This window comes from Kosakonia sp. YIM B13571, from assembly GCF_042788095.1.
In the GTDB taxonomy this organism is placed as follows: Bacteria; Pseudomonadota; Gammaproteobacteria; order Enterobacterales; family Enterobacteriaceae; genus Kosakonia; species Kosakonia quasisacchari.
The window spans coordinates 457,353-508,733 of record NZ_JBHZPL010000004.1; the positions used below are offsets into that span (position 1 = coordinate 457,353).

Here is a 51,381-nt window from a genome sequence, read left to right on the forward strand (position 1 = left end):
TTAGTCAGGCCAATCGCCGTTTCCCGCTCTTCGCCCTGTAAACGCCCATGCAGAACAAAAGATTCCTGCTCATGACGAATCACGCGGCCGATTTGCAAACTGCGAAACGCCCGCCCGTGGCCAAGCGTATAGATAGCTTCCAGAACGCTGGTTTTGCCGCTGCCGTTAGCACCGACCAGGAAATTAAAACCAGGGGAGAGCGCGAGATCCGCATTCTCGATGTTACGGAAGTCTTTAATAAGAAGGCGGGTCAGTGACATAGTTCAGAGTATCAGTCCAGGGGCGTGAGTGTCGCAGCCAGTTCGTCTACCGCCAGCGCACAGAAAGCGGAGCGTACACGAAGTACGTAAGCATTTCGAGCACTGCCGGAAGGCGAAATGGCAAGTAAACCAGCCCCTTTTAATCACTACAAACGCATTGGCATAACAACATAGGCTGCGCTTTGACTCGCCGCATCCTCAATCTGCACACTGGAAACCGAATCCGTCAGCAGAATACGCACATTTTCGCATTTCAGTGCATTCAGTACGTCCAGCACGTAGCTGACGTTAAAGCCGATTTCCATTTCGCTCCCGCCGTAGGTGACGTCGAGAAACTCTTCCGCTTCTTCCTGCTCCGGGTTGTTGGCGGTGATTTTGATCTGGTTCTCACTGACATACAGACGCACGCCGCGGAATTTCTCGTTAGAGAGGATCGCCGCCCGGGCAAACGCCTGTTTCAGCGAATCACAGCCCGCTTCGAGGGTTTTATCCGGGTTTTTCGGCAACACGCGGCGATAATCCGGGAAACGACCATCCACCAGCTTGGACGTAAAAATGAAATCGCCGACGTGCGCGCGGATGTTATTGCTGCCAATCTGCACGCGCAGCGGCGTGTCACCGCCGTCAAGCATACGCATCAGCTCAATCACCCCTTTACGCGGCACGATCACCGAATGGCTCGGCAGCGCCTGGCCAATCGGCATTGAGCAGACCGCCAGACGGTGGCCGTCAGTCGCGACTGTGCGCAACTCTTCGCCTTCGGTTTCAAACAGCATACCGTTTAAGTAGTAACGCACATCCTGATGCGCCATTGAAAACTGCGTCGCTTCGATCAGGCGTTTCATGGTGGCCTGCGGGAGCGTGAACTCCACTTCGCTTTGCCAGTCGTCCAGATTCGGGAAATCCGCAGCAGGCAGAGTAGAAAGAGAGAAACGGCTGCGCCCGGAACGGATCAGCATACGATCGCCTTCCAGTTGCACGGCGATTTCTGCGCCTTCTGGCAGACCGCGACAGATGTCGAAGAATTTACGCGCCGGTACGGTGGTCGCTCCCTGTTCATGCGGCTGGACTAACGCAAGGCGCGCCACCATCTCCATTTCGAGATCGGTGCCGGTCAACGACAGAGCGCCTTCAGTAACCTGCAGCAGCAGATTACCGAGGATAGGCAATGTCGGACGTCCGCCCAGCGGGCCGCTTACCTGTTGCAGCGGCTTTAATAAATGTTCACGTTCAACGGTAAATTTCATAGCGTCACGAAGATAATGTTCTGATTAAATTGGAAAAATCTTCTTTGATATCATGGCTTTCTTCACGCAACTGCTCAATCTTACGGCAGGCATGCAGCACGGTAGTATGGTCGCGGCCACCAAATGCATCGCCGATTTCCGGCAGACTGTGGTTGGTCAGCTCCTTTGCCAGCGCCATCGCCATCTGACGCGGGCGGGCTACCGAACGGGATCGACGCTTCGACAGCAGATCCGCTACCTTGATCTTGTAATACTCCGCCACCGTCTTTTGAATATTGTCGATGGTGACCAGTTTTTCCTGCAACGCCAGCAAATCGCGTAGCGCCTCACGGACAAAATCGATAGTAATCGCGCGGCCAGTAAAGTTGGCGTTGGCGATAACACGGTTCAACGCCCCTTCCAGTTCACGCACGTTAGAGCGCAGGCGCTTAGCAATAAAGAAGGCCACTTCACCCGGCAGACGGATATCGTTTTCGTCGGCCTTTTTCATCAGGATCGCTACCCGAGTTTCCAGCTCCGGCGGCTCGATCGCCACCGTTAACCCCCAACCGAAGCGGGATTTCAGACGATCCTCAACGCCGTTGATCTCTTTTGGATAACGATCCGACGTCAAAATGATCTGCTGATTGCCTTCAAGTAAGGCGTTAAAAGTGTGGAAAAACTCTTCCTGGGATCGTTCTTTATTGGCAAAGAATTGAATATCGTCGATCAGCAGGGCATCAACGGAGCGGTAGTAGCGTTTAAACTCTTCGATCGCATTGTTTTGCAGGGCTTTTACCATGTCCTGGACAAAACGTTCGGAGTGCATATACACCACTTTAGCATTGGGCTTTCGCGCCACGATGCCGTTACCCACAGCGTGCAACAAGTGCGTTTTACCGAGACCGGTTCCGCCATATAAAAACAACGGGTTATACGCACCGCCGGGGTTATCCGCTACCTGACGAGCCGCCGCACGAGCCAGCTGGTTAGACTTACCTTCAACGAAGTTATCAAAGGTATGTTTCACGTTAACGTTTGAGCGGTAGGTCGGTTCAGCCGGAGCGGGGACGTTATCCCACCCAGAGCGAGCCGCAGGTGCCGCACGCTGCACAACAACTTGCGCCGCCTGCGCGGGCGCAGCGACAACGGCTGGTTCTTTCAGGGTCTGGCTAACAGGGCGGGAGCCCACTTCAAAACGCAGCTGCGGAACATCCGTACCGCAGAAATCATTCAGCAGCCCGTTGATATTATTAAGGTACTTGTCCCTAACCCAGTCGAGGACAAAACGGTTTGGCGCATACAAAGCCAGCGTGTTATCGCTCAGTTCCGCCTGCAATGGGCGTATCCACATACTAAATTCTGTGGCTGGTAACTCATCCTGCAATCGGGCAAGACACTGCTGCCAAAGCGAAAGTGACACGGCGGACTCCACTCGAACGAAAATCGATAAATAGTAAAGACAGAAACATTAATGTTTTTTGACACACGTCGATAAGACCCAACCGGGTGACGTGCGAACCGCTATTTACGGTTTTTTTGCCCTGCTCACGATCCTGGATCGCGATCGGGACCGCGGATCATAGCGTAAACCGCGCCAGAGATCTTGTGTTTCTCACAGATTCTTCACTATTTATCCACAGGGCGATTCGGAATCGGGTAAGTGTAAACGATCCAACAAGAGGTGCGAGACGATTTACGCCGCATATTGGAAAATTTAATGAGTAACGACGGTTTATTGCTTAAACGATCTAATGAAGATCCTGGAGGATCCTTGCGCTTTGCTGTTGGCTCCGTATAATTCTGCCCCCGGCGCGTCATGCTCTTCTTCGGGCGTCGAATGGTGCTTATTTTTTGTGCGGATCTGTGCAAAAATAGGAGCGCAATAAGGAAAGAGAATTGACTCCGGAGTGTACAATTATTACAATCCGGCCTCTTTAATTACCCATGGCTTGCGCGCCAGTCGTTCGATATCCGTTCAGGCATACGCAAAAGTCAGTGAATTTATTCAAGTTTAGGTAGAAACCGCCATGAAACGCACTTTTCAACCGTCTGTACTGAAGCGCAACCGTTCTCACGGCTTCCGTGCTCGTATGGCTACTAAAAATGGTCGCCAGGTTCTGGCTCGTCGTCGCGCTAAAGGCCGCGCACGTCTGACCGTTTCCAAGTAATAAAGCTAACCCCTGAGTGGTTAAGCTCGCTTTTCCCAGGGAGTTACGTTTGTTAACTCCCACTCATTTCACTTTCGTCTTCCAGCAGCCACAACGGGCTGGCACGCCGCAAATCACCATCCTCGGCCGCCTGAATTCGCTGGGGCATCCCCGTATCGGTCTTACCGTCGCCAAAAAAAACGTCAAACGCGCCCATGAACGCAATCGGATTAAACGTCTGACGCGTGAAAGTTTCCGTTTACGCCAGCATGAACTGCCGGCAATGGATTTTGTGGTGGTGGCGAAGAAAGGGGTTGCCGACCTCGATAACCGTGCTCTCTCGGAAGCGTTGGAAAAATTATGGCGCCGCCATTGTCGCCTGGCTCAAGGGTCCTGATAGCCCTCATTCGGGTCTATCAGCGCCTGATTAGTCCGCTACTCGGGCCGCACTGCCGTTTCACTCCAACCTGCTCTCACTATGGAATTGAGGCATTGCGCAGGTTTGGAGTGATAAAAGGCAGTTGGTTGACAGTGAAACGCGTATTAAAATGCCACCCTTTACACCCGGGTGGAGACGATCCCGTCCCGCCAGGACCTTCTAAAACCAGAGAACACTAACGATGGATTCGCAACGCAATCTTTTTATCATCGCTTTGTTGTTCGTGTCTTTCATGATCTGGCAAACGTGGGAGAAGGATAAAAATCCTCCTCCGGCGCAGCAGACCACGCAGACTACGACCACCGCAGCGGGTAACGCAGCCGACCAGGGCGTTCCGGCCAGTGGCCAGGGGAAACTGATTACGGTTAAAACCGACGTGCTCGAGCTGACCATCAACACCCGTGGTGGTGATGTTGAGCAGGCACTGCTTCCGACTTACCCGAAAGAGTTGGGTTCCAGCGAGCCGTTCCAGCTGTTGGAAACCACCCCGCAGTTTATCTATCAGGCGCAGAGCGGCCTGACAGGTCGTGATGGCCCGGATAACCCGGCGAACGGCCCACGTCCGCTGTATAACGTGGAAAAAGATGCGTTTGTGCTGGCTGATGGCCAGAACGAGTTGGCTATCCCGCTGACCTATACCGATGCGGCAGGCAACACCTTCACCAAAGTTTTCACTGTGAAACGTGGTGAATATACGGTGAACGTCGGCTATAACGTGCAGAACACCAGCGAAAAACCGCTGGAAGTGGCCGCCTTCGGTCAACTGAAGCAATCCATCAATTTGCCGTCTCATCGTGATACCGGCAGCAGCAACTTTGCGTTACATACTTTCCGCGGCGCGGCTTACTCCACGCCAGACGCGAAGTATGAGAAATACAAATTCGACACCATCGCCGATAACGAAAACCTCAACGTCAGCTCCAATGGCGGCTGGGTTGCGATGCTGCAACAGTATTTCGCTACTGCGTGGATCCCGAGCAGCAACGGTGCTAATAACTTCTATACCAGTAATCTGGGTAATGGTGTGGCTGCTATCGGCTACAAATCCCAGCCGGTTATTGTTCAGCCTGGCCAGACTACCGCGCTAAACAGCACCCTGTGGGTAGGCCCGGAGATTCAGGACAAAATGGCTGCTGCAGCACCGCACCTGGATCTGACCGTGGATTACGGTTGGTTGTGGTTCATCTCCCAGCCGCTGTTCAAGCTGTTGAAATGGATCCATAGCTTCCTTGGCAACTGGGGCTTTTCCATCATCGCTATCACCTTTATCGTGCGTGGCATCATGTACCCGCTGACCAAGGCGCAGTACACCTCCATGGCGAAAATGCGCATGCTGCAGCCGAAAATTCAGGCGATGCGTGAGCGTTTAGGTGATGATAAACAGCGCATGAGCCAGGAAATGATGGCGATGTACAAAGCGGAGAAAGTGAACCCGCTAGGCGGCTGCTTCCCGCTGCTGATTCAGATGCCAATCTTCCTCGCGCTGTATTACATGCTGATGGGTTCCGTTGAGCTGCGCCATGCGCCGTTCGCCCTGTGGATCCATGACTTATCCGCGCAAGACCCGTACTACATCCTGCCGATCCTGATGGGCATCACGATGTTCTTCATTCAGAAGATGTCGCCGACCACCGTGACCGACCCGATGCAGCAGAAGATCATGACCTTTATGCCGGTCATCTTCACGGTGTTCTTCCTGTGGTTCCCGTCCGGTCTGGTGCTGTACTATATCGTCAGCAACCTGGTGACCATTATTCAGCAGCAGCTGATTTACCGTGGTCTGGAGAAACGTGGTTTGCATAGCCGCGAGAAGAAAAGCTCCTGACAGTAAGTCATAGCTCTACGGAAGGCGGTCAACTGACCGCCTTTCTTATTTTGAGATTTCGGAAAATAAACCATGAACCACAACGACACGATTGTCGCCCAGGCAACTCCACCGGGACGCGGTGGCGTGGGCATCCTGCGTATTTCAGGCAGTAAAGCACGCGATGTGGCGCAAGCAGTGCTGGGCAAGCTACCGAAACCGCGTTATGCCGACTATCTGCCGTTTATGGATGTCGACGGCACCACGCTGGACCAGGGCATCGCGCTGTGGTTCCCCGGCCCGAACTCTTTTACTGGTGAAGACGTGCTGGAGCTGCAAGGCCACGGCGGCCCGGTGATCCTTGATCTGCTGTTAAAACGCATCCTGACGCTGCCAGGGCTGCGTATCTCCAATCCTGGTGAGTTCTCTGAGCGCGCATTCCTCAATGACAAGCTCGATCTGGCGCAGGCTGAGGCAATTGCCGACCTGATTGATGCCAGCTCTGAGCAGGCGGCGCGTTCAGCGGTGAATTCAGTGCAGGGCGCATTTTCCGCCCGCGTGAATCACCTGGTGGAAGCACTCACTCACCTGCGCATCTACGTCGAAGCGGCGATTGATTTTCCAGACGAAGAGATCGATTTCCTCTCCGATGGCAAAATCGAAGCGCAATTGAATGACGTTATCGCCGATCTGGACGCCGTACGCGCCGAAGCGCGTCAGGGTAGCCTGCTGCGCGAAGGGATGAAGGTGGTTATTGCCGGACGCCCAAATGCCGGGAAATCGAGCCTGTTGAACGCGCTGGCCGGACGCGAAGCGGCAATCGTCACCGATATCGCCGGCACCACCCGCGACGTGCTGCGCGAGCATATTCATATCGACGGTATGCCACTGCATATCATCGATACCGCCGGGCTGCGTGAAGCCAGCGACGAAGTGGAACGCATTGGTATCGAACGCGCCTGGCAGGAGATCGAGCAAGCTGATCGCGTACTGTTTATGGTGGATGGCACCACTACCGATGCCGTTGACCCGGCGGAGATCTGGCCTGATTTTATTGCCCGTCTGCCAGCGAAACTGCCGATTACCGTGGTGCGCAATAAAGCGGATGTCACCGGTGAACCGCTGGGTATGAGTGAAGTGAATAGTCACTCACTTGTTCGTCTGTCGGCACGAACGGGGGAAGGCGTGGATGTGCTACGTCAGCATCTTAAGCAGAGCATGGGTTTTGACACCAGCATGGAGGGCGGCTTCCTCGCGCGTCGTCGTCATTTACAAGCGCTGGAAACGGCCGCAGAGCATCTGCAACAGGGTAAAGCACAACTGTTAGGCGCATGGGCAGGTGAACTGCTTGCCGAAGAGCTACGCCTTGCGCAACAAAACTTAAGTGAAATCACCGGCGAGTTTACCTCAGACGATTTGCTGGGGCGCATTTTCTCAAGTTTCTGTATTGGTAAGTAATGACATGGCGGCCGTTTTAACGGCCGTTTGTGTTACTACGGTGGATTTTCCTAAAGTGTTTCGGATCAGCGAAAGAAAGTGTAAATATCCCCATTAGGACTTTTCAGATGCGAATTTCCGCATTAAAACCTATGCAGTATGGGCGATAATATTGATTATCGATTCGATCAACTCAGACCATTATCACGGAGAGAAAAATGGCGACGCACTTTGCAAGAGGGATCCTGTCAGAAGGGCATCTCATCTCTACCCGGTTACCGCTAGCCTGCCATGATACGGCGCGCCAGCTTCCAGAACATCGCCGCTCACGCTTTCTCGCTTCCCGCGCGTTACTCGCTGAAATGCTGTTTATGCTTTACGGCGCGAGCGAGCTACCGGAAATTGAAATTGAACCCAGCGGTCGACCGAGGTTCGTCGACAGCAGCCTGCCGCATTTCTCACTGGCGTATGCCGGGAACATGGTCGGTGTGGCAATCACCACCGAAGGCGAATGCGGGCTGGATATGGAGTTACAGCGCGCAACGCGCAGTTTTCATAGCCCACACGGACATAAACACACGTTCACCAATAATGAGCAGCTGTGGATCAACAACCAAAACGATGCTAACGAAGCGCAAACTCAGCTTTTGACCATACGTCAGAGCGTAATGAAGCTACTGCACCAGATGCAGGATGAACCGGGCCAGCTACAGTTATTGCCGGGATCCGGGCGTCTTCGCGCCGCACAACTGGCGCAGGTGGAAGTGATGTGTGATGCGGAAGATGTACTGATTTGGTCGGTCGCGGTGAGTCCGGCAATCGAAAGCCTGAAGATCTGGGAATTCGACAGCCAAAAAGGGTGGCGTTATCTTTCTGATGTGCAAACGCGCGCTAACGATCCCGCATCCCGCTTAATGCGCTTCACCAGTCTGCCTGCGGAAAAAGCCCTGATCCTTAATTGATCCCTACACAGGAGTCATTATGTCTGCTGAACTCAAGGTTGTGACACTTCTCGGGAGCCTGCGCAAAGGCTCATTTAATGCCATGGTTGCACGCACGTTACCGAAACTCGCCCCGGCAGGAATGGAGATTACACCGCTGCCTTCCATTGCTGATGTCCCGCTGTATGACGCCGATATTCAGCAAGAAGAAGGTTTCCCGCAAAGTGTGGAAGCGATCGCGGCACAAATCCGCGCAGCGGACGGCGTGGTCATTGTAACGCCTGAGTATAACTACTCGGTGCCTGGCGGCCTGAAGAATGCCATCGACTGGTTATCACGTCTGCCGGAGCAGCCGCTGGCCGGAAAACCTGTTTTGATTCAGACAAGCTCTATGGGCGCGATTGGCGGCGCACGCTGCCAGTATCATTTACGCCAGATCCTGGTGTTCCTGGATGCGATGGTAATGAACAAGCCGGAATTTATGGGCGGCGTGATCCAGAACAAGGTGGATCAGCAAACGGGAGAAGTGGTCGATCAAAGCACGCTCGACCATTTGACCGGGCAACTAACGGCTTTTGGTGATTATATTCAGCGCGTTAAGCGGTAGCGGAAAATCCCTCTCCCTTTCGGGAGAGGGAGAAAGATTAATGCGCGTCGATAAAGACGATTTTCAGCAGGAACAATACCGCAACCACCAGCACACACGGGCTCAGATCGCGCAGGCGACCGGTGCCAATCTTCATCACACAGTAAGAGATAAAGCCGAGCGCGATACCTTCGGTAATCGAGAAGCTAAACGGCATCATCACTGCGGTGATAAACGCGGGTACGGCTTCTGTCAGGTCGTCCCACTTCACGCGCGCGAGGCTGGATGTCATCAGCACGCCAACATAAATCAGCGCACCAGCAGCGGCATACGCCGGAACCATGCCCGCCAGCGGCGACAAGAAGATAACCAGCAAGAACAGCAGACCCACCACCACAGCGGTCAGGCCAGTACGTCCACCCACGGACACACCAGAAGACGATTCGATATACGCTGTAACGGAAGAGGTGCCGATAAACGAACCGGCGACCGAAGAGATGCTGTCAACGTACAGTGCCTGCTTCATGCGCGGGAATTTGCCGCTCTCATCCACCAGCCCGGCTTTATCCGTCACGCCAATCAGCGTGCCGGAAGAGTCGAACAGGTTAACCAGCATAAACGAGAAGATCACGCCCGCCAGACCGATATTAAACGAACCCGCGAGGTCAACATTGCCAACAACGGATGCAACGCTCGGCGGCGCGGAAACAATGCCGTGGTACTGCACATCGCCCATCAGCCAGCCCAACAGCGTCGTCACAACAATAGAAATCAATACAGCGGCGTGAATATTACGCGACGCCAGAATCGCGATGATAAAGAAACCGAGTACGCCCAGCAGAACACTGTGAGACGTCAGGTTGCCAATGCTCACCAGCGTGTCTTTGTTGGCGACAATAACACCGGCATTTTTCAGCCCCATCATGCCAATAAATAAGCCGATACCACTGGTGATGCCAACACGCAGGCTAACCGGGATATTGGCAATCATCCAGTAACGGACGCGGAAAATGGTCAACAGCAGCAGACCGACCGCGCCCCAGAAAATCGCACCCATGCCAATCTGCCAGGAGAGGCCCATCGCGCCAACAACCACGAACGCAAAGAAAGCATTCAGCCCCATGGCCGGCGCCAGTGCGACCGGCAAATTAGCCACCAGCCCCATCAGAATGCTGCCAAAAGCGGCAATCAGGCAGGTTGTCACAAATACTGCGCTGGTATCCATTCCGGCGACGCCCAGAATCTGGGGGTTAACAAAAACGATATACACCATCGTCAAAAAGGTCGTGAAACCGGCGATCACTTCGGTGCGTGCCGAAGTGCCGTGCTCGCGCAGTTTAAACACGCGGTCAAGCAACCCCTGGTTTGAGGCCTGGGTAGAGTGTTGTTGGCTCATTATCAATTTCCGGAATAGGAAGGAAAATTCGTCGCTATCCTATACCAAAATGAGACAATGTTGACGGTTATCACACACTTTTTTTCATTGAATTTGCTTATACGGCAACGATTGCGTCCCGTAATCTGCGTTAAGTAAACGTTAAACTTGCAATAAAACAGGAAACGGCATGTCCCACATTGAAGCGGTATTTTTCGACTGTGACGGCACCCTGGTCGACAGTGAAGTAATTTGTTCCCGCGCGTACGTGCATATGTTTGAAGCGTTTGGTATTTCGCTCGATCTGGACGAGGTTTTCAAACGGTTTAAAGGCATGAAACTGTATGAAATCATTGATGTTATCGGCGAGGAGTACGGTAAAGCGCTGGATAAAAGCGCGCTGGAGCCGGTGTATCGCGCGGAAGTGGCGCGTCTGTTTGACAGCGAGCTGGAAGTGATTGCCGGTGCGAATGCATTACTGGACGCGGTGGCGATTCCGATGTGCGTCGTTTCTAACGGCCCCGTCAGCAAAATGCAACACTCTTTGGGTAAACTTGGAATGCTACATCACTTTCCTGAAAAACTGTTTAGCGGCTATGACATCCAACGCTGGAAGCCCGATCCGGCGATAATGTACCATGCAGCTAAAGCGCTCAATGTCGATCCGGCAAACTGTATTCTGGTGGATGATTCCACCGCCGGGGCGCAATCTGGTATCGCGGCAGGGATGGAAGTATTTTACTTCTGCGCCGATCCGCATAACAAACCCATCGACCACCCAAAAGTGACTACGTTCACTGATTTGGCGCAGTTGCCAGAGCTGTGGCGCGCTCGCGGGTGGCATGTTACGCGTTAATCTAAACCACTAAACAGGATGTTTTTATGGCCCAGACACATCGCCCTCTACCGGTATTTAAATATCACCCGCAACCTCTGGAAACCGGGGTGTTCTCTGAAGACAAAACGGTCACCTGCGCCTGCTGTCAGCAGCCAACCCATGTCTACTACACCAATCCATTCTATACCCGGCAAGATGTCGACTATCTCTGCCCATGGTGTATTGCAGATGGTGCAGCCGCAGAGAAATTTGGCGGCAGCTTTCAGGATGAATCCTCTCTGGAGGGCATTGAAAGCGAGTTCGACGACGAAGGCGAATTTACCGGCTTTAAAAATCCCTGGCCGGAAGCCAGCGTGATTGAATTGACCGAAAGAACACCGGGATATTGTGGCTGGCAGCAGGAGTACTGGCTGGCGCACTGTAATGATTTCTGCGCCTTCGAAGGGTACGTTGGCTGGAAAGAGATTGCCGACAAGTTGGATCAATTTGCCGATCTGCGGGCCGACTGCAATGCTTTCGGCATAGATTACGAGAAGCTCCCCGAATACCTGCTTGATGGCGGTGATTGCCAGGGTTATCTCTTCCGCTGCCTGCATTGTGGGAAACTGCGGCTGTGGGCCGATTTCTCCTGATGGAGAGCGACAGGAGCACAACAGATGTCTGAATTACTTGCACGTTACCAGGGTTGCCTGCTTGGGCTAGCCGCAGGTGATGCGGTTGGTACAACGGTGGAGTTTAGCGCGAAGGACTCTTTTCCTCCCGTGACGGGGATGGAAGGCGGCGGCCCGTTTCATTTACAAGCCGGGCAGTGGACTGACGATACATCAATGGCGCTGTGCCTTGCGGAAAGCCTGGTCACCTGTAACGGGTTTAACGCAAAGGATCAGATGAACCGTTATCTGAACTGGTGGAAATGGGGCTATTTAAGCTCTACGGGCCACTGCTTTGATATCGGCATGACCGTTGCCAATGCGTTGCAGAAGTTCGCCAATGATGGCGAACCCTTTGCTGGTTCCAGCAACCCGCGAACGGCTGGCAACGGCTCGCTGATGCGTCTGGCTCCTGTGGTGCTGTGGTTCTTTCCTCATGAAGCACAAGTGCTGGAGTATGCGGAAGCGTCTTCACGTACCACACACGCCGCGCCGGAAGCGCTCGCCAGTTGTCGTCTGTTCGCGCAACAGCTTATGAATGCCTTACAGGGAAAAAATAAGCTGGAAACACTGACCGACATCGCGCAGTTACCGGAGCAGGAAAACCTGCGCCATATTGCGGAAGGTCGCTATCTGCAAAAAACGCGCGCGGAGATTTTTGGAACCGGTTACTGCGTGCAGAGCCTGGAAGCCGCGCTATGGTGTTTCGCCAAAGGCAACGATTTTGAAGAAACCATCCTGCTGGCAACCAATCTGGGTGATGATGCGGATACGACTGCCGCCATTGCCGGGCAACTGGCTGGCGCGTTTTACGGAGTAAACGGTATTCCGCAAGCGTGGCGTGACAAACTCTGGCAGTACGAGGATATCGATACGCTGGCAAGAAAACTGCTGACAAAATCGGTCTGAAACAAAAACCCCCTCATCGCAGAGGGGGTTTTCTTATCACTCTTTAGGATCTTTTCCAGACAGCAGCTTATCCAGTTCATCGCCGCCAACGTGGCGGAAGTCCTGACCCTTCACGAAGTAGAAAATGTATTCACAAATATTCTGGCAACGGTCGCCGATACGCTCGATAGAACGGGCGCAGAACAGCGCGGTCAGCACACTTGGAATAGTGCGCGGATCTTCCATCATGTAGGTCATTAACTGACGCACAATGCCTTCATATTCCTGATCCACTTTTTTATCTTCGCGGTAGATACGCACCGCTTCGTCCAGATCCATTCGGGCGAACGCGTCCAGCACATCATGCAGCATCTGCACAGTGTGGCGGCCCAGCGATTCAAGGCTTACCAGCAGCGGTTGGTGTTGCTGGGAGAACTTCTCCAGCGCGGTACGGCAGATTTTATCCGCCACATCGCCAATACGTTCCAGCTCAGCGATGGTTTTAATGATCGCCATCACCAGACGTAAATCGCTCGCCGTCGGCTGACGCTTGGCGATAATGCGCACACAGGCTTCGTCGATGGTGACTTCCATCATGTTAACCTGTTTGTCGCCCTCAACAACGCGCTTAGCCAGCTCGCTGTCCTGGTTGTGCATGGCGGTGATAGCGTCAGAAAGCTGCTGCTCCACCATTCCACCCATGGTCATTACCTGAGTGCGAATGCTTTCCAGCTCAGCGTTGAACTGCCCGGAAATGTGTTTGTTAAGGTTGAGATTGTCCATGGTGCACTCCAAATGCCCGCCAGATTTCACGTTGTAACAGGGTTACTGAGATCTTCACTGCTCAGCAAATCAACCATAGCGCCCGGTAATGTAGTCTTCCGTTTGCTTCTTCTTCGGCTTCGTGAACAGATCATCTGTATTGCTGAACTCAATCAACTCACCGAGGTACATAAATGCCGTGTGATCGGAACAGCGCGCTGCCTGCTGCATGTTGTGCGTCACGATTACCACGGTGTAATCCTGTTTAAGCTCTGTAATCAGCTCTTCGATACGACCGGTTGAGATCGGATCAAGCGCTGAACAGGGTTCATCAAGCAACAGTACTTCCGGGCGGATCGCGATGCCGCGGGCGATGCACAGACGCTGCTGCTGGCCACCGGAGAGAGAGTACCCGCTCTGGTGCAGCTTATCTTTGGTTTCGTTCCATAATGCGGCCTTAGTCAAAGCCCACTGCACACGCTCGTCCATATCCGGGCGTGAAAGCTTCTCAAACAGGCGCACACCGAAAGCAATATTGTCGTAAATCGACATCGGGAACGGCGTTGGCTTCTGAAACACCATCCCCACTTTCGCGCGCAGCAGCGCAATATCCTGCGTATTGGTCAGAATGTTGTCGCCATCCAGCAGGATCTCACCTTCCGCGCGCTGCTCAGGATAAAGCTCAAACATTTTGTTAAAAGTACGCAGCAGCGTGGATTTACCGCAGCCCGACGGCCCGATAAACGCCGTCACCTGATTTTTGGCAATATCCAGGCTGATGTTTTTCAGTGCATGGAATTTGCCGTAGTAGAAGTTCAAATCGCGAACCTGAATCTTATCCGGCGTCGTTTCAACCATACTCATTTATCTCTTTCCTCAACTCGACACCGCTTTCGCCGCGTCGCAAAAATTAACCGTGTTTACTCTTCGCGAAAATGACGCGCGCCAGAATATTTAACAACAGTACGCAGAGAGTGATAATCAGCACCCCGGCCCAGGCCAGCTGCTGCCACTCGGCAAACGGGCTCATAGCGAATTTGAAAATCGTCACCGGCAAGTTAGCGATAGGCTGCATCATATCGGTGCTCCAGAACTGGTTGGAGAGCGCCGTAAACAGTAACGGAGCGGTTTCACCTGCGATGCGCGCAACGGCCAGCAGCACGCCGGTCATAATTCCGGAAACCGAAGCTTTTAGGGTAATCGCGGAAATCATCTTCCATTTCGGCGTCCCGAGTGCGTAAGCCGCTTCACGCAGGCTGTCCGGCACCAATTTCAGCATGTTTTCCGTGGTACGGATGACAATCGGTACCTGCAACAACGCCAGCGCAATCACACCGGCCCAACCAGAGAAGTGCTGCATCTGAGCGACGACAAGGGTGTAAACGAACAGACCCACCACGATGGAAGGCGCTGAAAGCAGAATGTCGTTGATAAAACGGATAATTTCAGCAAGCCACGATTTACGGCCATACTCCGCAAGATAAATCCCGGCCATAATGCCCAGCGGTGTTCCGACAACCGTCGCCCAGAAAATTAACAGGCCACTGCCCGCCAGGGCGTTAGCCAGACCACCGCCCGCCGTATTTGGCGGCGGCGTCATTTCGGTAAACATCGCCACTGACATACCGTCAATACCGCGCGTAACCGTGGACAGTAGGATCCAAATCAACCAAAACAAACCGAAGGCCATGGTCGCCATCGACAATGTCAGGGCAATACGGTTTTTCAAACGGCGGCGCGCCTGCATTTTGCGACGCGATTCGGCCAGCTGCGAGGTGCTTTGCATTTCAAGCGTAGCCATTAGCGTGCCCCCTCGTTTTTCGCCAGGCGCATGATCATAAATTTAGAAATGGCCAGCACGATAAAGGTGATCACGAACAGGATAAGCCCCAGTTCCATCAATGCCGCAACATGCAAGCCCGATTCGGCTTCGGCGAACTCGTTCGCCAGCGCGGAGGTAATACTGTTGCCAGGCATAAACAGCGAAGCACTGTCGAGCTGGTAGGTGTTACCGATGATAAAGGTCACCGCCATGGTTTCACCCAGTGCGCGCCCCAGACCTAGCATCACGCCGCCAATCACCCCGTTTTTGGTAAATGGCAACACGATGCGCCAGATAACTTCCCAGGTGGTGCAGCCAATGCCGTAGGCCGACTCTTTCATCATTACCGGCGTTTGTTCGAATACATCGCGCATTACCGCCGCAATGTACGGAATAATCATAATGGCGAGGATCACCCCTGCGGCCAGAATACCGATACCAAATGCGGGGCCGGAAAACAGCGCACCGACAAAAGGAATGTTGGAGAGGACATTGCCCACCGGCTCCTGGAAGTAGGTCGCGAACAGCGGAGCGAAAATAAACAGCCCCCACATGCCGTAAACGATACTCGGGATCGCCGCCAGCAGCTCAATGGCAATACCCAGTGGGCGTTTCAGCCAGTTTGGCGACAGCTCCGTCAAAAACAGCGCGATACCAAAACTCACCGGAACAGCGATCAACAGCGCGATGACGGAGGTAACAATGGTGCCGTAAATCGGTACCAGTGCCCCATAGACGTCATTCGGTGCATCCCACTCTTTGGTCCACAGGAAAGAAAAACCAAACTTCTGAATGCTTGGCCATGAGGAGAAAATCAGGGACACGATAATGCCGCTGAGCAGCAATAACACAATCAGCGCAGCCAGTCTTACCAGTGCGCTGAATAACATGTCGCCTTTTTTACCCGGGGGATTAAATGCCGGCTTGGTTGCAGCCATAAATTACTCTTCAGTTTAACGTCTTACGAATTTGCCCGCAGGCACTTGCGCTTGCCGGGCCTACAGAAGATCTGTAAGGCGGATGGTGTAAGCGCCATCCGCCATGTTCTTCAAAAACTTGCGCTTAGTACAGCGCTTTACCGCTACTGTCTTTCACGTTGGCTTTCCAGGCTGAGCGAACTTGTTCAACAACGCTATCCGGCAGGGTTGCGTAGTCGAGGTCGTTAGCTTGTTTGCCGCCTTTTTTGTAAGCCCAGTCAAAGAATTTCAGCACTTCAGCGCCTTGCTCAGGTTTAGCCTGCTCTTTGTGCACCAGAATGAACGTGGTGGAGGTGATTGGCCACACATCTGCACCTTTCTGGTTAGTCAGATCCTGCGCGAAAGACTTGCTCCAGTCGATATCTTTGGCTGCGTTGGAGAAGCTGGTTTCCGTCGGGCTAACCGCTTTACCATCGGCAGAGAGCAGCTTGGTGTAGGTCAGGTTGTTCTGCTTAGCGTAAGCATATTCAACGTAACCGATAGAACCCGGCAGACGCTGAACGAACGCCGCGATACCGTCGTTACCTTTACCGCCCAGACCGGTCGGCCAGTTAACGGTAGAACCAGAACCCACTTTAGATTTCCACTCTTCATTCACTTTCGCCAGATAGCTGGTGAAAACGAAGGAGGTGCCGGAACCATCAGCGCGGCGAACCACAGCGATATTCTGCGAAGGCAGTTTTAGGCCAGGGTTGAGTTTGGCGATGGCCGCATCATCCCATTTCTTGATGTTGCCCAGGTAGATGTCACCCAAGGTTTTGCCGTCCAGCACCAGCTCACCGGATTTAACACCCGGGACGTTGATTGCCAGCACGATACCGCCGATCACGGTTGGGAACTGGAACAGGCCTTCCTGAGCCAGTTTGTCGTCAGACAGCGGGGCATCGGACGCACCGAAATCAACAGTTTTAGCAGTAATTTGTTTAACGCCACCAGAAGAACCGATACCCTGGTAGTTAATCTTGTTACCTGTTTCTTTCTGGTAGGTATCAGCCCACTTGGCATACACCGGCGCCGGGAAAGTTGCGCCCGCGCCTGTCAGGCTGGCAGCTGCGTTTACAGCAAATGCACTCAGAGAAAAGGTCGCGGCGACAACAGTTGCGACAGTGGTACGCATAACGTTCATAATGTCTCCTGCAAGAATCGTAAATCGTTGTTTAGTGGCTACGATGAGCAAAATAGGACACTTTGATGACAGTTATATGCAATGATTGTTACTGTTTGATGACAGCAACGAATTACGGCCAGATTTAGCGAATGTTGGATGGTTTATCAGCAAGATAAAAAGTTTAATGACAATAAGGTGTCAGCAAAATTTTAGTTTTATGACACTCAAACCGTAGCTGAATTTGACAAGAAGTTCTAACTAAATGCGAGAAAAAGCCGCCGCTTAGCAATTTATTTGCGCTTAGATTGCGTCAATGCCTGACGCCGAAATTGGGCTATTTTCAGCGATACGCGCCACTGCATCAGTTTTGTCAGTTCAGGCCCATTCATCACTTTCCGCGCCAGCCATAACAGAACAATACCACTTCCCCAAAAAGCCAGAGACATTGCGGAAAACCGAGCAATGAGAAGCCATCCTGCCACTAGCACGTTGCAAACAAATAACAGCAACCAGACAGCCAGAAATAATTTCAAGGAGAGCGTACGCCCTTTTTCTATACCAATAAGTGCCACGCCCAGGATTAAAAATACCGCTACACCTACGATAAAACCCAGGCCGCCAATGGCGGTTTTCACCGTCAGCGCAAGGCAGACATAGCTCAGTAGCAAGGCATAAAACACTACCGTTACGCTGCCATAAAAAGTTGTCCCGCCTCTGCCTGCAGGGTAGACCTTTGGCATCTCTCTGAATGCTTCCGCAGCCAGCTTCAACTGCGCCAGCTTGCGACCCGCGATTCCCGCATCAACGCCCCGGCAATAATTGATGAGTGCAAGCAACCTCGCACCCGCCATTTTTTCCAACAAACTCATGCGTATCCTTAAAATAAATATCCTCCGGCATAGCCGGAGGTTTTTCAGATGCGCCTGTAAGGCTCTGTTACCAGCCGCGCCCTAACAGGCGCATACGATCTGACATTTGCATCAGACTTCGTTACTTACGGCCCGTAAACGGGCTACCCGGATAAGGGATCGATAACTGCTCGCCCAATTTTATCCTCTTCAAGCTGGTGCTTTATGTAATCCTGTATCTTCGCCGTGTTCTTACCCACCGTATCGACGTAGTATCCCCGACACCAGAACTCCCTGTTCCTGTATTTGAATTTCAAATCCCCAAACTGCTCGTAAAGCATCAGACTGCTTTTCCCTTTCAGATATCCCATAAAGCCGGATACTCTCATTTTGGGCGGGATTTCCACAAGCATATGGATATGCTCTGCGCAGCATTCAGCTTCCAGAATCCGTACGTTTTTCCACTCACACAGCTTTCTCAAAATTCTGCCTATTGCTCTACGCTTCTCTCCGTAGAACGCCTGTCTTCGGTATTTCGGCGCAAAAACTATGTGATATTTACAGTTCCATCGGGTGTGCGCTAAGCTCTTTTCGTCCCCCATTGGGACCCCCTTTTGATTTCTTGTTTGACACTTGCAGTTGCCAGACCGCAAGGTGTTTTAACAAATCAAAAGGGGTTTTAATAACTGGCTCAAAGCTGAAAGCTTTCCGGAACCCCAGCCTAGCTGGGGGTTTTCTGTGCACAAAAAAGAGGCTGCCACCAGGCAACCTCTTTCTACACAATGACGAGCTTAAGACCTTATTCCACAGTAACCGATTTCGCCAGGTTACGCGGTTGATCCACGTCGGTGCCTTTGATCAGCGCAACGTGGTAAGCCAGCAGTTGCAGCGGCACGGTATAGAAGATTGGCGCGATCACCTCTTCAACATGCGGCATATCGATAATGTGCATATTGTCATTGCTGGTGAAACCGGCATCCTGATCGGCGAAGACATACAGCACGCCGCCACGGGCGCGAACTTCTTCGATATTGGATTTCAGTTTTTCCAGCAGTTCGTTGTTTGGCGCAACGACAATCACCGGCATATCGGCATCAATCAGCGCCAATGGGCCATGTTTCAACTCACCTGCGGCATACGCTTCGGCGTGAATGTAAGAGATCTCTTTCAGCTTCAGCGCGCCTTCCAGCGCGATCGGATATTGATCGCCACGGCCAAGGAACAGCGCATGATGCTTGTCAGAGAAATCTTCTGCCAGCGCTTCAATGCGTTTATCCTGCGACAACATCTGCTCAATGCGGCTCGGCAGCGCCTGCAAACCATGAACGATATCGTGCTCAATGGCCGCATCCAGCCCTTTCAGGCGGCTCAGTTTCGCCACCAGCATCAGCAATACGGTGAGCTGAGTGGTGAACGCTTTGGTTGATGCAACGCCGATTTCCGTACCGGCATTGGTCATCATCGCCAGATCGGATTCACGCACCAGCGAGGAACCCGGAACGTTACAAATGGCCAGCGAACCCAGATACCCCAGTTCTTTCGACAAACGCAGCGCCGCCAGCGTATCCGCCGTTTCACCAGACTGCGACAGTGTGATCATCAGGCTATTGCGACGCACCGCAGATTTGCGATAGCGGAACTCAGAAGCGATTTCGACATCGCACGGAACGCCAGCCAGCGCTTCAAACCAGTAGCGGGAAACCATTCCGGAATTATAAGACGTACCGCAGGCAACAATCTGAATATGCTCAACTTTTGACAGCAGTTCGTTGGCATTCGGCCCCAGTTCGCTCAGATCCACTTCACCGTGGCGGATGCGGCCGGTCAGGGTATTTTTGATGGCGTTCGGCTGTTCGTAGATCTCTTTCTGCATGTAATGGCGGTAAATACCTTTATCGCCAGCGTCATATTGCAGATTAGATTCGATCTCAGGGCGCTTAACCTGCGCGCTGGATTTATCAAAAACAGTCACGCTACGGCGAGTGACTTCAGCAATATCGCCCTCTTCAAGGAAAATAAAGCGGCGGGTCACTGGCAGCAACGCCAGCTGATCGGATGCAATAAAGTTTTCGCCCATGCCAAGGCCAATAACCAGCGGGCTGCCAGAACGCGCTGCCAGCAGCGTGCTGGGATCGCGGGTATCCATTATGACCGTGCCATATGCACCGCGTAACTGAGGGATAGTGCGCAACACGGCTTCACGCAGTGTGCCACCTTGCTCCAGCTCCCAATGAACAAGGTGCGCGATAACTTCGGTATCCGTTTCAGAAACAAACACATAACCGCGCGCTTTTAACTCTTCACGCAGCGGTTCATGGTTTTCGATAATACCGTTATGCACCACAACAATATGGTCAGAAACATGCGGATGCGCATTCCCTTCCGACGGTTCACCGTGTGTTGCCCAGCGGGTGTGCGCAATACCGGTTCCACCATGCAGTGGGTGTTCTTCCGCCGCCTGAGAGAGCATCTGTACTTTACCGAGACGACGCAGGCGAGTCATATGACCTTGTGCATCAACCACTGCCAGACCAGCAGAATCATAACCACGGTATTCCAGACGACGAAGGCCTTCGAGAAGGATTTCAGCTACATCACGTTGCGCGACTGCGCCAACAATTCCACACATATTTTTTGATTCCGATTTTGGCATTATGCCTTTTGTTGTCGGTCAACCTGTTTACACCTCATGCTTCAACGCTGCCTTTGTACAACGCGAATTATTGGGTGTAAGTGTCCGATTACCGGACTCCCCGAGCCTTGTAGAGAGTGGGGTTATTTTTATAGGTACTGCATTTGGGCGGGGGAATTATCTTTCCCCTCATCCCTAAAATCGTTACTTCTTCTTCACCGGACGCTGCCAGCCCTGTTTTTGCACCTGCGGCACGCGGCTTAAAACCAGTTCATTTTCGTTAACGTTGCGCGTCACCGTGGTACCAGCGGCAATCGTCGCACCTTTGCCGACCGTGACAGGTGCCACCAGCTGCGTATCAGAACCAACAAACACATCATCACCGATGATGGTTTTATGTTTGTTTGCGCCGTCATAGTTACAGGTGATGACGCCTGCGCCAACATTCACGTTGTCGCCAATTTCCGCATCGCCCAGATAGCTCAGATGCCCGGCTTTCGAGCCTTTTCCCAGACGCGCTTTTTTCATTTCAACAAAGTTGCCGACATGCGCGCCAACCAGCAATTCAGCGCCCGGGCGCAAACGCGCAAAAGGACCGATGGTACATTCCGCTTCCAGACGAGCATCTTCCACAACGCTGTACGGGCTGATTTCGCAATCATCGCCAATTTCGCTGTTTTTCAGGATACAACCGGCACCGATCTTCACGCGATGACCGAGCTTAACGTGCCCTTCAATGATGACGTTAGCATCGATCTCGACATCCCGCCCATGTTCCAGCGTACCGCGCAGATCGAAACGCGCTGGATCGCGCAACATAACGCCTGCCAGCAGCAATTTCTCGGCTTGTTCAGACTGGTAAGCACGTTCCAGACGTGACAACTGAAGACGATTGTTAACGCCTTCCACTTCGCTCAGGCGCTGCGGGTGAACAGCGACAATTTCACGCCCTTCCTGATAAGCCAGCGCAATGATATCGGTGATGTAGTATTCACCCTGTGCATTGTTGTTGTTGAGCTTGCCAAGCCAGCGTTTCATATCGCCACCATTGGCGATCAAAATACCGGTATTGATTTCATTAATCTTACGCTGGTCTTCACTGGCATCTTTCTGCTCAATAATGCCGGTCACGACGCCGTTTTCGCGCGTGATACGGCCATATCCAGAAGGGTCATCCAGAACCACAGTTAACAAACCGATCCCACCTTGCGGTTTTGCAGCACGCAGACGTTCCAGTGTTTCCACCGAAATCAGCGGCACATCGCCGTAGAGCATGAGAATATCTTCGTCATCAGCAAAGAACGGTGCAGCCTGCTGCATCGCATGGCCAGTACCCAGCTGTTCAGCTTGTAAAACCCAATTAAGTTTATCGTCAGAAAGGCGTTGTTTGAGCAGATCGCCGCCGTGGCCATACACCAGATGAACGTGGTTCGCGCCAAGAACAGTTGCGGTATCAATGACATGCTGAACCATTGCTTTCCCTGCAAGCGTATGCAGCACCTTGGGAAGATCGGAATACATGCGTGTGCCTTTGCCCGCAGCAAGGATCACCACACTCATTTTTGTGTTCAACATATGCGTCCTGACTCTATTTTGGGAAAGAAGTAAACCTCTTTCGCGTTGAAAATTCTACATATTTTGCAGCATGAAATGGATTGCCGACGAAACGCTCAAGTTCCGTTGTTACAAGCCATTTGAAGGCTATTTGGTGCGCAGAGTAAATCAGTTTGCCGCTGAAAAATAGCACCATTTCCCGCTGGTGCTAATTCATACAATGAGTTAGCAATTATTTTCATCCTGAATAAAGATCGCACAAAAACAAAACAGCGTTTTAATCATCAAAGAGTGTGACGAACAAAAAAGAAACAGCGTTTCATCTTGATGATAATGGCAGGCAATTATCAATCAGGAGAATAGAATGAATTATAAAATACCTCTGGCCCTCACGGTTTGCAGTTCGCTGATTTCCATTCCTGCGTTGGCTGCAGCAGCTCCCGTCTGGAAAGCTATTGCTTTTGGGCAATCTACCGACGTGAATTTCTCATCGAACGTGTTACCAGAAAAAATTGGCGTCAATGATGTCACCATCGCTGGTAAAAAGCTCTCTGTGGCGGATGAGGCAGATTTAACGAATCCGATCACTATTGAAAGCCGCGGCGGCAAAATCGCTAATTCCCACGACGGGCTGACGTTTTTTTATACCCAGCTTCCCAGTAACGAAAATTTTGTCTTACAGGCAACCATTACCGTTGAGCAGTTTGGTCCGGAAAACGGTGCAAAACCCGCAGCGCAGGAAGGTGCAGGTTTGCTGGTACGAGACGTGTTAGGAAATCCACGCCAACAGCCGCTGAAGGAGGGTTATGAAGAGTTTCCGGCGGCATCGAATATGGTGATGAACGCCATTATGACGCAGGATAAAAAAGATAATTTCCGTGTGAAGATGCAAGCGATTACCCGCGAGGGGATTAGTCAGCCGTGGGGGAACGCAGGTGCTGCAATCTCGAAACAGAGTTACCAGGAAGAGGTTGATCTTCGCCAGACGCCAACCTTCCGCCTGAAATTAGAACGTACCAACGACGGTTTTATCAGCGCATGGGCACCGCAGGGCAGTGATAAATGGGTCAGCCGCAGCGTACCGCGCGCCGATCTGATTTCGGTACAAAATAAGGACCACTATTACGTGGGTTTTTTTGCTTCACGTAACGCCAAAATCGTGGTCAGCAATGCCACATTGACCACCAGTAAAGCCCAGACCATTGACTCTAAGCCCTGGCAGGCTAAGCCGTTGCCGGTTGTCGTACAAATAGCCTCTCCCACACAAAGCATTGGCGAAGCCTACACGATACAGGCACGCGCTAATTATGATGGCTTGTTTAGCGTTCGGCAGAATGAAGTGGTGATCGGTAATGAAAAACCGGTGAAAGCAGGAGAAATGTATAGCCTGCCGACCCACCTGGCGGCAGAGAACACTTTTGCACTGACCTTTACGCCGACAAGCGGCAAAGAGACAACCCCCATTTCGCAGACGTTCAACGTCGAAAGGGTGGCCGGAACCACTGTTTCAACGCTGTATGTCGCAGCTGATGGTAAAGCAGATGGTGAAGGCACCGTTGCATCGCCTCTTGATTTACCGACTGCAATCTCTCTGTTGCCGCCAGGCGGGACGATTAACCTGAAAGCTGGAGATTATGCCCGGGCAGAGATCCCACTCACCGCCAGCGGCTTGCGTGATAAACAAAAAACGCTGCAAGCCGATGGCAAAGTGGTGATCCACGGTTTACTGGTTGATGCCAGCTACTGGCATATCAAAGGCATTGAAGTTACTGACAAAAGCCTGCGCGTGCAGGGTAGCCATAACGTGATAGAAAAAGTGGTCGCCTGGCGTAATGACGATACCGGCATTCAAATTTCCTCACCGGAAAACATTGGTCGTGCATTGTGGGCGAGCCATAACCGCGTGATCGACTCGGAGTCCTGGGGGAATGAAGATCCGGGTAAAATAAATGCTGACGGTTTCGCTGTGAAGATGCGCGTCGGTGACGGTAACCGCCTGGAGAGATGCTACTCCCATGACAATATTGATGACGGTTTTGATTTGTTTAACAAGATTGAGGACGGAGGCAACGGTGTTGTGGTGATCGAGAATTCTATTGCCCGCAACAATACCAGCAACGGTTTCAAACTAGGGGGAGAAGGACAGCCTGTCGCGCATCAGGTGCGTAACAGCAAAGCGATAGGTAACCATCTGGACGGTTTCACCGACAACTTTAACCCTGGCGCGTTGGTGGTAGAAAACAATATCGCTGCGGATAATCAACGCTTTAACTTTATTTTCCGCCCAAGTCCCTACGGTGATGCGTCTACCCAGGGGAAATTCACCAACAATAAATCTGTGCGCAGTGCGCCGGGTCGCTATGACGATGCGGTGGTCGGAAATATTGATGAGACGAATTATTTTATAGTGAAAGGGCAGAGTGTGAATAAGAAGGGGAAAGCGTTGGATAGCGGGGCGGTGCTGGCGGAACTGAAGATGTAGCCAGATGGCGCTCGCTTATCACACAACGGTAAGCGTGGCGCCACTCGGCATATCAGCAATTACTGATTGAACGTACCGAAAGAGATGTTCATATTGCTGAAGAGAGCGATGATTTTGTTGATCAGTTTCATAATGGTTTCCTGCTTTGACTGAAGGTTATTTTCTGTGATGAACTTCACAAAAAAGAGTCTACGCTTCATTTTTTAACCGATCAACATTTTTGTGATGCACATCACAAAATAATAAAACACACTTTCAGCTTCATATTCTGTGGAACACTGCCATAAAAAAAGCCAGCCTGGAAACCAGACTGGCTTTTTAACGTTCAAGCCGGTGTTACATCGCTTTTTTGGTCAACTCGATAACACGCAGTTTCGCGATGGCTTTCGCCAGCTCCGCAGACGCCTGAGCGTAATCCACGTCACCGTGAGAGCTATTAATGTGCTCTTCTGCTTTACGCTTCGATTCCAGGGCTCGCGCTTCGTCGAGATCCTGGCCACGAATAGCGGTATCAGCCAGAACGGTCACACTGCTCGGTTGCACTTCAAGAATGCCGCCGGACAGATAGATAAACTCTTCATGACCGAACTGTTTTACGATGCGGATCATACCAGGCTTAATGGCGGTGAGCAGCGGTGCGTGACCCGGGAAAATACCCAGTTCACCTTCACTGCCCGTTACCTGGATTTTTTCGACCAGACCAGAGAACATTTGTTGCTCTGCGCTGACGACGTCCAGGTGGTAAGTCATTGCCATATCACCCTCCGATTAAGGCGTTAAAGTTTTTTGGCTTTTTCCACTGCTTCTTCGATGGAACCAACCATGTAGAACGCCTGCTCCGGCAGGTGATCGTATTCGCCTTCCATGATGCCTTTAAAGCCACGGATGGTGTCTTTCAGGGAGACGTATTTGCCCGGAGAACCAGTAAATACTTCCGCTACGAAGAACGGCTGGGACAGGAAGCGCTGAATCTTACGTGCGCGAGCTACCACCAGTTTATCTTCTTCAGACAGCTCATCCATACCCAGGATGGCGATGATGTCTTTCAGTTCCTGATAACGTTGCAGCAGAGACTGTACGCCACGCGCGGTGTCGTAGTGCTCCTGACCAACAACCAGCGGATCCAGCTGACGGCTGGTGGAATCCAGCGGGTCAACGGCCGGGTAGATACCCAGAGACGCGATCTGACGGCTCAGTACCACGGTTGCATCAAGGTGCGCAAAGGTGGTGGCTGGAGACGGGTCAGTCAAGTCATCCGCAGGTACGTATACAGCCTGAACGGAGGTGATAGAACCGGTTTTGGTGGAGGTGATACGTTCCTGCAGAACGCCCATCTCTTCCGCCAGCGTCGGCTGGTAACCTACCGCTGAAGGCATACGGCCCAGCAGTGCGGATACTTCAGTACCGGCGAGGGTATAACGGTAGATGTTGTCGACGAACAACAGAACGTCACGACCTTCGTCACGGAACTTCTCAGCCATGGTCAGGCCGGTCAGCGCAACGCGCAGACGGTTTCCCGGCGGCTCGTTCATCTGGCCGTAAACCAGGGATACTTTATCCAGAACGTTGGAGTCGGTCATTTCGTGGTAGAAGTCGTTACCCTCACGAGTACGTTCACCCACGCCCGCAAACACAGAGTAACCGGAGTGCTCGATCGCAATGTTACGAATCAGCTCCATCATGTTTACGGTTTTACCTACGCCCGCACCACCGAACAGACCAACTTTACCGCCCTTAGCGAACGGACACATCAGGTCAATAACTTTGATGCCGGTTTCCAGCAGTTCCTGAGAGCTGGAGAGCTCTTCATAGGAAGGTGCCGCGCGGTGAATTGCCCAACGCTCTTCTTCACCGATGTCGCCTTTCATGTCGATCGGCTGACCGAGCACGTTCATGATACGACCCAGTGTAGCTTTACCTACCGGGACTTCGATCGGGTGCGCAAGGTCATTAACTTCCAGACCACGACGCAGACCGTCAGAAGAACCCATGGCGATGGTACGTACGATACCGCCGCCGAGCTGCTGCTGAACTTCCAGCACCAGCGTCTCGTTACCATTTTTAACCTCAAGAGCATCGTACACGCGCGGTACGGCATCCTGAGGGAATTCGACGTCAACTACGGCGCCGATTACCTGGACAATTTTTCCAGTAGCCATCATGAATCCTCTACGAATTAACCTGGTTATACCGCGGATGCACCACCGACGATTTCGGTGAGTTCCTGAGTAATGCTGGCCTGACGAGCTTTGTTGTATACCAACTGCAGCTCTTTAATCAGGCTGCCGCCATTGTCGGTCGCGGCTTTCATCGCCACCATACGTGCGGCCTGCTCGCTGGCCAGGTTTTCCACAACACCCTGGTAAACCTGAGATTCAACATAACGACGCAGGAGAGTGTCCAGCAGCGCTTTTGGATCAGGTTCATACAGATAATCCCAGGATTTACGCTTCAACTCTTCATCTTCTGCAGCCGGTAACGGCAGCAACTGAGTGATGGTCGGAACCTGAGACATAGTGTTGATAAATTTGTTGCTAACAATATAAAGCTTGTCGAGACGACCTTCGTCGTAGGCTTGCAACATCACTTTTACCGGGCCGATCAGTTCTGACAAGGACGGGTTATCACCCATGCCCGTCACCTGAGCGACAACGTTGCCACCTACGGAATTAAAGAAAGAGACGCCTTTAGAGCCGATCATCGCGAGTTCGCTCTGAACGCCTTTATCGGACCATGCTTTCATATCCGCCAGCAGTTTTTTGAACAGGTTAATGTTCAAACCACCGCACAGACCACGGTCGGTCGACACCACCAGGTAGCCCACGCGTTTAACGTCGCGTTCTTCCAGGTAGGGGTGCTTATATTCCAGATTACCGTTTGCAAGGTGACCAATCACTTTGCGCATGGTATCTGCATAAGGACGGCTGGACGCCATGCGATCCTGCGATTTACGCATTTTGGAAGCGGCGACCATCTCCATCGCTTTAGTGATCTTCTGCGTGTTCTGGACGCTTGCGATCTTACTACGTATCTCTTTTGCGCCGGCCATGAGCTTCTCCTCAATGCCTTGCGGCCTGCCCTAAGACAAGCCGCCAGACGTTACCAGGATTGGGTTGCTTTGAAGGAATCGAGGAGGCCTTTCAGCTTGCCTTCGATTTCGTCGTTATAGCCACCGGACTGGTTGATCTCTTGCATCAGCGGAGCGTGATCACGGTCAGCGAAAGCCAACAGAGCGGCTTCGAAGCTACCGATTTTCGCCAGTTCCACATCTTCGAGGTAACCGCGCTCAGCCGCGAACAGCACCAGGCCCTGTTGTGCAACAGACATAGGGGCATACTGTTTCTGTTTCAGCAGCTCGGTCACTTTCTGACCATGACTCAGCTGTTTACGGGTCGCTTCATCTAGATCGGAAGCGAACTGAGAGAACGCCGCCAATTCACGATACTGCGCCAGCGCGGTACGAATACCACCGGACAGTTTCTTGATGATCTTGGTCTGAGCTGCACCACCCACACGAGATACGGAGATACCCGGGTTAACTGCCGGACGAATACCGGAGTTAAACAGGTTGGTTTCCAGGAAGATCTGACCATCGGTAATAGAAATTACGTTGGTCGGAACGAACGCAGAAACGTCACCCGCCTGGGTTTCGATGATCGGCAGCGCGGTCAGAGAACCGGTTTTACCTTTCACTTCACCTTTGGTGAAGTTTTCAACGTATTCAGCATTAACGCGGGATGCGCGCTCCAGCAGACGAGAGTGGAGATAGAATACGTCGCCCGGGAATGCTTCACGTCCTGGCGGACGACGGAGCAGCAGGGAAACCTGGCGGTAAGCGACAGCCTGTTTAGACAGGTCATCGTATACGATCAGCGCATCTTCACCGCGGTCACGGAAGTATTCGCCCATTGCGCAACCGGCATACGGTGCCAGGTATTGCAGTGCAGCAGATTCAGAAGCGGTTGCCACAACAACGATGGTGTTGGACAGTGCACCGTGCTCTTCCAGCTTACGTACCACGTTAGAAATGGTAGAGGCTTTCTGGCCGATAGCGACGTATACGCATTTGATGCCGGAATCGCGCTGGTTGATGATCGCATCGATTGCCATCGCGGTTTTACCGGTCTGACGGTCACCGATGATCAATTCACGCTGACCACGACCGATTGGGATCATGGCATCAACGGATTTATAACCCGTCTGTACCGGCTGATCGACGGACTGACGATCAATAACGCCCGGGGCGATAACTTCGATTGGCGAGAAGCCATCGTTATCAACCGGACCTTTACCGTCGATCGGCGCGCCCAGGGTGTTGACCACACGTCCAAGCAGGCCACGGCCAACCGGAACTTCCAGAATACGGCCAGTACACTTAACCTTCATGCCTTCGGCGAGGTCAGCGTACGGACCCATCACAACCGCACCTACGGAGTCGCGCTCCAGGTTCAGTGCGATAGCGTAACGGTTACCCGGCAGAGAAATCATCTCGCCCTGCATACAGTCGGCCAGGCCGTGGATGCGGATAACACCGTCACTTACAGAAACAATAGTACCTTCGTTGTGAGCTTCGCTCACAACACTGAACTGAGCAATGCGCTGCTTGATCAGTTCGCTGATTTCGGTGGAATTCAGTTGCATGCTCCAGTCCCCTTAAGACTGCAAGACGTCTGCAAGGCGTTCAAGACGGCCGCGTACGCTGCCATCAATGACCATATCACCCGCTCGGATGATTACGCCTGCCATTACAGACTTATCGATATTGCAATTCAGCTTCACTTTGCGTGACAGACGTTTTTCCATCGCAGCGCGGATTTTCGAAAGCTGTTCTTCACTCAGTGCGATCGCGGAAGTCACTTCGACTTCGGCGATTGCCTCGCTGGCTGCGCGTAACTGAATAAACTGCTCAAGAACATCAGGAAGCACTTTGATTCGACCATTTTCAGCCATCACCCGGATCAGGTTCTGACCTTTGTCGTCAAGTTGCTCCCCACAGACTGCGATAAACGACTTAGCGAGCGTTTCCGGTGCTAACGCGCCGGAGATAAGCTCTGCCATGTCTTCATTTTTCGTCACCTCGGCGGCAAACGCCAGCATGTCCTGCCAGCGATCAACACTCTGAGTTTCGACGGCAAAGTCAAAAGCTGCTTTGGCGTAGGGGCGAGCTACCGTTACAAATTCAGACATCAGCCCCTCCTCCTTACAGTTCAGCGACCAGTTTATTCACGATGTCGCTGTTAGCAGCTTCATCCACGGAACGCTCGATGATTTTCTCGGCGCCGGCTACTGCCAGCAGAGCCACTTGCTTACGCAGCTCTTCGCGGGCACGTTTGCGTTCGGCGTCAATTTCCGCCTGCGCCTGCGCCACGATTTTGGTACGTTCCTGCTCGGCTTCTGCTTTCGCTTCGTCCAGGATCTGAGAACGACGTTTGTTCGCCTGTTCAATGATTACCTGAGCTTCAGCTTTCGCTTTTTTCAGCTGGTCGGTCGCATTGGCCTGTGCAAGGTCAAGGTCCTTTTTAGCTCGTTCTGCGGAAGCAAGGCCGTCAGCAATTTCTTTCTGACGTTTTTCGATGGCAGCCATTAACGGCGGCCATACGTACTTCATGCAGAACAGAACGAACAGGACAAACGCGATGGCCTGGCCGAGGATTGTTGCGTTTAGATTCACAGCACAATGCCTCTTATCTGGTTAACGTTCTAAACAATTGCTTGAAAAGCAACCCTTACTACGCGACAGCAAACATCACGTACAGACCCAGACCCACAGCGATCATCGGGATAGCATCCACCAGACCCATTACGATAAAGAACTGAGTACGCAGCAGAGGAATCAGATCCGGCTGACGCGCTGCGCCTTCCAGGAATTTACCCCCGAGGATGCCGATACCGATCGCAGCACCGATTGCCGCCAGACCCATCATCACAGCGGCAGCCAAGTACAGCAGATCCATATTCAGGTTTTCCATGACAGTCTCCAGTTTGTTTCAGTTAAAACGTAGTAGTGTTGTTAAAAATCAATGCTCTTCGGATGCCATCGACAGATAGACAATCGTCAGAACCATGAAGATAAAGGCTTGCAGCGTAATGATCAGGATGTGGAAAATGGCCCAAGGCACATTCAGAATCCACTGTGACCACCACGGCAGAAGACCCGCGATCAGAATGAAAATCAACTCACCCGCGTACATGTTGCCGAACAGTCGCAGACCGAGTGAAACCGGTTTGGACAGCAGGCTCACGCCCTCAAGGATAAGGTTTACCGGAATAAATACCGGATGGTTGAACGGCTGGAGAGTCAGCTCTTTAGCGAAACCGCCAATACCCTTCATTTTGATGCTGTAGAACAGAATCAGGATAAATACGCCCAGCGCCATCGACAGGGTGATGTTCACGTCAGCAGACGGCACCACGCGCAGTGCAGGCAGACCCAGGACGTGCTCGCCAATCCACGGAAGGAAGTCGATAGGCAAAAGATCCATCAGGTTCATCAGGAATACCCAGACGAAAATCGTCAGGGCCAGTGGTGCGATAAGCTTGCTTTTGCCGTGGTACATGTCTTTGACGCTACCATGAACAAAACCAATCACCAGCTCAATCGCCGTCTGGAATTTCCCTGGGACACCGCTGGTGGCTTTTTTCGCTACGCTACGGAACATCACCAGGAACAACAGACCCAGAACCACTGAGAAAAACATGGAGTCGATATTCAGCGTCCAGAAGGTGGCCGGGGGGTTATGCGGATCCACCAGCGAGAAGGTACGTAAGTCAATCTGAAGGTTATTCAGATGGTGACCGATGTACTCCTGCGGTGTTGAGTATTCTCCTGCAGACATGATGCCTCTTACCCTTTGTTGTTAATTACAGCAGGTGCCAGTATCTGAACAACCAGCACCGAAACCCACGTGACTATCAGCGGCAAAAAAGCCACCTTGAAAACTGCCAGCGCCACCACCAGTAACACGAATGTTATCAACACCTTGAGCGCTTCACCGAAGGCGAAGGTCCAGGCCACTCGGCCTTTAGCGGGTGTATGCGCCTGATGACGCCAGGCAAAAATCATAAACAACATATTCGGCAGTAAGACTGCCATACCTCCGCACACGGCGGAAATGCCCCAGAAGGGGTCTTTGAGGCTAAACAGCAATCCACTTGCCATTACTGCCAGAAACTGAATAAGCAGAAGCCTGCGAGCAACGTTTCGACTATAGAGCGACACAGACATTGCGTTTCTTAACTCCTGCTCCCTTTGAGGTATGCCGCGTGTCGTATAAAACGTTCTTTGAGGCCCGGAGTCAAGCATCAAAAAGCGGTCAAATTATACGGTGCGGTCTCGTGATTTCAAACAATAAGTAGCGAAAAGGTGAATAAATGTTTAAATATTTTTCCCAAGGGCTATTTTTAAACTTTTGCAGAAACTGTGAACCTTCGGGCAAAAGTGCAAATAACGCGAAATTCCTGATGATAAAGCGTGCACTCGGTCACAAAATAAACATTTATGCACCAGCCATATTTATCGCAGCGGGAATTTGATACTTTTCATCTTTCTGATATTTAAGCCGATTTATCACAACTCTTTTTAAAACACTCATATCTACTATGAAAACGTTTTATTGACATTTTTAATAATTATTTAACATCAATATTTCGTTATCGAGGCCGATTTTTAGCGGGCTGATATTTTCATAGTTGATTATTCCAGGCGTTAATAAATCTCTCATCGTTAAATGTCAGAAAAATCCTGGTAAAAATACGGTTAAATGTAACCGAACGTATCATCGTTTTTAATGCCGTTTTTTAACATCGCAGCAACCGCACGAAAGATACATTTTTTGATAAAAATTAAACTTTATTTGCTTTAACGACGACCAAATGACGCTCGCCATCCAGGTGCGGAACATGCAGTTTAACAATAGTTTCTACACTCAAATCAGCGGGTAACAGCGCAATCTCCTCTTCCGGCATTAAACCTTTAAGCGCATAGAAGCGCCCTTCTTTGCCAGGCAAATGTCTGCACCAGCTCACCATGTCGTTCAGCGAAGCGAAAGCGCGGCTTATAACGCCGTCAAACGGCGGTTCTGCCGGGAAATCTTCGACACGGCTCTGCACCGGTTCGATATTGCCGAGTTTCAATTCATGCTGAACCTGGCGCAAAAACCGTACACGTTTGCCAAGGCTGTCGAGCAAAGTGAAGTGCGATTCAGGACGGACGATCGACAATGGAATGCCTGGTAATCCTGGGCCGGTCCCGACGTCAATAAAGCGTGAGCCTTGCAGGTAAGGCGCAACCACAACGCTGTCGAGGATATGGCGGATCAACATCTCGTTGGGATCGCGCACGGAAGTCAGGTTGTACGCTTTGTTCCATTTGTGCAGCAGTTCGACGTAAGCCACCAGTTGCTGTTGCTGGTGATCGGACAACGAAATACCCGCTTCATTGAGCAGACGAGAGAGTTTGTTAAGCACGGTTGTTACCTGTGGAATTAAAATGCCCGGTAAAAACCGGGCAGAAAAGTAAGATTAGGCGCTACGGCGCAGCATACCTTGTTTTTTCAGCCACACCAGCAGAATGGAGATAGCCGCCGGGGTGATCCCGGAGATGCGTGATGCCTGGCCAATGGATGACGGTTTGTGATCGTTAAGCTTGGCAATCACTTCGTTGGACAGGCCGTTAACCTGGCGGTAATCCAGCGATGCGGGCAACAGCGTGTTCTCATTGCGCTGCTGTTTTTCGATCTCATCCTGCTGACGCGCGATGTAACCCTCGTATTTCACCTGGATTTCCACCTGCTCGGCAGCTTGCTGATCGTCCAGACCCGGTGCGAATGGGGTCAACTGAACCAGTTGCTCGTAGGTCATCTCGGGACGACGCAGCAGATCTTCACCGCTGGCTTCGCGCGACAGCGGTGCGGTCAGATGCTCGTTTACCGCAGGCGCATGTTCAGACGCTGGTGATACCCACTGGGATTTCAGGCGCTGACGTTCACGCTCGATAGTCTCCAGTTTTTCGTTGAAACGCGCCCAGCGCGCGTCATCGACCAGGCCCAGCTCACGGCCCGCTTCCGTCAGGCGCAGATCGGCATTGTCTTCGCGCAGCATCAGGCGATATTCCGCACGGGAGGTAAACATGCGGTACGGCTCTTTCGTACCCAGGGTGCAAAGATCGTCCACCAGAACGCCAAGGTAAGCCTGATCGCGGCGCGGCGCCCAACCCTCTTTTTCAGCAGAGAAGCGCGCGGCGTTCAGCCCCGCCAACAGCCCCTGGGCTGCAGCTTCTTCATACCCGGTGGTGCCGTTAATCTGGCCGGCAAAGAACAGACCCTGGATAAATTTGCTTTCCAGCGTCAGTTTCAGGTCGCGCGGATCGAAGAAGTCGTACTCAATGGCGTAGCCAGGGCGAACAATCTTCGCGTTTTCCATTCCCTGCATGGAGCGCACAATTTGCATCTGCACATCAAACGGCAGGCTGGTGGAGATACCGTTCGGGTAAATTTCGTTTGAGGTCAGCCCTTCCGGCTCAAGGAAAATCTGGTGCTGATTGCGATCGGCAAAGCGCATGACTTTATCTTCGATCGACGGGCAGTAACGCGGACCGATCCCTTCGATAACACCAGCGTACATCGGGCTACGATCGAGGTTATTGCGGATCACATCGTGGGTTTTTTCATTGGTATGCGTGACGTAGCATGGAACCTGACGCGGGTGTTGAGCAGCGTTGCCCATAAACGAGAACACCGGCATCGGGTTATCGCCATGCTGCTGGGCCAGGACGCTAAAATCGATAGTGCGTGCGTCAATACGCGGCGGTGTTCCGGTTTTCAGGCGGCTGACGCGCAGCGGCAGTTCACGCAAACGGCGCGACAGCGGAATGGATGGCGGATCACCAGCCCGACCGCCGCTGTAGTTATCAAGACCAATATGGATCTTACCGTCCAGAAACGTACCTACAGTCAGCACCACCGCTTTCGCACGGAATTTGAGCCCCATCTGGGTCACTGCGCCAACAACGCGATCGTTTTCGACAATAAGATCTTCAACCGCCTGCTGGAAGATCATCAGGTTCGGTTGGTTTTCCAGCGCCGTACGCACTGCCTGACGGTAAAGTACGCGGTCGGCCTGCGCACGAGTCGCGCGCACTGCCGGGCCTTTGCTGGCGTTTAGTATCCTAAACTGAATACCGGCCTGATCGATCGCCTTCGCCATCAACCCGCCGAGCGCATCCACTTCTTTTACCAGGTGTCCTTTCCCAATACCGCCGATCGCCGGGTTGCAGCTCATCTGCCCCAGCGTGTCGATATTGTGTGTCAAAAGCAGGGTCTGCTGACCCATACGCGCTGCGGCCATTGCGGCCTCAGTGCCTGCATGACCCCCGCCAATGATAATGACGTCAAAAGGATCCGGATAAAACATGGTGGTATGCCTCGCCTGAGCGGTTAGAAATTGGATTGAAGCTTGGGCCGTGGATTCTACTCAACTTTAGTCCAGTGAGAAAGGATCGGATCCCGGCTATTAAAAAGAAGATCTTTTATATGTAGAGATCTGTTCTATTGTGATCTCTTATTAGGATCGACAGGTCTTGTGGATAACCCGGATCATCACTTTAAGATCAAGTCATTAGGCAGGATCTTTAGCTGTGAATGATCGGTGATCCTGAACCGTATAAGCTGGGATCAAAATGGCTAGTTATACACAGGTCAAAAACTGAATCATTGTTATGCATGGGATAACTACCGGTTGATCAGTGCTTTTAAGCATAGTTATCCACATCTGATCGCACGATCTTTAATCGTTATTGAGTAAATTTTTCCAGGATCCCAGCCATTCTTCCGCCGGATCCTCCGGAATATCGTGATCAAGGATGTTGATCTTCAGTGTTTCACCGATCTTTTTTGCGCCGCATGCCGTTAATGAGGCTTCCAGTTTTTCGATCGCCTGACAGAAAGTGTCATATTCTCGACTACCGATACCAATAGCGCCAAAGCGTACCTGGGACAGATCCGGCTTTTGCTCATTCAAATCGTCTAAAAGCGGTTGCAGATTTTCGGGCAGATCGCCCGCGCCATGGGTGGAGCTGACCACCAGCCAGGTGCCCTGCAAAGTGAGATCCTCTAAAAGCGGGCCGTGCAGCGTCTCGGTACTGAAACCCGCGTCTTCCAGCTTTTCCGCCAGATGTTCTGCCACGTATTCCGCGCCGCCAAGGGTACTGCCGCTAATAAGAGTGATGTCTGCCATAAAGCCCGCTCCGTTTTACTCACCATTCGGCGATAAATAGGGGGGCATTGTACGCTGTGAATGGGCTGGGATCTACCTGTGGACAATGCGGGTATTGTTTGAGGATGAAAATGCCCGGTTAAGGGCGGATCGTACGCATGATCGGGTTTTGCAGGGAGATCAGCGTCTCTGTGGATTGGATTTCATCAATTGTTTGGATCTTGTTGATAAGTACCTGTTGCAGGGCGTCGATGGATCGACACATCACCTTTATAAAGATGCTGTAGTGGCCAGTGGTGTAGTAAGCCTCGGTCACTTCCTCCAGACTTTCCAGCTTTGCCAGCGCGGAGGGGTAATCTTTGGCGCTTTTCAAAATGATGCCGATAAAGCAACAGACGTCATAACCCAATTGTTTCGGGCTTACGTCAATGCGCGCACCAGTAATGATCCCTGCCTGTTTCATTTTCTCAACGCGAACGTGAATGGTGCCGGGGCTGACGCCAAACTGTTTGGCCAGCTCAGCATACGCGGTACGTGCGTTGGCCATTAACGCGTTGAGGATGCCGCGGTCCAGATTGTCTATCTGATAATTTTCCATAGGATTTTCTTATGAATAATAATGATTCTCTCTATTTTAGCGTGTTGTTTTGACGAATCAAAAGCGTTAACGGCTTTTTAGTTGTGAATTATTGAGTTATTGCGATGTTTTATTGCTTAATGGATAGCAACAGGACACAGGAGTTACATAATGAAAACCGCTTACATCGCCAAACAACACCAGATTGCTTTCGTGAAATCTTTTTTCTCTCGCCAGCTGGAGGAGAAACTGGGACTGATTGAAGTTCAGGCACCGATCCTTAGCCGCGTCGGTGATGGCACGCAAGATAACCTGTCGGGGTGTGAAAAAGCGGTACAGGTCAATGTGAAAACGCTGCCGGATGCCCTTTTCGAAGTGGTGCATTCACTGGCTAAATGGAAACGTCAGACGCTGGGTCAGCACGACTTCAGCGCTGGCGAAGGGCTGTACACGCACATGAAAGCCCTGCGTCCGGATGAAGATCGCCTTTCTTCTATTCACTCCGTTTATGTGGATCAGTGGGACTGGGAACGTGTACTTGGTGACGATCAACGTCAACTGACAACCTTAAAAAACACCGTTGAGGCGATCTGGTCAGGAATCAAAGAGACCGAAGCCGCCGTCAGCGAACGATTTGGTCTGGCACCGTTCCTACCAGAACAGATCCATTTTGTACATAGCGAAACGCTGCTCAGCCGCTTTCCGCATCTCGATGCCAAAGGGCGCGAGAGAGCGATCGCTAAAGAGCTGGGCGCAGTGTTCCTGATGGGTATTGGCGGCAAGCTTAGCGACGGCAAGCGCCACGATGTGCGCGCACCGGATTATGATGACTGGAGCACGGCGGCGGAAGCGGGTTTCAGTGGGCTGAATGGCGATATTCTGGTGTGGAACCCGGTTCTGGAAGATGCGCTGGAGCTGTCGTCAATGGGCATTCGCGTTGATGCCGAGGCCTTAACGCGCCAGTTGAAGCTAACAGGAGATGAAGACCGTTTACAGCTGGAGTGGCACCAGGCGCTGCTGCGCGGTGAGATGCCGCAAACCATCGGCGGTGGTATCGGTCAATCGCGCCTTACTATGCTGCTGCTGCAATTACCGCACATTGGGCAGGTGCAGTGCGGCGTGTGGCCTGCGCAAGTTCGCGAACAGGTTTCCGGCCTGCTTTAACGCCGCCAGCGCCGTAACAGGCGGCTGCGCATCCCGGTATCGAAGCGCCAGATATGGTCGAAGATACGCATGATACCGGGCTTGCCGTGCGACGACATTGCCACCGCGTGAAAGCGATGTTGATGAATGTGCTGTAGTTCTTTTACTTTACTGACGACATCGTCTGGCAGGCGCTGGGCGATGAAATCAGAAATCACTACCGCGTCTGCGTCATACCACTCTCCACCCTGCATCCGTTCGATGATCGCGCGAAAACAGCTCGCCAGATCGGTGCCACCGCGAAAGCGTTGGCTGAGGAAACGGATCGCCTGCTCCAGCCCCAGTGTGCTGGTCAGTTCGTAGCGCACCACTTCGCTGGAAAAAAGCATAATAAAACAGCGCCGCTTGTCTGCCAGCGCCACGCGCATCAGTGCCAGGCAGAACGCTTTTGCACACTGTTCGTTAAAGCCGCCCATGGAGCCGGAGGTATCGACACAGACTATGAATGGCCCGCGCGGTTGCTCGTCAAAATCCTGGTGAATGACCGGACGTTCCGTCACTTTTTCCCGCCAGGCATCGCCGTGCAGACGGTAAGTTAGCAACTGTTTTTCCACCAGCCGCCGGTAAAACTCATACTCCAGTTCGGTGATACCCAGCGTCGCCAGTTCAGGCGGCAATAACCGCAGGATATCGTCGCTCTGATATAACCCATCAACCTGCTCCGGTACGATTGCCGGTTCGCGCACCAGCGTACGGAAGGTTTCCATTGGCGCATCTTTACGCGGCACCGATTTGGCTTCCCGTGAGCGGCCAAGCTGTTCAGCAAGTTGCCGGAGTTCCGGTTGTTCTTTGAGAAAATCACCGTACTTAACGATCAACTGATAGTCAGCGCGTTTGAGCTGCCCGGCGCTCATATCCCATAGTCTGCCTGCGGCGTTTTCATTTTCGATCAGTACCGGCTCGAGCTGACCGCTGAGTGTCATGCGTTCCTGCACTTCACTGAGCAATTGCTCACGCTCTTCTTCCAGTAACTGCTGATTAAAAGCGGTGGTTTGCACCACCAGGCTCAACCGCCAGCGTTGCAAAAACAGAGTATGCAGCGCTGGCGTAAAGACCGGGTTATCGACCACCATTTGTCGTGCCTGCGTCGCGAAAGGGGAGCGCAGCTTATCCAGCAAACCCAGAATTTGCGGGAGCTGAACAGTAAACTGTGAGGTTGAAAGCAACTGGTTTTGCTGGTAGCTCAGAACTTCTTGCGCCAGCTCAGGCGGCACTTCAGCCTCTTTCAGATGCTTTTTTAGTGCCTCACGCCAGCGCGGCACATCTTCAGTGATCGCGTGTTTAAGCTTGGGGAATTTTTCGAAAAACAGCGCCAGTTGCGGGGATGCCAGCAGGAGGACGATAAGTTCTTCAACCAACGCCTCTTCACTGATGGTGAGCATCACATTCAGTGTTTCCAGCGTTAGCATTGCCGTGCCTGTTGGATTTGCGCCCGGACATCCTGCAGGCTGGCTTCAATACGACCTAACCAGTCGGCTGCGATAAACAGGCATTTTTGCTGTTCATTAAAACGGGTATGTTGTTGGTGCCAGTTGTTGTCCAGCACTTCCAGTTGCTGTTTGATCTCTTCCGGAACATTTTCTGAGGCGCTGCCACCGGGCAGAGCAAGGCGCGATCCTTGCAGGCTAACGTCGCGGATTAACAGATGCAGGCTGGTATCCACTTCCAGATTCAGCACTTGCGCAAAACCAATGCCGTTGAGTTTGCCGCGGATCTCACCGCCTTTCGCCAGCCACTGCTCCAGCGCACTGCGTTCAATGGTGACGTGAATAACCTGCAAGTCATGCAATTTTAACGGCTGTTGCAGGAGGAGTGTCAGCACCGGTTCGGCTAAATCGGCGGGCAAATCGTAATGGGGACGTCGGCTAAACATGCCACCCTGGCGGCTGACTTTGAGCGCTGTTTTGTCGCTTTGCTGTTGCTGAAGTTGCAGGTGGCGCTGCGAAATTGTGGTGAGCTGCGCAATCATCGATTGTTGTTGCCAGGCGTGCCCGGTCATCAATATTTCCAACTGTTGTTGCAGCAAGCGCATGCCTTCGGCGTCGTGCCACAGGCAATCTTTCAGCAGGATTAAATCAATCGGCGCGACTGCATCGCGGCCGCTGAAAAAGGCGCTGGATTGCAACAGGCGGATGGCCTTTTTCCAGCGACGATCGGAAACATACGGCGCGTTCGGCAGCGCATCAAGTTGCTGGCGTAACGTATAAATAAGCTCAAAGACATTATCCGGCAGTTTGACCTTACTGATCTCCTGTTGCCAGTTGGCGTACTCTTCATCGGTGATTTGCAATTCTACAGGCACCGGGTTGTCGTTCTCATCCTGTTGGCTAATCAGCATCGAGCGGAAGTTGCCCTTTTCCTGCACTTTGTCCAGCCACAGCCGAATCAGCATGCGGTCATACAGCGCTTCAAGGCTGTTGTCCGCTTCCGGCAGTTCGTTAGAAGCGGCCACCAGCAAACGCATGGGGATTTTCTCTTCGCTGGCACCATTTCGAAAACGCCGTTCATTAATCGCGGTCAGCAGGGTGTTGAGAATGGCGGGACCTGCTTTCCAGATTTCATCCAGAAAGACAATTTCGGCTTCCGGTAAATAGCCGCTGGTTAAGCGCTCGTAGCGCCCTTCATCTTTCAATGCCTGGATGGAAAGCGGGCCAAACACCTCTTCCGGCGTGGAGAAACGGGTCATCAAATATTCGAAGGCGCGGGCATGTTTGAAGGCAAATTTCAGGCGGCGAGCAATCAGGCTTTTGGCTATACCCGGCGGACCTAAAAGAAACACACTCTCACCGCTTAGTGCCGCCAGCAAACAAAGGCGAATGGCGTGGCTGCGCTCAAAAAGCCCTTTTTCCAGCGCGCTGCTTAAACGGGAAATTCTTTCTGCTAATAAATGTGAGTGAGCCATAATAGATTTGCGTCCTTTCGCCGTGTTATCCGGCTTGCAAAAGCGAGTATAGACGTTCCTGAAAGGGCTTGTAATAGACTGAAGAACGGCTTTATTTTCTTTGCGCCAGATTAATGTGGCCGCATTTAGGGGTACGATTTCATAAATAATCGTGCATACTGTGCGCTTTTTGTGGGCCAAGGGACTAAGCACACATTGTGTCATTCAATCAAAAGATTAGTCTATGAGCACTGATAATAAGCAATCATTACCAGCGGTTACGCTTGCGGCGATTGGGGTTGTCTACGGTGATATTGGCACCAGCCCACTTTATACACTTCGTGAATGTTTGTCCGGTCAGTTTGGTTTTGGCGTTGAGCGCGATGCCGTGTTTGGTTTTTTGTCGCTCATCTTCTGGCTGCTGATTTTTGTTGTCTCCATTAAGTATCTGACATTCGTCATGCGGGCGGATAACGCCGGTGAAGGCGGGATCTTAACCCTGATGTCGCTGGCCGGGCGCAATACCTCCGCAAGGATGACCTCGGTGCTGGTGATCATGGGGCTGATTGGCGGCAGCTTCTTCTATGGCGAAGTGGTCATAACGCCCGCCATTTCGGTGATGTCGGCAATCGAGGGCCTGGAGATTATCGCGCCTTCGCTCGACGCCTGGATTGTACCGTTGTCGATTGTCGTTTTAACCCTGCTGTTTGCGATTCAGAAACATGGTACGGGGCTGGTGGGGAAGTTGTTTGCCCCCATTATGCTGGCGTGGTTTTTGATTCTGGCGGTGCTCGGTGTGCGCAGCATTATTGCGAACCCTGAAGTGTTGCAAGCGCTAAACCCAATGTGGGCGGTGAACTTCTTCCTGCAATATAAGGCTATCTCTTTTGTGGCGCTGGGCGCGGTAGTGCTGTCCATTACCGGGGTGGAGGCGCTGTATGCGGATATGGGCCACTTCGGTAAGCTGCCGATCCGCGTGGCGTGGTTTATTGTCGTGCTACCGTCGCTGGTGCTGAACTACTTTGGCCAGGGCGCGCTGCTGCTGAAAACGCCGGAAGCGATTAAGAACCCCTTTTTCCTGCTCGCGCCGGAATGGGCGCTGATCCCGATGCTGATTATTTCCACGCTGGCGACGGTTATCGCCTCGCAGGCGGTGATTTCCGGCGTGTTCTCACTGACGCGCCAGGCCGTGCGTCTGGGGTATCTGGCGCCGATGCGCATCATCCATACCTCGGAGATGGAATCCGGGCAGATCTATATCCCGTTCATTAACTGGCTGCTCTACTTTGCGGTGGTGCTGGTTATTGTCAGCTTCGAACACTCGAGTAACCTGGCGGCAGCGTACGGGATCGCCGTAACGGGCACCATGGTGCTGACCTCGATTCTCTCCACCACGGTGGCGCGCAAAAACTGGCACTGGAACAAAGTGCTGGTGGGACTGCTTCTGCTCCTATTCCTTTCTATCGATGTGCCGTTGTTCTCGGCGAACCTCGACAAAATCGTCTCCGGTGGTTGGTTACCATTAACCCTTGGGCTGGTGATGTTCCTGGTGATGACCACCTGGAAGAGCGAGCGTTTCCGCCTGCTGCGCCGTATGCATGAACACGGTAACTCTCTGGAGGCAATGATTGCTTCGCTGGAGAAATCGCCGCCGGTGCGCGTACCGGGCACAGCGGTGTATATGTCGCGTGCGCTGAATGTTATCCCGTTTGCCATGATGCATAACCTGAAGCACAACAAGGTGCTGCATGAGCGCGTGATCCTGCTGACGCTGCGTACTGAAGATGCGCCTTATGTGCACAATGTGCGCCGCGTGCAGATTGAGCAATTGTCGCCGACCTTCTGGCGTGTGGTGGCAAGCTACGGCTGGCGTGAAACGCCAAATGTGGAAGAAGTGTTCCACCGTTGCGGGCTGGAAGGGTTGAACTGCCGCATGATGGAGACCTCGTTCTTTATGTCGCATGAGTCGTTGATTGTGGGCAAACGGCCTTGGTATCTGCGCCTGCGCGGCAAACTCTATCTGGTATTGCAACGTAACGCGCTGCGCGCGCCAGATCAGTTTGAGATCCCGCCAAACCGAGTGATAGAACTGGGAACGCAGGTCGAAATTTAGTTCTGATGAAACCCCTCTTTAAGAGGGGTTTTTGCTATTAATTGCTGATGATTTCACTTAAATAAGTAAAGCTGTTTTTTTCATCATTTCGGCAAGCGAAACGTTTCGATATCGATCACACTTCTATAAAGTCAGGATGGTTTTCTGCACATTCTTCGTACTACACTGCATACAGCGAAACGTTTCGCTGATGGAGCGTAAAAAATGAAAAAAGGTCGTGTGCTGAACGCTGACATCTCGTCAGTCATCTCTCGTCTTGGTCATACTGATTCGCTGGTGGTGTGTGATGCCGGGTTGCCGGTGCCGCGTAACACGCAACGTATTGATATGGCATTAACTCAGGGCGTGCCTTCCTTTATGCAAGTACTGGAAGTGGTGACGACGGAAATGCAGGTTGAGTCCGCGATTATCGCCTCGGAGATTAAGCAGCATAATCCGCAGCTCCATGAAACGTTGCTCAAGCATATTGAGCAGCTGCAACAACACCAGGGAAATAGCATCGAAGTGCGGTACGTTACGCACGAGCAATTTAAAAAACACACCGCGGACAGTCATGCGGTGATTCGCAGCGGGGAGTGTTCCCCGTTTGCGAATATCATTCTCTGTGCTGGCGTGACCTTCTGAGGCCATCATGGACGCGTTATTGCAACTCAAAGGCATCGACAAAGCCTTTCCCGGCGTAAAAGCCCTCTCCGGCGCGGCGCTTAATGTTTACTCTGGCCGCGTGATGGCGTTGGTTGGTGAAAACGGTGCCGGCAAATCAACGATGATGAAAGTGCTGACGGGCATCTACACCCGTGATGCCGGTTCGCTGCTGTGGTTGGGCAAAGAAACCACGTTCACCGGGCCGAAATCCTCCCAGGAAGCCGGTATTGGCATCATCCACCAGGAACTGAACCTGATCCCGCAGCTCACCATTGCCGAGAACATCTTCCTCGGTCGTGAGTTTGTGAATCGCTTTGGCAAAATCGACTGGAAAAAGATGTTTGCCGAAGCCGACAAACTGCTGGCTAAGCTGAATCTGCGCTTTAAAAGCGAGCGGCTGGTCGGTGAACTCTCGATTGGCGATCAGCAGATGGTCGAAATCGCTAAAGTGATGAGCTACGAATCGCAGGTCATCATTATGGATGAGCCAACCGATGCCCTGACCGATACCGAAACCGAATCGCTGTTCCGCGTCATCCGCGAGCTGAAATCGCAGGGGCGCGGCATCGTCTATATTTCTCACCGCATGAAAGAGATCTTCGAGATTTGCGATGACGTGACCGTCTTCCGTGACGGGCAATTTATTGCCGAGCGCGAAGTGGCCACGCTAACCGAAGATTCGCTGATCGAGATGATGGTTGGCCGCAAGCTGGAAGATCAATATCCGCGGCTGGATAAAACGCCGGGCGAAATTCGTCTTACCGTCGATAACCTGTGCGGGCCGGGCGTGGAAAATGTCAGTTTTACGCTGCGTAAAGGCGAGATCCTTGGCGTCGCCGGGCTGATGGGCGCGGGACGTACCGAGCTGATGAAGGTGCTGTATGGCGCACTGCCGCGCACCAGCGGCTATGTGACGCTCGACGGCCATGAAGTGATCACCCGCTCACCGCAGGACGGTCTGGCAAACGGTATTGTTTACATTTCAGAAGACCGCAAGCGCGACGGGCTGGTGCTCGGTATGTCGGTTAAAGAGAACATGTCGCTGACCGCGCTGCGTTACTTCAGCCATGCGGGCGGTACGCTGAAACACAAAGATGAGCAGCAGGCGGTAAGTGATTTTATTCGTCTGTTTAATGTGAAAACGCCCTCAATGGAGCAGGCAATCGGTTTGCTCTCCGGCGGGAACCAGCAAAAAGTGGCGATTGCGCGCGGTCTGATGACCCGGCCGAAAGTGCTGATCCTCGACGAGCCGACGCGTGGTGTCGACGTTGGGGCGAAGAAAGAGATTTATCAGTTAATTAACCAGTTTAAGGCCGATGGCCTGAGCATCATTCTTGTCTCCTCCGAAATGCCGGAAGTGTTGGGCATGAGCGATCGCATAATGGTGATGCATGAAGGGCATCTCGGCGGGGAATTCACGCGCGAGCAGGCCACTCAGGAAGTGTTGATGGCTGCCGCTGTGGGCAAGCTTAATCGTGTGAATCAGGAGTAAAAAAGATGACTACCCAGGCTGTTTCTGGTCGCCGTTATTTCACCAAAGCATGGTTGATGGAACAAAAATCGTTGATTGCCCTGCTGGTGCTGATTGCGATTGTTTCGACCATGAGCCCGAACTTTTTTACCGTCAATAACCTGTTAAACATCCTGCAACAGACCTCAGTAAACGCCATTATGGCGGTCGGTATGACGCTTGTGATTTTGACTTCGGGAATCGATCTGTCCGTCGGTTCTCTGTTAGCGCTCACCGGCGCAGTTGCCGCCTCGCTGGTGGGAATGGAAGTTAACGCGTTGGTGGCGGTTGTCGGTGCACTGGCGCTTGGCGCGGCTGTTGGCGCACTGACCGGTACGATTGTCGCGAAAGGCCGCGTGCAGGCGTTTATCGCCACGCTGGTGATGATGTTGCTGCTGCGCGGCGTGACGCTGGTTTATACCAACGGTAGCCCGGTGAATACGGGTTTTACTGATAACGCGGATGTGTTTGGCTGGTTCGGTATTGGTCGCCCGTTCGGCATTCCGACGCCGGTGTGGCTGATGGTCGTCGTCTTTATCGCTGCGTGGTATCTGTTGCATCACACCCGTTTGGGCCGCTATATCTATGCGTTAGGCGGTAACGAAGCGGCAACGCGCTTGTCCGGTATCAGCGTTGATAAAGTCAAAGTTATCGTTTACTCCCTGTGCGGCCTTCTGGCTTCGCTGGCAGGCATTATTGAAGTGGCGCGTCTTTCCTCGGCGCAACCTACTGCGGGAGCAGGTTATGAGCTGGATGCTATCGCTGCGGTTGTTTTGGGTGGGACCAGTCTCGCAGGTGGCAAAGGGCGTATTGTCGGCACATTAATCGGCGCGCTGATCCTTGGCTTCCTCAATAATGGATTGAATTTGTTGAGCGTTTCCTCCTATTACCAGATGATCGTTAAAGCAGTGGTTATTCTGCTCGCGGTGCTGGTAGACAACAAAAAGCAGTAATTACCTACACAACAGGACTCATGAAAATGAACATGAAAAAACTGGCCACTCTGGTTTCTGCTGTTGCACTGAGCGCCACCGTAAGCGCGAACGCGATGGCGAAAGACTCTATTGCTCTGGTGATTTCCACGCTGAACAACCCGTTCTTCGTTTCTCTGAAGGATGGCGCGCAGAAAGAAGCGGACAAACTGGGTTATGACCTGGTGGTACTGGACTCGCAAAACAACCCGGCGAAAGAGCTGGCGAACGTGCAGGACCTGACCGTGCGCGGCACCAAATTGCTGCTGATCAACCCGACCGATTCCGACGCAGTTGGTAACGCTGTGAAAATGGCAAACCAGGCGAAAATCCCGGTAATCACCCTTGACCGTGTGGCTTCCAGCGGCGAAGTGGTGAGCCATATCGCTTCTGATAACGTGCTCGGCGGTAAAATTGCCGGGGATTACATTGCCAGAAAAGCGGGCGAAGGAGCGAAAGTTATCGAACTGGCAGGTATTGCCGGGACTTCCGCTGCGCGTGAACGTGGCGAAGGTTTCCAGCAGGCGGTTGCTGCACACAAATTTAACGTGCTGGCCAGCCAGCCGGCTGATTTCGACCGCACTAAGGGCCTGAACGTGATGCAGAACCTGCTGACTGCGCATCCGGATGTGCAGGCTGTTTTCGCGCAGAACGATGAAATGGCGCTGGGTGCGCTGCGCGCGCTGCAAACTGCCGGTAAATCCGACGTGATGGTCGTGGGTTTTGACGGTACGCCAGACGGCGTGAAAGCGGTTAACGACGGTAAACTGGCTGCAACTATCGCTCAGTTGCCGGAGCAGATCGGCGCGAAAGGCGTGGATACCGCAGACAAAGTGTTGAAGGGTGAAAAGGTTTACGCCAAAAACCCGGTTGATTTGAAACTGGTTATCAAGCAGTAATTCGTCATTCTGGTGGAGGGCAAAAACCTTTCGCCTGAGGGACAATACAAAAAAGAAAAGCATGGCACGCGCCACCGAAAGGTGGCGCATTTTACGGACAAGCTCATCATGAAAACCGCAGGCAAACTCGTTGTCCTTGGCAGTATTAATGCCGATCACATTCTTAACCTTGAATCTTTCCCTACTCCGGGCGAAACCGTGACTGGCAGCCAGTATCAGGTTGCTTTTGGCGGTAAAGGAGCAAATCAGGCGGTAGCCGCCGGACGTAGTGGTGCTGATATTGCATTTATCGCCTGTACCGGCGATGACGATACCGGTACGCGCGTACGTAAGCAGCTCCAGAGCGACAATATTGATGTTGCGCCGGTGAGTGTTGTTGCGGGTGAATCTACAGGTGTGGCGCTGATTTTCGTCAACGGTGAAGGTGAGAATGTTATCGGTATTCATGCGGGAGCGAATGCGGCGCTCTCGATTGAACGCGTCAATGCGCAGCATGACCTGATTGCGCAGGCTTCTGCGCTGTTAATGCAACTGGAATCGCCAGTTGAGAGCGTGCTGTCGGCAGCGCGTATCGCGCATCAGAACAAGACCATCGTGGCGCTGAATCCGGCTCCGGCGCGTGAACTTTCAGATGAACTGCTGGCGCTAGTGGATATCATCACGCCAAATGAAACTGAAGCGGAAAAACTTACCGGGATTAAGGTATCCAGCGATGAAGATGCCGCGCGGGCTGCACAGGCGCTTCACGCCAAAGGTATTAAAACGGTGATTATCACTCTCGGTAGCCGTGGCGTGTGGGCCAGCGTTAATGGCGAAGGCAAACGCGTACCGGGTTTTAAAGTGAAAGCCATCGATACCATTGCGGCGGGTGACACCTTTAACGGTGCGTTGCTGACCGCGCTACTGGAAGATAAACCTCTGGATGAGGCGATTCGTTTTGCTCATGCGGCGGCGGCGATTGCCGTCACGCGTAAGGGTGCGCAACCGTCTGTGCCGTGGCGCAATGAGATTGACGATTTTCTCTCTTCGCAGGGGTGATGCTTGGCGACCATGAAGGATGTTGCCCGCGTGGCGGGCGTTTCCACTTCGACCGTTTCCCACGTAATTAACAAAGATCGCTTTGTGAGTGAGGCTATCCGCGAAAAAGTGGACGCGGCGATCAAGACGCTGAATTATGCGCCTTCTGCTATCGCGCGTAGCCTGAAGATCAACCAGACGCGTACGATTGGTATGCTTATCACCGCGAGTACGAATCCGTTTTACTCGGAATTGGTTCGTGGCGTGGAGCGCAGCTGCTTCGAGCGAGGTTACAGCCTGGTGTTGTGCAACACCGAGGGTGACGAGCAGCGGATGAACCGCAACCTGGAAACATTGATGCAAAAACGCGTCGATGGGTTGCTGTTGCTGTGTACCGAAACGCACCAGCCCTCGCAAGAGATCATGCAGCGCTATCCTTCAATTCCTACAGTGATGATGGACTGGGCCCCCTTCGACGGCGATAGCGATCTGATTCAGGACAACTCGTTGCTCGGCGGTGATATGGCGACGCAATATCTGATTGGCAAAGGGCATACGCGCATTGCTTGTATTACCGGCCCGCTGGATAAAACGCCCGCACGTCTGCGCCTGGAAGGGTATCGCGAAGCGATGACCCGCGCCGGGTTGGTGATCCGTGAAGGGGATGAGATCGAGAGCGATTTTGAGTTTGGCGGCGGTTTCGACGCGATGCAGGCATTACTGGCAATGAACGAGCGCCCGCAGGCGGTATTTATTGGTAATGATGCGATGGCTGTGGGCGCATATCAGGCGCTTTACCAGGCAGGGCTGAAAATCCCGCAGGATATGGCTATCGTCGGTTATGACGATATTGAGCTGGCGCGCTACATGACGCCGCCGCTCACCACGATTCATCAACCGAAAGATGAACTGGGTGAGCTGGCGATTGACGTGCTTATCCACCGGATTGCGGAGCCTGGTTTGCAACAGCAGCGTTTGCAGCTCACGCCAATATTAATGGAGCGCGGTTCAGCCTGATTTTTTGTGCCGTTCTTTAATCAGATTGCGGCCATCTTTTGCTTTCAACAACATAAACACCAGTGCGGAAACCAGCGTGATCGCGCCCATGGTAATAAAGGTGTAGTGGAATTGCTCCACCGTGTTTGTGCTGTCAAACCCTTCATAGAAACGCAGCACCGCTGCGCTAACCGCCACGCCGAGGCTTATCGACAGTTGCTGTGTTACCGCCAGCACACTATTGCCGCTGCTGGCGTTCTCGTCGGTTAAGTCTGCAAGCGTAATGGTGTTCATTGAAGTGAACTGCGTGGACATTGCCATCCCGAGGATGAACAGCGGTAATACCAGCATCCATATCGCCATCGCCGGCGTTTGTAAGGCGAACTGGGCAATCATCAAACCAATAAACAGCGTGATACCAACCAGCGTTTTACGGTAACCAAGCCTGCGCAATATCTGGGTTACCATTGATTTTGCCAGAATAGAACCCAGCGCGGTGGGGGCCATCATGCAACCGGCAATCAATGCCGGATAACCAAATCCCACCTGTAACATTAGCGGCATCAAAAAGGGCACACAGCCGGTACCCAAACGCGAAGCTATATTTCCGGCAACGCCGACGGAAAAGGTGCGGGTGTTAAACAGGTTGAGCGATATCAATGGTGTCGGATGGCGACGCGCGTGGCGGATGTAGAGCAGTAGCAGCAAAATACCGCTCAAAATGATGGTAAAGGCAAGCCAACTGGCGACCAGCTTCTCACCGAATAATTCCATCCCGCTTGAGAACAGCACCAGGCTTAAACCGAACAGGAAAAAACCACCCATATCGAAACTGCGCCGTGGCGTGGTGAAGTTCGGCATGTATTTACGTGCATAAAACAGCCCGGCGAGGCCAATCGGGATATTAATTAAGAAGATCCAGTGCCAGCTTGCCCAGGTGACTAACACGCCTCCCATCACTGGCCCCAGAATCGGTCCGACAAGCCCAGGCATAGTGACGAAGTTCAGTACCGGCAGCAATTCGCTGCGCGGGTAAGCCCGGAGCAATGCCAGGCGTGCAACCGGCATCATCATTGCGCCGCCTATACCCTGAATTACGCGGAACACAACCAGCATCGATAATGAATTCGAAAGCGCGCAGGCCAGCGAACCAAGGGTAAACAGGCTGACCGCCAGCATAAAGACGCGCCGTGTACCGAAACGATCGGCCAGCCAGCCGCTCATGGGGATAAGCATGGCGACTGTCAGCGTGTAGCTGATAATTGTCGATTGCATTGCTAAAGGGGAACGACCAAGGCTTTGTGCTATTGCGGGGAGTGCGGTGTTAAGAATTGTGGCATCCAGTGCCTGCATAAAAAAAGCCATTGCCGCAATCCACGGCAGGCCGGCCATACTGCGCGCTTTCTTCTCTGTCATACCATGTCCTGTTAATTCGGCGTATTCAGTAACAGTTGGCACGCCCGGAACGCGCTGTCACCATCGCTTTCCTGGATGGCGTCCACAATCGCCTGGTGAAGGTCGAGCTTGACCACTTCATTTTGTGTAATAGAGGTAAAGTAGGTGTGATAGATAGAATGAAACAGTGTGGAGAAAGAAATAAGAAACGGGTTATTGCTCATCGCATAGATATGTTCATGCCATGCCATATCGACTTCTACCCAGCGTTCACGGTTGAAGTTCTTTTTCAGAAACACCATCTCTTCCATTAATGTATTGAGATACGCTTTTTGTTCCGCACTGCCCAGCGTGGCGGCAAGCAGACATGCCTGAGGCTCAAGACTGCTGCGCATAATGAGAAAGTGTTGAACAACATCCTGGAAGTTATCCTCATGCATCCACCAGGAGAGCAGCTCCTTATCAAGGAAGTTCCAGTTTCCGCGAGGCATGACGCGAGTACCGATACGCGGGCGGGGTAATACCATCCCTTTTGCGGTTAATGTCTTTACCGCTTCTCTGACAGCGGTGCGGCTTACGCCAAACTTCTCGCCCAGTTCCATCTCACCCGGCAGAATACTACCAGGTGCATATTCTCCCTTCAGGATTTGTTGCGCCAGTTTCTCGGCCAAAACCCATGAGATGTTTTTCTGCGCGGCAAGTTGTTGTGCGTTTAGCGGCATTTTTACTTCCTTATTTCTTTATTTCACTGGCTAGTATGCCATTCGATACCTTTCAGTGGTGGCAAAAACAGCGAAATCGGCAATTAATGCCGCTTTTTACCACGCTTTGTTGAAAAAAGAGACGGTTGAAAAGTTTTTTGAAATTAGGGGTTGTCAGCGGAAATTAACTCCCTATAATGCGCCTCCACTGACACGGCACAACGGCAAACACACCGGCCTGTCAGGTGAAGACTTCTGAAAATAAACAGTTGACTTCACAGCGGGAAAGCGTATTATTCGCCACCCGCGCCGCTGCAAAAAGCGAAGCGGCACCGCTCTTTAACAATTTATCAGACAATCTGTGTGGGCACTCAGGGTGACTGGATTCTTGACGTCCTCGGACGAAAAATGAATACCAAGTCTCACGAGTGAACACGTAATTCATTACGAAGTTTAATTCATGAGCATCAAACTTAAATTGAA

Annotated in this window: 49 protein-coding genes and 1 pseudogene (1 of these 50 cut by a window edge); 19 read left to right on the forward strand and 31 right to left on the reverse strand. The window is 52.4% G+C overall.

What is annotated here, in order from left to right; all coding sequences use genetic code 11:
- From recF to dnaA, 3 genes are all read right to left on the reverse strand, one after another.
- Positions 1 to 260, reverse strand: partial view of a DNA replication/repair protein RecF gene (gene recF, locus ACFX4O_RS13680; RefSeq protein WP_380209288.1) — the 5' portion only. 814 nt of this gene lie to the left of the window's left edge; the window shows 260 of its 1,074 coding nt (coding positions 1–260); its start codon is at positions 258 to 260; its stop codon lies beyond the left edge, outside the window.
- A 146-nt stretch (positions 261 to 406) separates the two neighbouring features.
- A complete protein-coding gene (gene dnaN, locus ACFX4O_RS13685) occupies positions 407 to 1,507 on the reverse strand; it encodes a DNA polymerase III subunit beta (RefSeq protein WP_131413036.1) in 1,101 nt (366 codons plus the stop codon).
- 4 nt (positions 1,508 to 1,511) lie between these two features.
- Positions 1,512 to 2,909 (reverse strand): chromosomal replication initiator protein DnaA, encoded by a 1,398-nt coding sequence (gene dnaA / locus ACFX4O_RS13690; RefSeq protein WP_131413034.1) that lies wholly within the window; start codon positions 2,907 to 2,909, stop codon positions 1,512 to 1,514.
- A gap of 607 nt (positions 2,910 to 3,516) precedes the next feature.
- Here dnaA and rpmH point away from each other — a divergent pair.
- From rpmH to ACFX4O_RS13725, 7 genes are all read left to right on the forward strand, one after another.
- Entirely contained in the window at positions 3,517 to 3,657 is a 141-nt protein-coding gene (rpmH, locus tag ACFX4O_RS13695) for a 50S ribosomal protein L34 (protein ID WP_000831330.1), read from the forward strand.
- A gap of 16 nt (positions 3,658 to 3,673) precedes the next feature.
- Positions 3,674 to 4,033, forward strand: a complete 360-nt coding sequence (rnpA, locus tag ACFX4O_RS13700) for a ribonuclease P protein component (protein WP_017458071.1) — start codon at positions 3,674 to 3,676, stop codon at positions 4,031 to 4,033.
- A complete protein-coding gene (yidD, locus tag ACFX4O_RS13705) occupies positions 3,997 to 4,254 on the forward strand; it encodes a membrane protein insertion efficiency factor YidD (protein WP_017458070.1) in 258 nt (85 codons plus the stop codon). Before rnpA ends, yidD begins: the two co-directional genes overlap by 37 nt.
- A 2-nt stretch (positions 4,255 to 4,256) precedes the next feature.
- Positions 4,257 to 5,900 carry a membrane protein insertase YidC gene (gene yidC, locus ACFX4O_RS13710; RefSeq protein ID WP_380209284.1) on the forward strand — a complete coding sequence of 548 codons (1,644 nt, stop codon included), beginning with the start codon at positions 4,257 to 4,259 and terminating at the stop codon, positions 5,898 to 5,900.
- A gap of 72 nt (positions 5,901 to 5,972) precedes the next feature.
- Positions 5,973 to 7,337, forward strand: a complete 1,365-nt coding sequence (gene mnmE, locus ACFX4O_RS13715; RefSeq protein WP_380209282.1) for a tRNA uridine-5-carboxymethylaminomethyl(34) synthesis GTPase MnmE — start codon at positions 5,973 to 5,975, stop codon at positions 7,335 to 7,337.
- Positions 7,338 to 7,534: 197 nt separating this feature from the next.
- Positions 7,535 to 8,278, forward strand: a complete 744-nt coding sequence (locus ACFX4O_RS13720) for a 4'-phosphopantetheinyl transferase superfamily protein (protein ID WP_131413028.1) — start codon at positions 7,535 to 7,537, stop codon at positions 8,276 to 8,278.
- Between the two features lie 19 nt (positions 8,279 to 8,297).
- Positions 8,298 to 8,864, forward strand: a complete 567-nt coding sequence (locus ACFX4O_RS13725; protein WP_131413026.1) for an NADPH-dependent FMN reductase — start codon at positions 8,298 to 8,300, stop codon at positions 8,862 to 8,864.
- Between the two features lie 37 nt (positions 8,865 to 8,901).
- Here the strand turns inward: ACFX4O_RS13725 and ACFX4O_RS13730 are convergent, their stop codons facing one another.
- On the reverse strand, positions 8,902 to 10,239 hold the full coding sequence (locus ACFX4O_RS13730) for an NCS2 family permease (RefSeq protein ID WP_131413024.1): 1,338 nt from the start codon (positions 10,237 to 10,239) through the stop codon (positions 8,902 to 8,904).
- Positions 10,240 to 10,408: 169 nt separating this feature from the next.
- Here ACFX4O_RS13730 and yieH point away from each other — a divergent pair, with 169 nt between their 5' ends.
- The 3 genes from yieH to ACFX4O_RS13745 are packed head-to-tail and all read left to right on the forward strand — an operon-like array spanning position 10,409 to position 12,615.
- On the forward strand, positions 10,409 to 11,074 hold the full coding sequence (yieH, locus tag ACFX4O_RS13735; RefSeq protein ID WP_131413022.1) for a 6-phosphogluconate phosphatase: 666 nt from the start codon (positions 10,409 to 10,411) through the stop codon (positions 11,072 to 11,074).
- Between the two features lie 26 nt (positions 11,075 to 11,100).
- Complete coding sequence (gene cbrC / locus ACFX4O_RS13740) at positions 11,101 to 11,688, forward strand: PF03691 family colicin E2 tolerance protein CbrC (RefSeq protein ID WP_131413020.1); 588 nt, start codon at positions 11,101 to 11,103, stop codon at positions 11,686 to 11,688.
- Positions 11,689 to 11,712: 24 nt separating this feature from the next.
- Positions 11,713 to 12,615 carry an ADP-ribosylglycohydrolase family protein gene (locus ACFX4O_RS13745; RefSeq protein ID WP_131413018.1) on the forward strand — a complete coding sequence of 301 codons (903 nt, stop codon included), beginning with the start codon at positions 11,713 to 11,715 and terminating at the stop codon, positions 12,613 to 12,615.
- 36 nt (positions 12,616 to 12,651) lie between these two features.
- Here the strand turns inward: ACFX4O_RS13745 and phoU are convergent, their stop codons facing one another.
- The 9 genes and pseudogenes from phoU to glmU all read right to left on the reverse strand — a co-directional run bounded on the left by phoU (position 12,652) and on the right by glmU (position 22,318).
- Positions 12,652 to 13,377, reverse strand: a complete 726-nt coding sequence (phoU, locus tag ACFX4O_RS13750; RefSeq protein WP_380209279.1) for a phosphate signaling complex protein PhoU — start codon at positions 13,375 to 13,377, stop codon at positions 12,652 to 12,654.
- A 69-nt stretch (positions 13,378 to 13,446) separates the two neighbouring features.
- Positions 13,447 to 14,220: a phosphate ABC transporter ATP-binding protein PstB gene (gene pstB, locus ACFX4O_RS13755; RefSeq protein WP_131413014.1), complete on the reverse strand. Its 774-nt coding sequence runs from the start codon at positions 14,218 to 14,220 to the stop codon at positions 13,447 to 13,449.
- A 46-nt stretch (positions 14,221 to 14,266) separates the two neighbouring features.
- The gene (gene pstA, locus ACFX4O_RS13760) at positions 14,267 to 15,157 is read right to left on the reverse strand and encodes a phosphate ABC transporter permease PstA (RefSeq protein ID WP_380209277.1); all 891 of its coding nucleotides are present in this window, start codon (positions 15,155 to 15,157) and stop codon (positions 14,267 to 14,269) included.
- Positions 15,157 to 16,116 carry a phosphate ABC transporter permease PstC gene (pstC, locus tag ACFX4O_RS13765; RefSeq protein ID WP_017458058.1) on the reverse strand — a complete coding sequence of 320 codons (960 nt, stop codon included), beginning with the start codon at positions 16,114 to 16,116 and terminating at the stop codon, positions 15,157 to 15,159. Before pstC ends, pstA begins: the two co-directional genes overlap by 1 nt.
- 124 nt (positions 16,117 to 16,240) lie before the next feature.
- On the reverse strand, positions 16,241 to 17,281 hold the full coding sequence (pstS, locus tag ACFX4O_RS13770; protein ID WP_380209275.1) for a phosphate ABC transporter substrate-binding protein PstS: 1,041 nt from the start codon (positions 17,279 to 17,281) through the stop codon (positions 16,241 to 16,243).
- Positions 17,282 to 17,553: 272 nt separating this feature from the next.
- Entirely contained in the window at positions 17,554 to 18,132 is a 579-nt protein-coding gene (locus ACFX4O_RS13775) for a hypothetical protein (protein WP_380209273.1), read from the reverse strand.
- 121 nt (positions 18,133 to 18,253) lie between these two features.
- Positions 18,254 to 18,713 (reverse strand): annotated as a pseudogene (gene tnpA, locus ACFX4O_RS13780) (IS200/IS605 family transposase).
- Between the two features lie 197 nt (positions 18,714 to 18,910).
- Complete coding sequence (glmS, locus tag ACFX4O_RS13785; RefSeq protein WP_380209271.1) at positions 18,911 to 20,740, reverse strand: glutamine--fructose-6-phosphate transaminase (isomerizing); 1,830 nt, start codon at positions 20,738 to 20,740, stop codon at positions 18,911 to 18,913.
- Between the two features lie 207 nt (positions 20,741 to 20,947).
- Complete coding sequence (gene glmU, locus ACFX4O_RS13790; protein ID WP_380209269.1) at positions 20,948 to 22,318, reverse strand: bifunctional UDP-N-acetylglucosamine diphosphorylase/glucosamine-1-phosphate N-acetyltransferase GlmU; 1,371 nt, start codon at positions 22,316 to 22,318, stop codon at positions 20,948 to 20,950.
- Between the two features lie 343 nt (positions 22,319 to 22,661).
- On the opposite strand from glmU, the gene ACFX4O_RS13795 reads away from it, so the two are divergent.
- Positions 22,662 to 24,779 (forward strand): right-handed parallel beta-helix repeat-containing protein, encoded by a 2,118-nt coding sequence (locus ACFX4O_RS13795; protein ID WP_380209267.1) that lies wholly within the window; start codon positions 22,662 to 22,664, stop codon positions 24,777 to 24,779.
- Between the two features lie 336 nt (positions 24,780 to 25,115).
- On the opposite strand, the gene ACFX4O_RS13800 is transcribed toward ACFX4O_RS13795, so the two are convergent.
- The 13 genes from ACFX4O_RS13800 to asnC all read right to left on the reverse strand — a co-directional run bounded on the left by ACFX4O_RS13800 (position 25,116) and on the right by asnC (position 36,588).
- Positions 25,116 to 25,535 carry a F0F1 ATP synthase subunit epsilon gene (locus tag ACFX4O_RS13800; RefSeq protein WP_017458049.1) on the reverse strand — a complete coding sequence of 140 codons (420 nt, stop codon included), beginning with the start codon at positions 25,533 to 25,535 and terminating at the stop codon, positions 25,116 to 25,118.
- Positions 25,536 to 25,555: 20 nt separating this feature from the next.
- Complete coding sequence (gene atpD, locus ACFX4O_RS13805; protein ID WP_017458048.1) at positions 25,556 to 26,938, reverse strand: F0F1 ATP synthase subunit beta; 1,383 nt, start codon at positions 26,936 to 26,938, stop codon at positions 25,556 to 25,558.
- Between the two features lie 26 nt (positions 26,939 to 26,964).
- Positions 26,965 to 27,828, reverse strand: coding sequence for a F0F1 ATP synthase subunit gamma (gene atpG / locus ACFX4O_RS13810; protein WP_017458047.1), 864 nt, complete (start codon positions 27,826 to 27,828; stop codon positions 26,965 to 26,967).
- Positions 27,829 to 27,878: 50 nt separating this feature from the next.
- The gene (atpA, locus tag ACFX4O_RS13815) at positions 27,879 to 29,420 is read right to left on the reverse strand and encodes a F0F1 ATP synthase subunit alpha (RefSeq protein ID WP_131412997.1); all 1,542 of its coding nucleotides are present in this window, start codon (positions 29,418 to 29,420) and stop codon (positions 27,879 to 27,881) included.
- Between the two features lie 12 nt (positions 29,421 to 29,432).
- On the reverse strand, positions 29,433 to 29,966 hold the full coding sequence (gene atpH / locus ACFX4O_RS13820) for a F0F1 ATP synthase subunit delta (RefSeq protein WP_131412995.1): 534 nt from the start codon (positions 29,964 to 29,966) through the stop codon (positions 29,433 to 29,435).
- A gap of 13 nt (positions 29,967 to 29,979) precedes the next feature.
- Positions 29,980 to 30,450 (reverse strand): F0F1 ATP synthase subunit B, encoded by a 471-nt coding sequence (atpF, locus tag ACFX4O_RS13825; RefSeq protein WP_017458044.1) that lies wholly within the window; start codon positions 30,448 to 30,450, stop codon positions 29,980 to 29,982.
- Positions 30,451 to 30,508: 58 nt separating this feature from the next.
- Positions 30,509 to 30,748 carry a F0F1 ATP synthase subunit C gene (atpE, locus tag ACFX4O_RS13830; RefSeq protein ID WP_007369368.1) on the reverse strand — a complete coding sequence of 80 codons (240 nt, stop codon included), beginning with the start codon at positions 30,746 to 30,748 and terminating at the stop codon, positions 30,509 to 30,511.
- Positions 30,749 to 30,796: 48 nt separating this feature from the next.
- Positions 30,797 to 31,615: a F0F1 ATP synthase subunit A gene (gene atpB / locus ACFX4O_RS13835; protein ID WP_017458043.1), complete on the reverse strand. Its 819-nt coding sequence runs from the start codon at positions 31,613 to 31,615 to the stop codon at positions 30,797 to 30,799.
- An 8-nt stretch (positions 31,616 to 31,623) separates the two neighbouring features.
- The gene (atpI, locus tag ACFX4O_RS13840; RefSeq protein WP_131412993.1) at positions 31,624 to 32,004 is read right to left on the reverse strand and encodes a F0F1 ATP synthase subunit I; all 381 of its coding nucleotides are present in this window, start codon (positions 32,002 to 32,004) and stop codon (positions 31,624 to 31,626) included.
- A gap of 617 nt (positions 32,005 to 32,621) precedes the next feature.
- The gene (rsmG, locus tag ACFX4O_RS13845; protein WP_380209262.1) at positions 32,622 to 33,245 is read right to left on the reverse strand and encodes a 16S rRNA (guanine(527)-N(7))-methyltransferase RsmG; all 624 of its coding nucleotides are present in this window, start codon (positions 33,243 to 33,245) and stop codon (positions 32,622 to 32,624) included.
- A gap of 54 nt (positions 33,246 to 33,299) precedes the next feature.
- Positions 33,300 to 35,189, reverse strand: a complete 1,890-nt coding sequence (gene mnmG, locus ACFX4O_RS13850) for a tRNA uridine-5-carboxymethylaminomethyl(34) synthesis enzyme MnmG (RefSeq protein WP_380209260.1) — start codon at positions 35,187 to 35,189, stop codon at positions 33,300 to 33,302.
- Positions 35,190 to 35,561: 372 nt separating this feature from the next.
- Entirely contained in the window at positions 35,562 to 36,011 is a 450-nt protein-coding gene (gene mioC / locus ACFX4O_RS13855) for an FMN-binding protein MioC (RefSeq protein WP_380209258.1), read from the reverse strand.
- A gap of 118 nt (positions 36,012 to 36,129) precedes the next feature.
- A complete protein-coding gene (gene asnC / locus ACFX4O_RS13860) occupies positions 36,130 to 36,588 on the reverse strand; it encodes a transcriptional regulator AsnC (RefSeq protein WP_131412985.1) in 459 nt (152 codons plus the stop codon).
- 150 nt (positions 36,589 to 36,738) lie between these two features.
- Here asnC and asnA point away from each other — a divergent pair, with 150 nt between their 5' ends.
- Positions 36,739 to 37,731 (forward strand): aspartate--ammonia ligase, encoded by a 993-nt coding sequence (gene asnA / locus ACFX4O_RS13865; RefSeq protein WP_380209256.1) that lies wholly within the window; start codon positions 36,739 to 36,741, stop codon positions 37,729 to 37,731.
- Here asnA and viaA read toward each other — a convergent pair.
- On the reverse strand, positions 37,728 to 39,179 hold the full coding sequence (viaA, locus tag ACFX4O_RS13870) for an ATPase RavA stimulator ViaA (protein ID WP_380209254.1): 1,452 nt from the start codon (positions 39,177 to 39,179) through the stop codon (positions 37,728 to 37,730). The genes asnA and viaA overlap by 4 nt on opposite strands.
- Complete coding sequence (gene ravA, locus ACFX4O_RS13875; RefSeq protein ID WP_380209252.1) at positions 39,173 to 40,672, reverse strand: ATPase RavA; 1,500 nt, start codon at positions 40,670 to 40,672, stop codon at positions 39,173 to 39,175. The genes viaA and ravA overlap by 7 nt, the downstream gene beginning before the upstream one ends.
- 223 nt (positions 40,673 to 40,895) lie before the next feature.
- Between ravA and kup the strand changes: the two genes are divergently transcribed.
- The 7 genes from kup (at position 40,896) to rbsR (ending at position 48,823) form a co-directional block, all read left to right on the forward strand.
- The gene (kup, locus tag ACFX4O_RS13880) at positions 40,896 to 42,764 is read left to right on the forward strand and encodes a low affinity potassium transporter Kup (protein WP_131412977.1); all 1,869 of its coding nucleotides are present in this window, start codon (positions 40,896 to 40,898) and stop codon (positions 42,762 to 42,764) included.
- A gap of 204 nt (positions 42,765 to 42,968) precedes the next feature.
- Positions 42,969 to 43,388: a D-ribose pyranase gene (gene rbsD / locus ACFX4O_RS13885; protein WP_380209249.1), complete on the forward strand. Its 420-nt coding sequence runs from the start codon at positions 42,969 to 42,971 to the stop codon at positions 43,386 to 43,388.
- Between the two features lie 7 nt (positions 43,389 to 43,395).
- Positions 43,396 to 44,901 (forward strand): ribose ABC transporter ATP-binding protein RbsA, encoded by a 1,506-nt coding sequence (rbsA, locus tag ACFX4O_RS13890; protein ID WP_131412973.1) that lies wholly within the window; start codon positions 43,396 to 43,398, stop codon positions 44,899 to 44,901.
- 5 nt (positions 44,902 to 44,906) lie between these two features.
- Positions 44,907 to 45,872 carry a ribose ABC transporter permease gene (gene rbsC / locus ACFX4O_RS13895; protein WP_380209247.1) on the forward strand — a complete coding sequence of 322 codons (966 nt, stop codon included), beginning with the start codon at positions 44,907 to 44,909 and terminating at the stop codon, positions 45,870 to 45,872.
- Between the two features lie 26 nt (positions 45,873 to 45,898).
- On the forward strand, positions 45,899 to 46,789 hold the full coding sequence (gene rbsB, locus ACFX4O_RS13900) for a ribose ABC transporter substrate-binding protein RbsB (protein WP_131412971.1): 891 nt from the start codon (positions 45,899 to 45,901) through the stop codon (positions 46,787 to 46,789).
- Between the two features lie 108 nt (positions 46,790 to 46,897).
- The gene (gene rbsK / locus ACFX4O_RS13905; RefSeq protein WP_380209245.1) at positions 46,898 to 47,827 is read left to right on the forward strand and encodes a ribokinase; all 930 of its coding nucleotides are present in this window, start codon (positions 46,898 to 46,900) and stop codon (positions 47,825 to 47,827) included.
- Positions 47,828 to 47,830: 3 nt separating this feature from the next.
- Positions 47,831 to 48,823: a ribose operon transcriptional repressor RbsR gene (gene rbsR, locus ACFX4O_RS13910; protein ID WP_131412967.1), complete on the forward strand. Its 993-nt coding sequence runs from the start codon at positions 47,831 to 47,833 to the stop codon at positions 48,821 to 48,823.
- Here rbsR and mdtD read toward each other — a convergent pair.
- From mdtD to ACFX4O_RS13925, 3 genes are all read right to left on the reverse strand, one after another.
- A complete protein-coding gene (mdtD, locus tag ACFX4O_RS13915) occupies positions 48,815 to 50,218 on the reverse strand; it encodes a multidrug transporter subunit MdtD (RefSeq protein ID WP_380209243.1) in 1,404 nt (467 codons plus the stop codon). The genes rbsR and mdtD overlap by 9 nt on opposite strands.
- An 11-nt stretch (positions 50,219 to 50,229) precedes the next feature.
- Complete coding sequence (locus ACFX4O_RS13920) at positions 50,230 to 50,919, reverse strand: FadR/GntR family transcriptional regulator (RefSeq protein WP_380209241.1); 690 nt, start codon at positions 50,917 to 50,919, stop codon at positions 50,230 to 50,232.
- A gap of 220 nt (positions 50,920 to 51,139) precedes the next feature.
- On the reverse strand, positions 51,140 to 51,381 hold a 242-nt coding region (locus tag ACFX4O_RS13925; RefSeq protein ID WP_380209239.1), incomplete at its 5' end, for a hypothetical protein.

Coding starts and splice junctions, on each gene's coding strand:
- pstA (WP_380209277.1), bottom strand. CDS start 15,157: ATGGCTACGCTTGAAATGCAAAGCACCTCGCAGCTGGCCGAATCGCGT.
- atpA (WP_131412997.1), bottom strand. CDS start 29,420: ATGCAACTGAATTCCACCGAAATCAGCGAACTGATCAAGCAGCGCATT.
- ACFX4O_RS13730 (WP_131413024.1), bottom strand. CDS start 10,239: ATGAGCCAACAACACTCTACCCAGGCCTCAAACCAGGGGTTGCTTGAC.
- mnmE (WP_380209282.1), top strand. CDS start 5,973: ATGAACCACAACGACACGATTGTCGCCCAGGCAACTCCACCGGGACGC.
- rbsK (WP_380209245.1), top strand. CDS start 46,898: ATGAAAACCGCAGGCAAACTCGTTGTCCTTGGCAGTATTAATGCCGAT.
- pstC (WP_017458058.1), bottom strand. CDS start 16,116: ATGGCTGCAACCAAGCCGGCATTTAATCCCCCGGGTAAAAAAGGCGAC.
- rbsB (WP_131412971.1), top strand. CDS start 45,899: ATGAACATGAAAAAACTGGCCACTCTGGTTTCTGCTGTTGCACTGAGC.
- dnaN (WP_131413036.1), bottom strand. CDS start 1,507: ATGAAATTTACCGTTGAACGTGAACATTTATTAAAGCCGCTGCAACAG.
- kup (WP_131412977.1), top strand. CDS start 40,896: ATGAGCACTGATAATAAGCAATCATTACCAGCGGTTACGCTTGCGGCG.
- cbrC (WP_131413020.1), top strand. CDS start 11,101: ATGGCCCAGACACATCGCCCTCTACCGGTATTTAAATATCACCCGCAA.
- phoU (WP_380209279.1), bottom strand. CDS start 13,377: ATGGACAATCTCAACCTTAACAAACACATTTCCGGGCAGTTCAACGCT.
- ACFX4O_RS13725 (WP_131413026.1), top strand. CDS start 8,298: ATGTCTGCTGAACTCAAGGTTGTGACACTTCTCGGGAGCCTGCGCAAA.
- ACFX4O_RS13720 (WP_131413028.1), top strand. CDS start 7,535: ATGGCGACGCACTTTGCAAGAGGGATCCTGTCAGAAGGGCATCTCATC.
- glmU (WP_380209269.1), bottom strand. CDS start 22,318: ATGTTGAACACAAAAATGAGTGTGGTGATCCTTGCTGCGGGCAAAGGC.
- viaA (WP_380209254.1), bottom strand. CDS start 39,179: ATGCTAACGCTGGAAACACTGAATGTGATGCTCACCATCAGTGAAGAG.
- atpG (WP_017458047.1), bottom strand. CDS start 27,828: ATGGCCGGCGCAAAAGAGATACGTAGTAAGATCGCAAGCGTCCAGAAC.
- glmS (WP_380209271.1), bottom strand. CDS start 20,740: ATGTGTGGAATTGTTGGCGCAGTCGCGCAACGTGATGTAGCTGAAATC.
- asnC (WP_131412985.1), bottom strand. CDS start 36,588: ATGGAAAATTATCAGATAGACAATCTGGACCGCGGCATCCTCAACGCG.
- rpmH (WP_000831330.1), top strand. CDS start 3,517: ATGAAACGCACTTTTCAACCGTCTGTACTGAAGCGCAACCGTTCTCAC.
- atpB (WP_017458043.1), bottom strand. CDS start 31,615: ATGTCTGCAGGAGAATACTCAACACCGCAGGAGTACATCGGTCACCAT.
- atpI (WP_131412993.1), bottom strand. CDS start 32,004: ATGTCTGTGTCGCTCTATAGTCGAAACGTTGCTCGCAGGCTTCTGCTT.
- rbsA (WP_131412973.1), top strand. CDS start 43,396: ATGGACGCGTTATTGCAACTCAAAGGCATCGACAAAGCCTTTCCCGGC.
- mnmG (WP_380209260.1), bottom strand. CDS start 35,189: ATGTTTTATCCGGATCCTTTTGACGTCATTATCATTGGCGGGGGTCAT.
- pstB (WP_131413014.1), bottom strand. CDS start 14,220: ATGAGTATGGTTGAAACGACGCCGGATAAGATTCAGGTTCGCGATTTG.
- ACFX4O_RS13745 (WP_131413018.1), top strand. CDS start 11,713: ATGTCTGAATTACTTGCACGTTACCAGGGTTGCCTGCTTGGGCTAGCC.
- mioC (WP_380209258.1), bottom strand. CDS start 36,011: ATGGCAGACATCACTCTTATTAGCGGCAGTACCCTTGGCGGCGCGGAA.
- ACFX4O_RS13775 (WP_380209273.1), bottom strand. CDS start 18,132: ATGAGTTTGTTGGAAAAAATGGCGGGTGCGAGGTTGCTTGCACTCATC.
- pstS (WP_380209275.1), bottom strand. CDS start 17,281: ATGAACGTTATGCGTACCACTGTCGCAACTGTTGTCGCCGCGACCTTT.
- asnA (WP_380209256.1), top strand. CDS start 36,739: ATGAAAACCGCTTACATCGCCAAACAACACCAGATTGCTTTCGTGAAA.
- yidC (WP_380209284.1), top strand. CDS start 4,257: ATGGATTCGCAACGCAATCTTTTTATCATCGCTTTGTTGTTCGTGTCT.
- atpD (WP_017458048.1), bottom strand. CDS start 26,938: ATGGCTACTGGAAAAATTGTCCAGGTAATCGGCGCCGTAGTTGACGTC.
- ACFX4O_RS13800 (WP_017458049.1), bottom strand. CDS start 25,535: ATGGCAATGACTTACCACCTGGACGTCGTCAGCGCAGAGCAACAAATG.
- ACFX4O_RS13795 (WP_380209267.1), top strand. CDS start 22,662: ATGAATTATAAAATACCTCTGGCCCTCACGGTTTGCAGTTCGCTGATT.
- ravA (WP_380209252.1), bottom strand. CDS start 40,672: ATGGCTCACTCACATTTATTAGCAGAAAGAATTTCCCGTTTAAGCAGC.
- yieH (WP_131413022.1), top strand. CDS start 10,409: ATGTCCCACATTGAAGCGGTATTTTTCGACTGTGACGGCACCCTGGTC.
- mdtD (WP_380209243.1), bottom strand. CDS start 50,218: ATGACAGAGAAGAAAGCGCGCAGTATGGCCGGCCTGCCGTGGATTGCG.
- ACFX4O_RS13920 (WP_380209241.1), bottom strand. CDS start 50,919: ATGCCGCTAAACGCACAACAACTTGCCGCGCAGAAAAACATCTCATGG.
- atpE (WP_007369368.1), bottom strand. CDS start 30,748: ATGGAAAACCTGAATATGGATCTGCTGTACTTGGCTGCCGCTGTGATG.
- rbsD (WP_380209249.1), top strand. CDS start 42,969: ATGAAAAAAGGTCGTGTGCTGAACGCTGACATCTCGTCAGTCATCTCT.
- atpH (WP_131412995.1), bottom strand. CDS start 29,966: ATGTCTGAATTTGTAACGGTAGCTCGCCCCTACGCCAAAGCAGCTTTT.
- rbsC (WP_380209247.1), top strand. CDS start 44,907: ATGACTACCCAGGCTGTTTCTGGTCGCCGTTATTTCACCAAAGCATGG.
- yidD (WP_017458070.1), top strand. CDS start 3,997: ATGGCGCCGCCATTGTCGCCTGGCTCAAGGGTCCTGATAGCCCTCATT.